Here is a 57,513-nt window from a genome sequence, read left to right on the forward strand (position 1 = left end):
TCGGGAACGGTTGAAGTGAAAGGTGAACAGGTCAATTTCACTTCTCCTAAACAAGCTGAAGAGGTAGGCATTGCAGTGATTCACCAGGAACTGAACATCTTGCCTTATCTGTCAATTGCCGAGAATCTATTTCTTGGACGTGAAGAAACGTTTGGACGTACAGGCGTATTGAGAACAAAACAAATGGAAAAAAAGACACGTAAAATCCTATTGGATCTTGGACTGAATGTTGATCCTGCTGACCCGGCCAGTTCGCTGTCTGTCGGAAAACAGCAAATTGTTGAAATTGCTAAGGCACTGTCAGTAGACGCAGAAGTAATCATAATGGATGAACCAACTGCGGCGTTGACAGACCGTGAAATTGACAATTTGTTTAAAACGATCCGTGAACTTCAGAAGCGCGGTGTCTCGTTCATTTACATTTCCCACCGGATGGAGGAAATTTTCTCGCTATGTGACCGGATTACGATTTTGCGCGATGGAGAGTTTGTTGGAGAGCGCAAAATAAGTGAAACTTCTTTTGATGAAATTGTTCAGATGATGGTCGGCAGGGAACTCGGGGAACGCTTCCCTGAACGGAAATCAGAAATTGGTGAAATCAAACTTGCTGTTAAAGGCTTAAGTCGGAAAAATTGCTTTGAGGACATTTCTTTTGAACTTCGAAAAGGGGAAGTGTTATCGATTGCTGGCTTAATGGGTGCCGGACGCACAGAAGTGGCACAATCGCTGTTCGGATACAAAAAATTGGATGGCGGAATTATCGAATTTGATGGAAAACAGGTCAAAATTGATACGCCGAAAAAAGCCAAAGAAATGGGCATCGGCTATGTCACGGAAGACCGGAAATCCGAAGGCTTGGTTGTGGATTTTACAGTAGAGGAAAATGTCAGTATGACCAACTTCGCTGCTATCTCCAAGAACGGATTAATCTCCAAAGACAAGGAACGTCAGCTTTTTGACACGATGGTTCAACGGCTTGGAATTCGGACATCCGGTCCACATCAACCCGCAAAATCGTTAAGTGGTGGAAATCAGCAGAAAGTAGTCATCGCGAAATGGCTCGGCATCGAACCAGAATTGCTGATTCTGGATGAGCCAACACGCGGCGTTGATGTGGGAGCGAAAAAAGAAATTTATTCAATCATCAATCAACTGGCTGAGCGTGGCGTAGCAATTCTCATGATTTCTTCAGAACTGCCAGAAGTGATTGGTATGGCTGATCGTGTCCTGGTGATGCATGAAGGAAAAATAACAGCGGATTTACCAAAAAAAGAAATGACGCAGGAGCGAATTATGCATTTTGCAACAGGAGGTGGAAAACTTGCAGTTGAAGACTAAGAATCAATCAGTTCTACAAAAAATAGCACCATTTATCGGCTTGATCCTAATCGTCGCTATTATTTCTATTTCAAATACCGACTTTCTTACCGTATCCAATTTAATGAACGTGCTTCGGCAAGTGTCCATTAACGCTTTGATTGCATTTGGTATGACTTTTGTTATTTTGACAGGGGGCATTGACTTATCGGTCGGTTCGACTCTTGCATTAACGGGAGCGGTCACAGCAGGAATGATGGCAAGCGGTATAGACCCAATTCTTGCGATGCTCCTCGGACTATTGCTTGGAGCAATTCTAGGCGCAGTTAACGGCATCATCATTGCCAAAGGGAAAGTGGCGCCATTTATCGCAACTTTGGCGACGATGACTATTTACCGGGGATTGACCCTGGTCTATACAGACGGACGCCCAATTTCAGGATTGGGCGACAGCATGACTTTCCAACTGCTCGGCAAAGGCTATTTCTTTTGGATTCCAATTCCGGTAGTTACCATGATTGTCAGTTTCGGAATCTTGTATTTCATCTTGAAGAAAACGACGTTCGGCCGCCGTGTCTATGCAGTAGGCGGCAATGAAGAGGCATCGATCCTATCTGGGATCAATACAGACCGCATTAAAATCTACGTCTATTCATTGTTAGGCTTATTGGCAGCCTTGGCTTCACTCATCTTAACGTCACGTCTGAATTCGGCTCAGCCGACTGCCGGTGAAATGTTTGAGCTTGATGCCATTGCAGCCGTCGTACTTGGCGGGACAAGCCTTACCGGTGGACGCGGATGGATTGTCGGTACATTAATTGGTGCCTTGATTATTGGTGTACTCAATAACGGTTTGAACTTAATGGGGGTTCCGTCCTTCTTCCAGCAAGTGGTGAAGGGTGCAGTCATATTATTAGCGGTTCTTCTGGACCGTAAAAAAACAGCATAAGGGGTGCAGGAAAATGAAAAAATTGCAATTAGGGTTCATTTTGTTAGCAATGATGATTTTGGCGGCGTGTTCAATGGAAGCACCAGGATCAAGTTCTGAAGAAAACAGTGGAGATGGCGGCGAAGCAAGCGGCGATTACACAATTGGTTTTTCTATTTCAACCTTGAACAACCCATTCTTCGTTACATTGAATGAGGGCGCTGAAGCGAAAGCTGAAGAGCTGGGAGCCAATTTGACAGTAGTGGATGCACAGGACAATGCTTCAAAACAGGCAAGTGATATTGAAGATTTGATTCAACAGGGAGTGGATTTGATCATGATCAATCCTGTTGATTCGGAAGCAGTTGCAGCTGCAGTCGAGTCAGCCAATTCGGCAAACATCCCGGTAATTACTGTTGACCGCAGTGCTGCAGGCGGGGAAGTGGTTTCCCATATCGCTTCAGATAACGTTGCTGGCGGCGAAATGGCGGGAGAACATTTAGTTTCAATCGTTGGTGAAGGCGCTCTAGTTGCAGAACTGGAAGGCGTTCCTGGATCTTCAGCCGCACGTGAACGCGGTGAAGGATTCAACAATATCGCAGCTGATAGCCTGGATGTTGCCGCTAAACAAACAGCAAACTTCAACCGTTCTGAAGGCTTATCTGTAATGGAAAACATCCTTCAAGCTAACCCAGACATTACGGGAGTGTTTGCTCACAACGATGAAATGGCTTTAGGCGCTCTTGAAGCGATTGAAGCTTCTGGAAAAGACATTGCAGTTGTTGGATTTGATGCTACTGATGATGCGGTTAAAGCTGTAGAAGATGGCCGTTTAGATGGAACAATTGCTCAAAAGCCGGAAATGATTGGTGAAATGGCTGTTGAAACGGCTGTTCAATCACTTGATGGCGAAGAAGTGGAAGCATCGATTCCGGTAGAATTGGAATTGGTTCAGTAAGTAGAAATGATACATGTTTGAAAACTCTAGACTGCAGACCACTCGAGTGGTTTGCAGTCTTTTTTATGAAAAGCGCTGACCTAATTGGGACAAAAAGCTTTTTACTTACCTAATACTGCAGCAGCAAGCACTGAAACACATCCAACTAAAGCTTACTTAAAAGCATGGTTTTTTTCTTTTTCTGTTATACTGTTGTCAAAAGCGGGAACAGGGGGCAGGGATATGAAAGATGTATGGGTTGTGAAGTACGGTGAACACACAATACGCATCGTCAATACATGGACCAATGTAAAGCTGTTCGTAGATGGCGTTTTACAGGATGAACAAGTTGGATTGCACTTCACTTCGCGTTTATTTGGGAAAGTAAAGAATGCCAAAGGTGATTACGAAGACATCAAAGTCTCGATCGGATGTTATTTCTGTGAAATGCAATGTCGGATATTTGTCGGTGACCGCTTACTTTATACAACCGAACTGCAATGGAATGGCTGATTTCGAAATAAAAAAAGCCGGATTTAAGTATGGCGCATACAATAAAAGGTTCATCAGAAACTTTCAGTTTCTTGTGAGCCTTTTTTGTTTGAAAAGACATAGGTGCATAAGGCTATTCCCTCTAGAAAAAAGAAAATAAATATTTATTAAATGGATAATATTCCTATAAGTATAAAAATATACTATGTACATGGATGCATTTGTTGAATTAACTGAAAATTCGATTGGCGCGTATGGTACATTCTTAAACATATTAAGGGACAGGGGATGGAATCATGGCGAGGAAAAGTACTTTAAAAGGGATAGCATTATTAATGTTGGCAGGGGTATTGGCGGTTTCGCCCATGGAATTGACTGAACATAAAATAACGGCTGGCGCAGATGGAGAATATGCTCCTTTGGTCAGCGAAATTAATCAAATCCTCCAAGATGAAAGGCTGGATGGAGCTTTGGCTGGTGTCAGCATCAGAGAAGCTGATACAGGTGAGAAAATTTATGATCATTTCGGAGACACCCGATTGGTTCCGGCTTCTAACATGAAACTCTTCACTGCCGCAGCTGCTTTCGAAACACTTGGCGAAAATCATCGTTTCACGACGGAGATACATACAGATGGAGAAGTTAAAGGGAAAATGCTGAAAGGCAATCTCTACTTAAAAGGCAAAGGGGATCCGACACTTCTTCAGGAAGACTTTGAGCAATTCGCGCAGGATCTGAAAAGCTTGGGAATCCAAAAAATTAAAGGTGATTTGATTGGAGATGACACGTGGTATGACGATATCCGTCTGTCAGAAGACATTACCTGGCAGGACGAAGTCTACTATTACGGCGCGCAGGTATCCGCATTAACGGCATCTCCCAATAAAGATTACGATGCAGGCTCGGTGATTGTTGAAGTGAATCCCGGCGATTCAGCCGGTACAGAGCCAAAAGTATCGCTGAGTCCGGAAACGGACTACGTATCAATTGTTAACCATGCTAAAACAGTGCAGGCAGGACAGCCGAAAACAGTTTCCATCAGTCGTGAACACGGCACTAACCAGATTGTGATTGAAGGAAATATTCCGGCTGAAGGTTCACGGACACGTGAATGGATTGCTGTCGATGAACCCTCTGGTTATGCGCTGGATTTGTTTGAAAATGCCTTGCTGGCAGAAGGCATTAAATGGACCGGTAAGCATCAGCTCAAAATGGGCGAGACGCCTGTAAACAGTACATTGCTGCTGGAACATGAGTCAATGACGCTGGCAGAGCTTGCTATTCCATTCATGAAGCTTAGCAATAATGGACATGGAGAGGTTTTGGTGAAAGAAATGGGCCGTGCTGTCCAAGGAGAAGGCAGCTGGGAAGCTGGTTTGGAAGTGATGAAGGATGTGGCAGGAACTCTTGGTGTCAATTCAGAGACAATACTGTTGCGCGACGGTTCAGGTATGTCCCATGTCAATTTGATTCCAGTGAACGAAGTGTCGCAATTGCTCTTTGGTGTGCAGAACAAAGAGTGGTTTGACAGCTACGTAAACTCTCTGCCGGTTGCGGGGGATGTAGAACGGTTTATTGGGGGGACATTGCGCAACCGAATGAAAGATACCGCAGCACAGCACAATGTCAAAGCGAAGACAGGTACTCTGACGGCGGTCTCCGCGTTATCAGGATATGCCACGACGAAAGATGGAAAGCCGCTGATTTTCTCTATCATCATTAACAATGATCTGGCTTCAGTTACGCCAATTGAAGATGCGATTGCTACGGCCATCGCTGAATCAGGGGAGGAATAGCAATAACAGACGGCAAGCTTTAGGCTTTCCGTTTTTTTTTTTTTATAAATGATAAAGTTCTTGGATGTGCTGGTATTCTATTGATAAATTCTATATGTTTAATATATTCAGTTTTTAATAACAGGAGGTTATACATAGATGAAACCGATTATTGGCCTCACTGCATCTCTAGAATTGGGACGCGACGAATATGGTATCGAGCTTGCGGACACGGAAGCTATTTTAGCAGCAGGCGGATTGCCGGTTATGGTTCCGCATTTGATGGATGAAGCAGATATTAACGAACTTGCTGAACATATAGACGGCTTGTTTTTGGCGGGGGGCTATGACATCGACCCCACTTTGTTCGACGAAGAGCCGCTGCCGAATCTTGGGGTGATCATCCCGTCTCGTGATGCATTCGAATTGGCTTTGGCCAAGAAAATGCTGGCATTGGAAAAACCAATACTCGGGGTTTGCCGTGGAGCTCAAATATTGAACATCGCAGTTGGAGGCGATATGTATCAGGACATCACGACGCAAGTAAAAGAGGATTTGCTGCAGCATCAGCAAAAAGCGCCAAAATTCCATGGCTCTCATTTTGTAGATGTGGCGAAAGCATCGCTGTTGCATAGATTGACGGGACAACAGCGCTTGAAAGTGAATAGCCGTCATCATCAAGCTAATCGCCGGGTCCCTCAGCCATTTATCGTCAGCGGCGTTTCGAGTGACGGTATTGTGGAAGCGATTGAAAGTGCGCAGCACCATTTTGTGTTGGGTGTGCAATGGCATCCGGAAAATATGGCAAGAGCAGGGGATTCAGCATCTTTAGCAATTTTCAATGGTTTCATTGAGGCAAGCCGTAAAGGAGGAATTGAATGATATGAAAATCTTCGATACGCACTGTGACGCGTTGCTAAAGTTGCAGGTAGCTAAACGGAATACCATGTTCAAAGGTGAACTCCTGGATTTCAAAAAGTCAGACGAACTGGAAACCAATTTCGGCCGGCTGCAGGCAGGAGGTGTAAAAGTTCAGTTTTTTGCTATCTTCATCGATCCGGAATTCCCATCCGGCGAGAAATGGCAGCATGCGCTGGAGCAGGTGGATTTATTCTATACAGAAATATTGGGGAGAAATTCCCTTATGAAACACATAAAAAACTGGCGGGATATCGATGCGCTGAAGCCTGATGAAATCGGTGCTGTTCTCACACTGGAAGGGGCGGATGCGTTCGGAAATGACTTGGCGAAGCTGCGTCATCTTTATCGGCTGGGTGTGCTGTCAATTGGCTTGACGTGGAATAATGCCAATTTGTGCGCTGACGGCGTAGGGGATCCGAGAGGTGCAGGTTTATCAGTACTAGGAAAAGAAGTAGTCCGTCTCAATAATGAGCATCATGTTTTCACTGACGTTTCTCATTTGTCTATGAATGGATTTTGGGATGTCATGGAGTTGGCGAAGTATCCAATTGCCAGCCATTCCAATGCACGTGCTCTTTGCGATCATCCGCGAAACCTTACTGATCAGCAAATCCAAGCGATGTTCGCCAATAACGGCATGATTGATGTCGTGTTCTGTCCGCAATTTATTAATAAAGAAAGTGAACAGGCAACAATCCCCGATTTGATTCGCCATATCGATCATCTTTGTTCGCTTGGGGGGATTCGGCAAGTTGGCATTGGCTCTGATTTTGATGGGATCTCTTCTCATATCACCGGGCTCGGTAATGCATCGGAATTCCCTAATCTAATTAACGAACTGCAAAAACACTACACAGAAGCCGAAGTGGAGGGCTTTGCATACCGTAATTTTCTTGAGCATCGTCCCGGAATTTGAGTGAAGGAGGGAAGAATGATGGACAAAACAGTTAAGCAGAAAGTAAAAGAAACTTTCGGCAACAATGCTGGCAAGTATATAACCAGCGACAGCCATGCTAGAGCAGATGACCTGCCGCTGCTTATTGAATGGCTTCAGCCTGACAAGACATGGACAGTGCTGGATATCGCGACTGGCGGAGGTCATGTGACAAAAACCTTGTCTCCCCACGCAGGAATGATCTTTTCCACAGATCTGACAGAAGCGATGCTTGAGAATACAGCCAATCATTTGCGCGGCAGTTTTGACAACATTCAGTATGTAATTGCAGATGCAGAAGCTTTGCCATTTTTGAAGGAAACGTTTGATGCGGCTGTCTGTCGGATTGCCCCGCATCATTTTCCTCATCCGGAACGGTTTATTGCGGAAGCGTCGCGTGTTTTAAAAAAAGGTGGCAGGTTTATTCTGATCGACAATGTGGCACCTGTGGATTCCGAGCTGGCAGACTTTATAAACACGGTAGAAAAACTTCGTGATGACAGCCATTCAAGATGCCTGTCGAAAGAAGAATGGGCAAAACTATTGAAAGAGCATGGAATGAAGGAACTGAAATCGGCAGACCGCAAAAAGACATTGCAGTATCCGTCTTGGGTAGCGCGTACGACTGAAAACGAAGAACAGGCAGAACGGGTTGCCGGGCATTTGATTGCAGCCAACGAGAAAGCAATGGATTATTTTTCGATAGAAATAGTGAATGGAGACATCAAAAGTTTCACGATTGATGAATGGATGGCCTTATACGTGAAAGAAGACGGGATATGAAGTAAAAAAATAACCCCTTCACCAAACCTGGTGAAGGGGTTATTCGTTTAATATTTGTTCATAGATGATTCTGCACTCTTCGCATCTTTCTGATTTGCTTCGCTTTGCGCGAGTGGATCAGTACCCTCTTTAGCATGCTTGCGTCTGTGAAGAATGGCATTGATTTCAGCGCCGATTACAAGGATTAGACCGGTCAAGAAGAACCAAAGCATTAGTACGATGAGTCCTCCAAGACTGCCGTAAGTGGCAGAGTAGCTGCCGAAGTTAGAGACGTAAATCGAGAATAGGAAAGAAACAACTTGCCATAGAACTGTAGCGATTACAGCTCCAATAATAACTTCCTTAAATGGGAAATGTTTATCAGGAGCGAATTTGTACATAAGTGCCAAGACAATACTCATGACTGCAATGGAAATGACCCAACGCAGAACCTGGAAAATGATTTCAGTTTGTTGCGGAAGACTGAAGGTTGTTTTAATAAACTCAATAATAGTGCCGCCAAAAATTGGCAGAACAAGTGCAACGATGACAGCAACCAACATGCCAAGTGTCAAAACGATGGCCGTTGCTTTCAATTTGATGAAAGAACGGGTTTCTTCGACGCCGTATGCCTGATTAGTTGCATCGATAAAAGCAGTTAATGCATTCGATGCGGACCAAAGCGTACCCAAAATACCAAATGTCAATAAACCGCCTGATGGTGTGGTGACCACACTAACAATTGTATCCTCAAATGTAGCAGCCACTTCTCCAGGAAGAACTTGACGGATGAGTTCCATTGCTTTCGCTGGATCAATCTGAAGATAAGGCAAAATAGACAGCAGCAAGATCAATAAAGGAACGATAGCTAATAAATAGTAATAAGCCTGTGCTGCGGCTAGAGTAGTTGCTTTATCTTTTTTGAACTCACTGCCAAGTTCCTTGGCAAACCCCATAGCTTTACTCATATGATAACCTCCATTTTCAAAATTAGTTACTCCTTATATGCCCCGTTCGGTATAGGATTAACCCTAAAATAGAAACAAAAACTTATTTAAGAGGAATAGAAACCTTTTAAGACTTAAAATAAGTGTTCGGAAGCTCTTTTAGAACCTGAAATGTATGGCTCAGAAATATGCGGTTTTTCAAAGCTTTAAGAACGGGGAGCGTTGCAGAACTTAGATTTAAGCAGCAAAAAAGCGCCCTTTTTCGGACGCTTTATCATTATGATTTTGGCAATAGATCACAGGCAACTTTTAAGATATGATGATTTTCCATTTCGACAATGGACCATTGGCAGTCTCCTTTTACAAAGGAATCGCCAGTCTCAGCTTCGATCAGCTGATGCTGTATCCAGCCGGCAATCGTATCAATATCTTCACTGTCTTCAAATTTAAAGCCGAAGCGTTCTTCCAGATCTTTTAACAGGACGCGTCCATTCAGTAGATAGCGCGTATCGCTTTCCTTAATAATCTCTTCGTCTTCCTCTTCATCAAATTCATCGCGGATTTCACCGACAATTTCTTCCAGTATATCCTCCATGGTAATCAAACCGGAAGTTCCACCATATTCATCGATAACGAGGGCGATATGCGTTCGATCTTTTTGCATTTTCACCAAGGCATTCTGAAGCGGTGTTGTTTCATGGAAGTATGGAAGAGTGTGTATAAGTTCTGCCATCTCAAACTGGCCATTCACGGCGTAATGCGTCAACACTTCTTTGGCATTGATAAAGCCGATCAAGTCGTCTTTATCTCCGTCCCTGGCGATAGGGTAGCGAGTAAAACGGTGCTCACGAATCTCGGCTAAAAGTTCTTCAGTCGTTAAATCATCTGAAAAAGCGATCATTTGAGTCCGTGGAATCATCACATCTTTTGCGCTTCGCTCATCAAAAGCGAAAATATTCTGCATATAGGACAATTCGGTTTGATTGATTTCCCCACTTTGAAAGCTTTGTGCCATAATGATTTTCAGCTCTTCTTCTGAATGGGCCTGCTCTTCCTTGGCATGTTCTACACCAAAGGCACGTAAAAGGATGCGCGCCGAACCGTTCAAGATGAAAATGAACGGGTACATGATCTTGCCAAACGCGTATAGGAATGGAGATAACAGCAAGGTCATCCGTTCAGCGAATTGCAGCGCCAAGGATTTAGGAGCCATTTCCCCGATTACAACGTGCAGAAAAGTCACTAGTGAGAAAGCCAGGACAAATGAAATGATGGTAGAGGCAGATGCAGGAACACCGAGCATTTCGAATAAAGGATGCAATAGCCGTCCAACGGTCGGTTCTCCCAACCAGCCAAGCCCGAGAGCTGTAACGGTAATGCCGAGCTGACAAGCAGACAGATAATAATCAAGGTCACTGGTGATTTTTTTGACCAGCACGGCCTTTTTGTTTCCTTCATCGATTAATTGGTCGATGCGCGACATCCGGACTTTAACGACGGCAAATTCCGAGCCGACGAAAACAGCCGTTAACGCGATTAATAAGACGAGCAAAGCTATATTCAATAAAAGTATGGGGTCCAATAAATTCCCTTAAATAAGGGATTCACCTCCGAAAGTAGTTGTTGAAGTTAAATTTACCATATTGCAGGTATGAAACATAGAGCAAAGCTTAATGCTCGGAAATGATTTGGCGGGTAATCTCTTTTACGTCAATGGCTGTTTCTTCATTGATAACGTCATCAAGCATGACATTCTTAAAATAATCAACACTTGCAGGCAAAGGAAGATCCAATAATTTGGTCAAAGCGATCCGGTACATTACCACGAATTCCTTGTCGGTATTACCGCGCTTCAATTCTGCAAATGCCTCGTAGAACTGATCCAGCTTATCCGCCAACTCCAACAAGCGCCCTTCAATAGTGGAGTCCTTTCCTTCTTTCATACGTTCAAAAAACACGTCCTGAAATTCTTCGGGAATTTCACGCAGGATGAACTTTTCCATCATGCCTTCTTCTACTTTTGCAATCATTTCCTTTAATTCGGGAGATGCATATTTAACAGGTGTTTTGATGTCACCGATAAATACCTCAGCAAAATCGTGATTGATGGTTTTTTCGTACAATGCTTTCCAGTCGATTTCGCGGCCAGCACGTTCTTCGATGGTTGCAAAAAACATGGCGTATTGACTGACTTTCCATGAATGGGCTGCAACATTATGTTCTTCAAACTTAAACATGCCGGGTGCCCGGATAATTCGTTCCAAATCATTCAATGAAGTAAAAAAACGATGAATGCCCATAATGACGCCTCCTTTTAGATATAGTTGAGTGAATAAAAGCAGTGGAACTGTTCTGGTGTCGGACTTCCGTAACCCAATTAGTTAAGGGCACCTATCCTAACCGATTTCATAAGCTGATTCTTTGTTCATGCAGCTAATCTAATTAAATTCCATGTCTTCAGCATACACGATTTTTAGTATAATAAAAATGAGATCGATAAGCACGTGGCCAAAAGAGAAACTGATAGCTGTTGGGAATTTTTTTATTCTGATCTGATTGATAGATGTTCTAATGGCCATAAGCAGGAAAAGGAGAAAAAGCATGACAGGTAAAACTCACATCATAGGCGGTATTGCAGCAAGCCTTGCTTTTGCACAAATCACAAATTACGAGCCGATCATTTTATTGGGCGCTGGTGTAGTTGGCGCAGTCATTCCTGATATTTGCCATGGCAGCAGTAAAATTGGGCGCAGTTTGCCTCTTCTATCTAAATTGATTAGTGGTTTATTTGGACACCGAACTTTCACTCACAGTTTATTGTTTCTAGTACTGTTTGCTGTTTTAATGCACAGTTTTATGCCGGTAGAAGCGATTTCAGCAGGTATTCTTGTGGGAATGGCCAGCCATATTGTATTGGACATGGCGACGAAAAGAGGAGTAAAACTGTTTTTTCCATTTAGATGGAATGTTCGATTCCCAATTACCGCTACGACCGGAGGCACTTCAGAATATCTGGTTTTTGCTGTATTGTCACTTCTTTGCGTCTATTTCGGTTATGGCGTATTTCTTCCCCTGTAAACGTTTTACTTCATGAGAGAAGGGAAATGAAGGAATAAACGCAAACAGGAGGAATGATCCTAATGGGTAAAAATGATTTTTCGAAAGATGCAAATCCGCAAAGCCATCATAACCGACGCCAACGGGAAGAATTTGAAAGCATTGATCAAGAGTCAAAAGAAGACGGCCAAGAGATGGAGAAAAGAGGCGCCCACAGCAATACAGGTGTAGGCGATGAACAAAACCCAATCGGAGAATCAGAAGAACAGTAAGATGATTGAAAAGCTAAGTGCAAACTTTGTGGACAGGGACCTTGGGTTCCTGTCTTTTCTCTGGGCTTGCTTTGAGTCAAGGGCGCATTAAGATTACACTCGCTTGTTTGTCGGAGCAGAAACCTATACAATTATGAAGATAATTATTGGAAAATTCTTTATAAAGATGATGGAGGGATAAGATGATTTCTGCAACATGGAACTGGATGTGGGAAAAGCACGATCAAGCAAAAGATACGTTTAAATTTTTCACCAACCCCGGTGGAAGCCTCCCGAATGATCGAGACCGGGCTGAAGACGCGGGATCCTACGATGAACGCAAAAAGAAGCGAAGTTACAACAAGCCTCAGTTAATCGGTTTGTTTCTCGGTCCGCTGCTTTTCGCGTTAACCTTACTTTTCTTTAATCCTGATGGACTTTCGCCCGAAGCAAAAGCCGTCTTGGCCAGCACCATTTGGATTGCAACTTGGTGGATTACGGAAGCTATTCCGATTCCTGCCACATCTCTCCTGCCAATCATTCTTTTCCCCATGACAGGTGGACTGGATGTAAGCGCTACAACTTCCGCTTATGGCAATGATACGATATTTCTCTTTATGGGCGGTTTCATGATTGCGCTGACAATGGAAAAATGGAACTTGCACAAACGGATTGCACTTACTATTATCTCCATAATCGGCACCAATACAGAACGGATTATTCTTGGTTTCATGATTGCGACAGGATTCCTGTCGATGTGGATTTCCAATACTGCCACAGCGATGATGATGGTGCCGATTGGTTTGGCGATCATTTACCAAGTCTCTGAAGCGCTGAAGGATGACCATTCAATCGATACTTCAAAAGAGAATTTCGGTTTCGGTAAGGCCCTTATGCTGGGAATTGCCTATTCCGCTTCGCTTGGAGGAATCGCAACATTGATCGGAACGCCGCCGAATACATTATTGGCAGGAGCGGTCAATGAAATCTATGGCATTGAAATCACTTTTGCCCAATGGATGCTCTTCGGTGTTCCATTGGCATGGATTTTTATTTTAATTGCGTGGATCTATTTAGTGAAAGTCGCTTATCCGCAAAAACTTAAGCAATTGCCTGGAGGAAACGAAGTGATTCGTCAGCAGAAGGCCGACTTGGGATCTGCTTCGTACGAAGAAAAAGCAGTCTTTACGGTTTTTGTGGCAGTAGCACTTGCCTGGATCAGCCGCTCGTTTGTCTTGGATGCGTTTGCTCCGGATTTGGAAATGACCGATGCAATGGTCGGCTTGATTGCGGCGATGATTTTATTTATCATTCCTTCTAAAAACAAGCAAGGCGATCATTTGCTGGACTGGGCGACTGCGGTTAAATTGCCGTGGGGTATTTTGCTGCTGTTCGGTGGGGGATTGGCAATCGCTGCCGGTTTCACAAATTCCGGCTTGTCTGAATGGATCGGAAATCAATTGATTGGATTGCAGGGAGTCAATGTACTCATCGTTGTTCTCGTAGTAGCTGCACTTGTGTTGTTCCTGACGGAAATCACATCCAATACCGCGACAGCTTCCATGATGTTCCCGATCATGGCATCTCTTGCAGTTGCTCTCAGCATCCATCCATATGCGCTGATGGTGACTGCAGCCGTAGCCGCTTCTTGTGCTTTTATGCTTCCAGTTGCAACGCCGCCGAATGCTGTCGTCTTCGGCTCCGGATATTTGAGAATTTCCGATATGGCCAAAGCCGGTTTCGCGCTCAATATATTTGGCATTTTCTTCGTCAGCCTTGCGGTTTTCTACTTCTTGCCGCTTATCTGGGGAATCGATTTGTTGTCGATTCCAGCCGAGTTTCTTGAATAGAATTCACAAATAGCAAAAAGCAGGTTCACCTTATAGGGGAACCTGCTTTTTTTCTGTAAAGAGTGACGGCCAGTATGTAGAGGAGCGGCAAAATTGCTGTGAAAAGTACCAGTCCGGTCCAGCCGACAGAAGTCCACAAAGGACTTAACAGCGAGCTGCCGGCAGCAACGCCAATGTAATAAGAAACTAAATATAAACTGGAAGCACTGCCTTTATGATGGGCAGCCTGCTGGCCGACCGAGGCGGCAGTAAGGGAATGCGAAGTAAAAAATCCAAGGCAAGTCACACAAAGGCCGACGACAATCATCCATAGGTAAGGGCTGAGTGTCATAAAAATTCCGGCTGACAGAATAAATACTCCAGCCAGTCGGACATTGCGTAAACCGAAAGTTTCAGCGGCGCGGCCAGCTACCGGTGAGCCGATGACACCGATGCCATAGGCGAAAAATAAATAGGAAATGCCTTGCAGAGACATGGAGTAGGGCGGAGCTTCCAAATAAAAAGGCAGATACGTCCAAATTCCGGTGAAGGAAATTTGCAGAATTGCCCCCAAGCCGAAAACAACAAGAAGGGCTGGATTTTTCAAGTGGAACAGGAATCCTTCAATGTCTTTTGCAAAGCTTAATTGGCTTGAACTGAAATTCTGTGATGGCGGCAGCAGATAGACAACTGCTGCAAATAGGACAAGTCCCGTCACTGCAAACGCGTAAAACGAAAGCTGCCAGGAGAAATGATCTGTCAGATAACCTGTTAAAACACGACCCAGCATTCCGCCCAGCGCATTACTGGAAATATAGAGCGCAGTTGCATAAGCGATATTCTTTCGGTCAATTTCTTCACTGATATAGGCAAGGGCGGCGGCGGGAACGCCTGCCAGCGCAAAACCTTGGATAAACCGAAGAATCAGCAGCACAGTAAATGAATCGGTCAATGGAATAATAAAAAAAGGGAGTGCAGATCCGAGCAGCGAATAGACGATATAAGATTTTCTGCCATTGCGGTCGGAGAAAAATCCAAGTACGATCAATCCTAGGATTAAGCCGATAATGGTCAGCGATAAGGATAAGCTGGCTGTGGAAACAGAGACTTGGAATTCGTCTACAAAAACGGGCAGCAAAGGTTGTACTGCATACATATTTGCAAAAATAAATAAAGAGGCCAATAGAAGGCTGAGAATGATCTTCCAAAATTGGCGGTCTTTTACGGTATAGCGCTGAGAGTCCATAGGTCACTTCCAATCGATAATTACCTTCCCCATCCGCCCAGCAGGAGATTGAAGAACTGCTGTTAGGCGGTGTGTTCATGGTATTCATTTTACCATTAAAAACAAATAAGTTTATATGGTTATAAAGCAACCGCACATAAAGGGAAACGTTAAACAGCTAAAGGGTGATTGGCCATAGAAGCGCACAAAAAACCCCGCATGCACACAGGCAGCGGGGGAACAATTATATTTTGTTGAAGAAAGATAGAATTTGTTTTTTAGTAGGTTCTTGCAACCGGTAACGCAGTTCCTTGTTTTGAGTGTTTACGATATGATAGGCCGGATTTTCAGCAACCGTAAATTTCCAATGCGGCTTAGTATTTTTCTTTTTAATCTGAAGTTCAGGAAGCATCATCTTTTTCGTGAAGCTTTCAAGTTTGGCCATTAAAAAGGTATCCATGTACCGTACGAGCAAAAAGCCTTGTTGGCGCTCAGGATCAAACTTCGCCAAATTGAATTCACTGACATCAAAACCTTTTTCATATCGCTGAACAGATGGGGACAATACAAAACAATCTTCATTCATAAAGATAGTTGAGTTTCCTTGTTGTTTCAGCCCTAATTCTTCAACCAGAAAATCCTTGTTGACCAGACTCATTTCGCGTGCAGTAGCCATGTAATTCCTCCTAATATAAATCGTTGTTCTTCTATTATAACACTATTTAGCCATTTAAGGGGCGTTAACGAACTTTCCTTGTATTTTGAGTCTTCTGAGGTGTGAAGGCTTAGGGCTATGGATTTAAAGGAATAAAGACAAGTTCATTATTTATTAAAAAAGCAAGACGGAAGGATAAGAAGAGCCAATCATTTTCACCTGCACTACATCTCTTTATTGTCAGAATATTTTAGGTATTAAAGACAATAAAAAAGAAGAAGATAGAATAATCTGTTATATTTAGGGTAGAAAGCTATTAGTGAAAGGAGCGATTGATGTGTGTGGAAGATATTCATTGTTTACCGATTATACGGTATTGATTGAACGCTTTAATATTGAAGAAGCGGCGATTGATGAAGACGAATATTCAGCAAGTTACAATGTAGCCCCTTCGCAGGAAGTGGTCGCTATTGTAAACGACGGAGACAAAAACCGGCTTGGCAAGCTCAAATGGGGACTGATTCCGCCGTGGGCAAAAGATGCAAAGATAGGTTATAAAATGATCAATGCCCGCTCAGAAACAGCATCAGAAAAACCCAGTTTTCGCAACGCTTTTAAAAAGAAACGGTGCCTGGTAGTGGCAGATTCTTTCTACGAATGGCAAAGAAAAGACGGGGAAAAAATTCCGATGCGCATCAAATTGAAGACGGGAGAACCTTTTGCCTTTGCGGCGCTTTGGGAATCGTGGAAAGCACTAGATGGCAAAACTGTAAATAGCTGCTCCATATTAACGACAGGTCCGAACGCTTTGATGGAATCGATTCATGACAGGATGCCGGTCATTTTGACAAAAGAAGGTGAAAAAACGTGGCTGGATTCCCGTATAGATGATGTTGAGCAATTAAAAGCATTGTTAAAACCATATAAAGCGGAAGATATGGAAGCATTTCGTGTTTCTGAAGAAGTCAATTCCCCTAAAAATAATAAACCGGAATTGATTGAAAAAGTGAGTTAAACCAATTGAACCCTTACTTATTCTAAGAGCCATAGGGGGGAGTAAGATGAAAGCCGGGTTGATATTGGAAGGCGGCGGCATGCGTGGGGTTTACACTGGCGGGGTCCTTGAGAAATTACTGGAAGAGAAAATCTTTGTCAATTATGTAATCGGTGTTTCTGCAGGAGCCTGTCATGCATCTTCCTATATTTCCAGACAAAGCGGCCGCAACCGTGAAGTGACCATTGGCTACGTCAGTCATCCAGAGTATATCTCGGTTAAAAATCTGCTGGTAAAACGAGAACTCTTCGGCATGGACCTCATCTTTAACGAAATTCCGAACAACTTGGTGCCTTTTGATTATGACCGTTTTAATAATGCAACGGAAGAGTTTGTAGTGGGTACGACAGACTGTCTGACCGGCGAAGCGGTTTATTTTGAAAAACAGAATCGTCCCGAGGACGTAATGGCTATTGTCAGAGCTTCAAGTTCCCTGCCATTGATGTCACAACCCGTGAAATTTGGTGGTAGATTACTAATGGATGGCAGTATTGCAGACCCGCTTCCAATCCGCAAAGCTTTATCGGATGGGGTCACCAAACCCATTATTATCCTTACAAGAGAAAAAGGCTATCGAAAAAAGAAGAGCCACTTTGCCAAAGTGATGCCGGCCTTTGTGCGGCAGTATCCCGCTATCGCAAAGAAGATGGAAAGCCGGCATATCTACTATAATGAAACAATGGAGTTTATCGAGCAACTGGAGGGCGAAGGCCTGGCCATGGTGATACGTCCGATGAACCTCTATAAAATCAGAGGAATTGAGCGGGATCCAGTAAAACTGGAGAATTTGTACAACCAAGGGTACCAGGACGCAACCAACAGATTTGGGGAGTTGATTGATTTTCTTCAAAAATAAATTTTTTGAACTTCACGAATCACATCGTGGTAAAGTTAAGTTGAGGGGATAGTTATGATTCATGAAATAGATCATCAGAATGAACAGCTGGCAAAAGAAATACAAGAAATACAACAAGCAGCTTACCGCATAGAAGCTGAACTTATGGGGTTTGATGGAATTCCGCAGCTCTATGAGGCAGTACATGAAATCCAAAACAGCCCTGAAACTTTTATCGGTTACAGTATAGAACGGTTACAGGGTGTCGTATCATACCGAGTGAAACAAGGAATCGTCGATATCCACCGTCTCGTCGTCGATCCGGATCATTTTCGGAAAGGAATCGGCAAGCAACTGATAGCTTATTTGCTAGAGCGCTATAAAGGCTATGAATTCATGGTCAGTACCGGCACTGCCAATAAACCAGCAATTGCTCTTTATCAAGCAAACGGTTTCAGGGAACTGCGTGTATTTGAAGTAGCACCTGGTGTCCATTGCACCCAATTCAGTCTCAGTAATTAAGGAAAGGGGTTTTCTTTTCTTAAACACAAAAACCATAGATTCGATTTTCAAAATAAAAGCTTGAGGTGTATTTATGAAATTAGATAATATTGATCGAAAGATATTGGAGTTATTGACTATAAACGGCCGTATCTCGTATGTGGATATTGGGAAAGAACTAAATCTGTCGAGGGTGGCCATTCGCGAGAGGGTTCATCAATTAACAGAAGCAGGAGTAATCGAAAGCTTTACAGTGGTCATCAATAGTGAGAAGGTCGGTAAAAAAGTATCGGGATTTTTTGAAGTAGATTGTGAACCATCGTCTTTGGTGGAAGTGGCTCAGACCTTGGCGGATAACCCAAGCGTTGCCAGTTGCTATCAAATGACAGGACCATCTACCCTCCATATGCATGTGCTGGTTGATGATTTTATGGATCTCGAAAAATTCATCAACGAAGAACTCTACGCTCTCGAAGGAATAACGAGAGTGGAAAGCCATATCCTTCTCCGCCGATTCAAAAGTCGTACCGGTATGAAATTATAAAATCCTGCAGGCTTTAAAAGCTGCAGGATTTAACTTTTTATTGGAGTAACGGCTTTTTCACCAGGAGTATTCAGTATATTTTGTAATTTAGGTGGAAATAAGCAAGCGCATACTCTATAATCGTAAGTATCATTATTGACTATAGTTAAACAAAATCGAAAAAGTGCTTTACAAGTGATATGAAATACTTTCAAATTCATACACAAAGTTTAGCTAAGAGAAAGGAAGGATGACATTGGACTATTTGAACAATCCATTTCCATCACAGCGTCAAACCGTGTTTTCAAAAAAAGGGATGGTAGCAACTTCTCAGCCTTTAGCGGCTCAAGCGGGGATAGAAATTATGCAGAATGGAGGAAATGCCATTGATGCAGCAATTGCAGCTGCAGCTGCATTGACCGTTGTTGAACCGACTTCTAATGGAATTGGGGGAGATGCCTTCGCACTGGTCTGGGTAAAAGATAAGCTGCATGGTCTAAACAGTTCCGGCCCCGCACCAAAAAGTATTTCACCAGAAGCAGTCAAAGCATTGGGATTTGAAAAAATGCCAACACATGGCTTAATACCCGTAACAGTACCAGGAGTACCAGCTGCATGGGCTGAATTATCGAAGAAATTTGGTAAATTGTCGTTGGCTGAAGCTCTGAAACCGGCGATCCGTTATGCGGAAGAAGGATACCCGCTAACGCCAATTCTCGGTAAGTATTGGAAAGCTGCCTACTCCAAATACAAAAGTTCTTTTACAGGAAAAGAATACCAAGCTTGGTTTGATACATTTGCACCGAACGGCCGGGCACCTGAAATTGGCGAATTATGGTCATCTCCTGGCCATGCCAGCACTTTAATCGAAATCGGCCAGACGGATGCACGTTCTTTCTATGAAGGGGCGATTGCAGATGAAATCGATGCTTTCATGAAAAAGCACGAAGGATTTCTCTCTAAAGAAGATTTAGAGGCATTCAAGCCGGAATGGGTAGAGCCGGTGTCATCGGAATACCGAGGCTATGAAGTTTGGGAAATTCCGCCAAATGGACAAGGCATGGTTGCTTTAATGGCTTTGAATATTTTCAAACAACTGGGACAGCCGAAATGGCAATCCGCAGATACTTTCCATGAACAGATCGAAGCGATGAAACTGGCATTTACAGACGGCAAGGCGTTTATTACGGAGCCCGAAAATATGCCTGTCAGCACGGAACATCTGTTATCAGAAGAATATGCCGCGGAGCGCGCCAAAGCAATTGGTGAAACCGCTTCTGATCCGGAACCGTATGAATTGCCAAAAGGCGGAACCGTTTATTTGTCTGCAGCGGATGAAGAAGGCAATATGATTTCTTATATACAAAGCAATTACATGGGCTTTGGTTCAGGAATCGTCATTCCCGGGACCGGAATAGGCCTGCAGAATCGCGGAGCGGATTTTTCATTGGATGCTGAGCATCCGAACGTATTGGCAGGAGGAAAACGAACATTCCACACCATCATTCCAGGCTTCCTGACAAAAGACGGCAAAGCCGTAGGACCATTTGGTGTAATGGGCGGATACATGCAGCCTCAAGGCCATTTCCAAGTGGTCACCAATACCATTGACTATTTACTGAATCCACAAGCAGCCCTTGATGCACCAAGGTGGCAGTGGATGGAAGGGAAAACCGTTCTAGTTGAACCAAGTTTCCCAAATTACCTTGCGCAGGCTTTAGCCCGTAAAGGACATCAAATTCAAGTAGCGACAGACAGCGGCAGTTTCGGAAGAGGACAAATCATTTGGCGCAATCCTGAAACCGGCGTCTTGGCCGGCGGCACCGAATCGCGTACAGACGGTGCGGTGGCTGCTTGGTAGAAGATAAGAAAGTGGAGGAGAAGAAAATGGGAAATTCCAGCCTAAAAACCAATGGTGATCTTTTTGCCGCTTTTTTTCGTGTAGGCCTACTTGGTTTCGGTGGAGGACCTTCAGCTATCCCCCTCTTTCACCGTGAAGCTGTAATCAATTACAAATGGATGACCGATGATGAGTTTGGTGACACGCTGGCATTGGGAAATACGATGCCAGGACCAATTGCTACGAAAATGGCCGGTTATATCGGCTATCGGGTCAATGGACTGATCGGCTGTTTTATTGCATTGGCTGCTTCAGTCATTCCGACCGTAGTATTAATGATTATCCTGCTAGGCATTCTGCAAAAATACAAAGGACTCGAATGGGTCAACAGCATGTCAGCGGCAGTTGTGCCAGTTGTTGGCGTCATGTTGGCTGTGATGACGTGGGATTTCTTTCAGAAATCCGGCAAGGCTCTGGGACTGGGGCGGGCCATTCTGTTTACTGCCATCGCCATTGTGCTGCTGGAAATATTGAATATCCATCCGGCTATTGTCATACTGGGTATTTTGATTTTGTCTTTTACCACCTTTAAGAAGGGGGTAGAAGCAAAATGATTTACTGGTACATCTTTTTAGCATTTTTTATCCCAGGAATTTTAGGGTATGGCGGTGGGCCAGCTTCTATTCCGCTTGTGGAAAAAGAAGTAGTGGATCGCTATGGCTGGATGACGACGCAGGAATTTGGAGAAGTCTTGGCTTTGGGAAATGCGCTGCCAGGACCGATTGCTACAAAAATGGCGGGATATATCGGCTACATGGAAGGCGGTATCCTGGGATCAATCGTGGCTTTATTCGCTTCAGTGGCACCTTCTCTTATTTTAATGGTGGCTTTGATGGTGACTCTTTTGAAATATAAAGATTCGCCGAAAGTCAAAAACATCACCAAACTTGTTCGGCCAGTCATAGCTGTATTGCTGGGCGCTATGACGCTGCAATTTTTCATGACCTCAGTTGAGACATCAGGCACGTTGCAGACTGTCATCCTGATTGTCGTCAGCTATTGGCTGCTGGAGATAAGGAAAGTCCATCCGGCATTTGTCATCTTGATGGCTCTCGTTTATGGTGCAGTATCGGGAATCATCTAACTTTTCCTGATTTGCAGAATTAAGTAAGAGATGAAGGAAAAGTAACCCAACTACTAATTCAGAATGCTTAAGGCCATCCACTTGGATGGCCTTTTACCATTATCCAAAGAGCAGGCAATATCATTTACTTTTAATTCGAGATAGTTTAATATGGATAACAAGGATAAAGTTTATCCGTAATTGAAAGAGGGTGATTTGGGTGCATATGAAACCAGGTGTAGAACAATCGGTGTACGCGCTTCTTTTATTAAATATGTTGCCGGATAAAGCAGTGCTTCCGGGAGAGGCCATCAGTCAACAACTCGGAACTTCCCCAACGTATTTTCAAAAATTATTGAGAAAACTGGTCAGTGCAGGCTTGATCACTTCTGTACCAGGCGTTAAAGGTGGGTTCAAGCTCAATAAAAAATCTGAAAACATTAGTGTGTTCGATATATATGAAGCAATTGAAGGACAGCAAGCGCTCTATTCGCCGAGTGGTGTATTGGGCGATTTATTGGAACTTGAAGAACCAGAACGCTGTTGCCTACTGACAGATCTGATGCTTGAAGCCGAAAGCGCCTGGCGTTTACGGATGGAACAGGAGACGATTGCCGTTCTTTCTGAAAAAATGAAAGAACCGCGATTCCAAGAGAAAACGAAAAAATTAACCGAGTGGCTGTCTCAAAAGCTGGTCGGATAAAAATGAAAAGAGTGAGGGAAATGATTGGGATTTTGCCGCGCATCAATCAACTGGCAAAAAAAGCACGTGAAGAAGGACTGACAAATGCAGAAAAAGTGGAGCGTCAAGTATTGCGCGAAGACTATTTGCGGTCAATCCGGGGACAGGTAGAATCGACTGTCACAAGCATGAAAGTCATTGATCCGCTTGGTGATGACGTGACTCCAGATAAAGTCCGTGTGAAAAAACAAGCCATTCAATAATGGTCCGCTTAATAGAGAAAGGAAGAATCTTATGAACGATTACTTAGTGAAAGCATTAGCCTATGATGGGCAAGTGCGGGCATACGCTGCACGTACAACAGAAACAGTGGGAGAAGCTCAGCGCCGCCATTATACGTGGCCAACTGCCTCAGCTGCGCTTGGGCGCTCCATGACTGCGAGCGTCATGCTCGGTGCCATGATGAAGGGCGAAGAAAAATTGACGATCCGAATTAATGGAGGAGGTCCAATCGGAACCATTCTAGTGGATGCAAATGCCAAAGGCGAGGTTCGGGGCTATGTGACGAATCCATTAACTCATTTTGATTTGAACGAACAAGGCAAGCTTGATGTCAGAAAAGCTGTCGGTACGGAAGGCACTTTATCGGTTTCCAAAGACATTGGACTGCTTCAGCCGTTTGTTGGACAAGTTCCAATCGTATCCGGTGAACTGGGAGATGACTTTACCCATTACATCGTCACCTCTGAGCAAATTCCTTCTTCAGTAGGAGTCGGTGTCATCGTCAATCCGGACAACACAATTCAGGCTTCAGGAGGGTTTATTATTCAATTGCTGCCAGGAACTGAAGAGAAAGTTATCGTTGAAATCGAAGAACGTTTGAAAGTCATTCCGACTATTTCCAATATGGTTCGCCAAGGGCTGACGCCGGAAGACATCTTAAATGAAGTATTGGGCGCAGGCAATGTGAAGGTTCTCGACGAAATGCCTGTTCAATTTCAATGCCAATGCTCCAGAGAGCGTATTTCCAGAGCCATTCAAAGTCTTGGAACAGCAGAGATTGAAGATATGATTGTCACCGATGGCCAAGCAGAAGCACAATGCCATTTCTGTAATGAAAACTACTTGTTCTCGAAAGAAAATCTCGAAGACATGTTGAATCCGCAAACTTAAAGACAGTGAAAGGTCCATGCACATGCGTGCAATGGACCTTTTCCTTTGGAAAAACAGAAAATCTATGTTATTATTATCTTGAATTCGAGATAAGTTTCTTTTTTAAAAAATAGGGAACTGTTTAGATAGTATAAGGTAAGCAGGATGAAACCCGAAGTTTTAAGTAGCTTCACTATATTAACAATCGGAGGTTTTCAAATGATGAAACACATTTATCAGCAAGGCACCAATTCTTCTAAACCGACTTTTCTCATGCTTCACGGCACAGGCGGAAATGAGAACGATTTATTAGCCATCGCAGCTCACATCGATCCAGAAGCTTCTGTGCTAAGCGTTCGCGGAAATGTATCGGAAAATGGTATGCCACGCTTTTTCAAGCGCTTGTCAGAAGGTGTCTTTGATATGGAAGATTTGAAATTCCGCACAGAAGAGCTCTATGATTTTATTGGGCAGGCAGCTGAAGAACATGGTTTTGACCGTAAAAATGTTATTGCAATTGGCTATTCAAATGGCGCCAATATAGCAGCTAATCTGCTGTTTACGTACTCAGGTGCGTTAAAAGGTGCTAGCCTGCATCATCCAATGGTTCCGAACCGTAAAGCAGACTTGCCTGATCTAACGGGCGTTCCGGTATTCATTGCCGCAGGCACAAACGATCCGATTTGTCCTGCGGAGGAATCGACAGATCTTGAAAAACTATTAAAAGGTGCCGGTGCAAATGTTGAATTGCATTGGGAGGACTTTGGCCATCAACTGACGATGCCTGAAGTGGAAGCAGCCAAAGACTGGTACGATAAATTATAAGTTGAACCTTCCCTGTTGTGCAGGGAAGGTTTTTTAATGCTTTTCTTACAGTCATGAAGAATAGAACAATTGATAGAAGTTTCTTTTCATGCATGGTCAATCGTTTTTGACAAAGGCGCATGAATTCATTCATGATGGGAGGAAAGAAAGTAAAGGAGGGATGGCAGTGCAAAGCAATCCGCGTATACAGGAACAGTTAGAAGCCTGGGTTAAAGAAAATAAAGGCCATGCTGTATTGGGAACTACGGCACAGTACATACCGGCACTTGGAAAAGAAGACCCTAGCCAGCTCGGTATCTGCATGGTTGATGACGAAGGAAATTATTATTGCGCAGGTGATACAGATAAGGAGTTCACTTTGCAAAGTATTTCAAAAGCATTGACATTCATCGCGCTGAGCTGTCATTATGGTCTGGATTTTGTATTGGAGCGAGTAGATGTAGAACCGACCGGAGAAGCGTTCAACTCAATTATTCCATTTGAAATCCATCGGCCGAACAAGCCGTTTAATCCATTCATCAATGCGGGAGCTATAACAATTTCAGCCCTACTGCCTGGTCAGACCAGCCAGAAAAAATATGAATACCTGCTGCATTTCTTGGAGGAGCTAGTGGGTCATCCACTTGAGCTTGATAAGGACGTCTACGATTCGGAATGGCAGTCTTCTCACCGCAACCGTGCGCTCGCTTATTATTTGAAGGAAGCAAAATTTTTGGAACTTGAAGTTGAGGAAGCACTGGATATCTATATTCGGCAATGCGCCATCAAAGTGAGCACGAAGGACCTGGCTTTGATTGGCCTTATTATAGGATATGATGGGTTTAATCCGATTACTAAAGTAAAACATTTTTCCGAAGAAATCGCCCAGGTAGCAAAGGTTCTGATGGTTACATGCGGCATGTACAATTCTTCAGGAAACTTTGCGGCGCATGTCGGCATTCCGGCGAAAAGCGGCGTTTCAGGCGGCATTATGGCCGCTGTTCCGCCGAAGCTTCATTCGCAGACTTATGAATTCCGTGCCGGAGCAGGAATTGGTGTTTATGGACCGGCAATTGATGTGCAAGGAAACAGCGCTGCAGGTACAATGATGCTGCGTCAAATTTCGAAAGAATGGGATTTAAGCATATTTTAATAAAGGACTCCGCAGCTTCATAAGCTAGCGGAGTTTTCTTCTGGCTGGAAGTGGTTTCTGTCAATTTCCATTAAGATGATTAAGTCGAATAAGGCTTATAAACGGTTAGTATCAAAATCATAAAATCTCAATATGTTTAAGAAACCACATGCCGGGTATTTTCTAAACTAAGCAAGTATTTTTAAAATACGCATAAAAAATTGGAGGAATAGAAAATGGCCAACAATAAATTTATGGGAACGTTCGATACCGAAACGGAAGTATTGAAAAAAATCGAGGAACTGAAAGCACAAGGTTCCCGCGAAGAAGACATGTACGTAATGTCACGTGATAAGGACCAGATTTCAATGGTTCGGGGACGGACAGATGTAGATTACAAATCATCTGAAGGAAACTGGATGGACAAGTTCATGGGCTTCTTATCAGGCAACGAATCTTCACGTGAAGCATTCTCAGGAATGGGTGTAGATGACGCCGAAGCCGATCGCTACTACAATGAAGTGCAGAACGGCAAGATTCTATTGTTTGTAGACCGCGAATATGGTGCGAATTATGATGGCAAGGCGCCATATGACAACACTTCTACAAGCGGTGCTGCAGGTACAATGGGAGCTGCCGGAGCTACAGGGGCTTCTGGATTAGGAAGCACAAGAGGCCGTATGGATGATGAAGCTGTAGCGAGAGATGGCCTGACAGTAGATACAAATGACCAAAATGATGTTTATTACAATAAAAAAGACGATACATTCAGCCGTGACACTAATGAAACTGCTGGCGTCGGAAAAGATTCGGGCACAGGTTTCGGATTAGGCTCTGATCGTACGGTTGACGATGTCGATCGCACAGACCGGTTTGATGACAGAGACAGAGATCTTGACCGTGCAGGAACAGATGAAGAAAAACTTCGCTTGCATGAAGAACGTTTAAATGTTGATAAAGAGCGTGTTCAGACTGGCGAAGTAAACGTTGGCAAACACGTTGTTGAAGAAACCCAGTCAATCGAAGTGCCGGTAGAACGTGAGGAAGTATATGTAGAACGCCGTCCGGTAAATGAAGAAACAACTGGAAGTTCTTTCGATAAAGATTCCGGCCTGACTGGAGATGCATATCAGGAAGGTGAAAATATTCACATCCCTGTATCTGAAGAGCGCGTCGAAGTCACTAAAAAAGACGTTGTAGCTGAAGAGATTGTCGTTGGTAAACGTAAAGTACAGGATACGGAAACTGTAAACGAAACCGTTCGTCGTGAAGAAGCTGATATCGATGAAGATACCAATTTGACGGACGATAAGTTAAGCCGTAAAAACCGTACAGATCGTGACCGTTTATAATCAATAAATTGAAAGGCGGGGAGTATTCCCCGTCTTTTTATATGCTTTTAAATAGTTTGAGAATAGGAGCAAGGGGTAACGGTAAAGCAAGAGAATCATGAAAAACACCTAACAGGAGGAATAGAATATGGCAAACGAATATTTTATAGAAACCTTCGACAGCGAAAGCGAAATGTTAAGCAAAATTAATGAATTGAAAGAACAGGGAATTACAGAAAGCGATCTGTACATTGCGGTGCAAGACAAAAAACAACTATCCATGATTTCAGAGGGGACAAACTCGGAATACAGTGGTGAGGGCAAGGACGCTAAAGGTAAGTTGACTAATTTTTTATCCGGCAACAGCCCGCTTCAAAAAGCATTAAATGATATGGGCATAGATGAACATGAAGTTAGTTCTTATGTTAAGGAAGTGGAGAAAGGGAAAATTCTGCTTTTTTCAGACAAATCACTGGAAACCCCTCCAAAAGGTAGAGGACTAAACGCTAATGCTGCTTATGGAGATCCGTTGGAAAATGAAAACAGTCCATTTCCTCCAGAAAATTTAAAGTCTCAACATGTAGAGAATATGGAAAATGACAGAAATAATGTAAGGGATTCTGTAGACTTTACAGCTGATGGGGCAGTAGGCACCCAGAACACAGCGTCTCAGGACCGAAGTAATGTAACACCGCCTAATGTTAATAATGCCTCACCGGAACAACAGAAGCCGAGAGTAGTAAGTGCTGACCATAATAATCTTGAAGAGATGGGAAGTATTCGAGATGGGATACCGGCTGCTGATCCAAATATGACCGATATTCCTGCTGCCGAACAACGAAACAATGATGTTCCATCAGCCGATCGAAGTAAAAATCGATTATCAGATACAGAATCTCCAGAAGAATGGCCGCAGGCTGCCTCAGACCGAATCCAATCCGATGAAAAAAAACACTGAAACTTCTTTACCCTAAAGCCATAAGGTCTTCATGCAAACCAAGGAAAGAGAGTTTATTTTCTTTCCTTGGTTTTGATTTGAGTAATTTTTGTTCGCCTGAAAAGAATAGCGTATGATAGAAGAAAGCAAGGAGGGATAAGCATGGACGGTAAAAAAAGAAGTGAGGTAAAACCAGGGATTGAAGTAAACGTGATCTTAAAGCAGGATCAGCGTTCTGGGAAAAAAACGCGAGGCGTGGTGAAGGATTTATTGACTAACTCAGCAACCCATCCGCATGGCATCAAAGTACGATTGGAAGACGGTCAGGTTGGCCGCGTTTGTGAAATTCTTTCCAATAAGTAAGCATTGTTTCGAGCTCCTGACATAAGGGTAAAATATACTAACCCCTTTAAGGAGAGATTATAATGCCAAATCGATTTATCGAAACCTATAATACCCAGGAAGACGTTCTTCAGAAAGTTGAAGAGCTGAAAAAAGATGGTTATTTGGAAAAAGATATGTATATCATGGCGAAATCCAATGATCAGCTATCTCTTGTAAAAGGCAAATCAGAAGTAGAAACCCATGCTTCAGAAGGCAGTTGGGCTGAACGATTTGCCACTTTTTTAACCGGTGATGAAAAAGTTCATCAAGCATTCTTGAACATGGGAATTGACGAAAATGAATCCGAGCACTACTACCGTGACGTTCAGGAAGGCAAGCTTTTACTTTACGTGAATAGAGACGCACATGATGCGTTTGAATTGCCGGAAGATGAAAAAACAGAAATTCAAAACGAAAAGCTTGAAGCTGAAGGTCCACGCTCTATCGAAGAAGAGCGTGAAGAAAAGGCAGTCGAACTGGATGACAGACATTATGAAGATTCCGCATTCAGAAAAGACAAGCGCAACGCAGACCCGATCAGCAAGCCAGACGAGAAAAATTTTATTTAAAGAAAAGCGGAAGCGTCCAAAAGCAGAAGCTAAGCTAACCAAAGAATGCGACATCGTGTCGCAACGGATAGCTGACCGACATCCTGCAGGCCCCCGACAAGCGTCACATCTGTCTAGCTGTGATTCTCATAAAGCCAAATGCAATAATTAACTTTTCAACTGTTTGAACAGCTGCGGACCCGTTAAATCGGGTCCGTTTTTGTGTTAATATAGAGATATTGAAAAAATGAAGGAGTCTCTCATCATGAGCCAATTCTTTGAACGCAAAAAACAGGAACTTGGAGTCCAGTTAAATAAAGTACAGCGAAAAGCGGTGGAGCGGACTGAAGGGCCCTTGCTTCTTTTGGCATGCCCTGGATCAGGGAAAACGACTACCATGATTATGCGTATCGGTTACCTTATCGAGGAAAAAGGCGTATCGCCGCAGCGGATTAAAGCAATCACATTCAGTAAAGCCTCTGCCAACGATATGCTTGAACGGTATAAACGATTTTTCCCTTCGCTGCAGCCGATTGATTTTTCGACCATTCATAGTCTGGCTTTCCAAATCACACGTGACTACTTCTCAGGATCACGTTACGTGATGATAGAAGGCAACGAGACAAATGGCCTTCATAAGAAAAAACTGCTTCGAGAGATGTACCGAACAGAAAATGACGAGCCAATTACAGATGATCAATTAGAAGAATTAACGTCTTTTATCAGTTTCGTGAAAAACAAAATGCTGCCCAGAAAGCAATGGGCTAAACTGAAAGAGCCATTTCCAGGGGCTGTTGAAATCCTGAAGACTTATGAAGCTTTTAAAGAGAACTATGACTTAAGGTTGGTAGATTTTGATGACATGCTGTCTTTGGCTCATGAAGCTCTGGAAAAGGACAAAACTTTGTTGGCAAAATACCAGAAGCGTTGGGATTACGTCATGACAGACGAAAGCCAGGATACATCGTTGATTCAGCATGCGATTGTTGAAAAGTTGGTAGCCCGCCACAAAAATCTCTGTGTCGTAGCAGATGACGATCAGTCCATTTATACATGGCGAGCCGCTGAACCTACTTATTTATTGAAGTTCAGAACGGTTTATCCGGATGCCTATATCATGAAAATGGAGCGCAATTACCGGTCTTCCCAGAACATTGTCAATACTGCCAATGAATTTATCAAAACCAATAAAAAACGGCATGATAAAAACATGTTCACTAAACAGCCAGAAGGCGATCCGATTGTTTTGAAAAAACTGGGTTCAGAAGAAGCGCAATTTAAATATGTCATGAAAGAGTTGAAGGAATTGTCCGATTACGGCGATGTAGCGATTTTATATCGCAATAATTCGTCTTCAACTCTGCTGATGAGTGAACTTGAACGTTTGGGCATTCCATTTTATATGAAAGATTCCGATAATCGCTTTTTCTCTCATTGGATTGTGGAAGACATGCTGAATTTTATGCGTTTCAGCCTAAAACCGGAACGCATCGATATTTATTCGAAAGTCGCTTCAAAAACCAATGCTTATTGGTCTGGCAGCCAGTTAAAAATGCTGAGCCGGATGAAACCGACCGACAAGAATGCTTTTGATGAAATCACTTTGAATATCACCATGAAAGATTACCAGCTTCGAATCCTTGCAGAACAGAAGAAATGGTTCAATGCTTTGAACGGCATGAAGCCGTTGAAAGTTATTCGAACCATTCGTGGGGAAATGGGCTATGATCAAATGTTGGCGAGTCGCGCTGAGAAATTTGGCATGAAGATGACCTATTTGGCGCAGATATTAACAACTCTAGAACAAATTGCGGAACCGCTTGAATCCATGACGGCCTTCGCAAAGCGCCTGAAGCAGCTGGAGCAGGTAACACAACAGGCAAAGGTGGAAAAAACCGACGACATGCTGACACTGTCGACTTTCCACAGCTCAAAGGGCCTGGAATTTGAACGCGTCTATATGATTGACTTGGTGGAAGGCGTCATTCCGACTGAAGAAGATGCGGAAACGCCAGATACACTGGAAGAAGCACGCCGTCTGTTTTATGTGGGGATGACGAGGGCCAAAAGCCATTTAGAACTCATTAGCTACGGCAGCGAATCCCGTTTTGCTGATGAAGTGCGTGGCTTGATTGTTCCTGACAAAAGGTTGGTATCATCCAAGCGAATTGTAGAAAAGACGCCGATTAAAGTGAAAGTTCCTGACAATCCGAATGCGATCCACTCAGAGGATGCATTACAGGAAGGCATCCAAGTGCGGCACCGTGTTTTCGGTGCAGGAAAAATTGTCGAGCGGGACAAGGAGCGGATTTCCATCCAATTCGCAAAAGAACGAAAAGAGTTAATGATTGATATTTGTTTAAGCTATAGATTATTAGAGATTATCGAGTAGCACCTTCGGAAAAATGGGGGTGGCATACAGAAGAACGCGAGGAAAATGGGAATGAGACTGAAGGATTGGGATCGAAGTTTGAAGATTCGCCTGATAGGCGAGTTTTTCATGAATACAAGTTATTGGATGGTGTTCCCGTTTTTAGCGATTTACTTTGCTGAAGAGTTCGGCAAAGGTACAGCCGGATTGTTGCTTGTTACTTCCCAGGTGTTTTCTGTCGCTGCAAATTTAGTCGGTGGTTATTGCGCCGACCGTTTTGGGCGCAGACGGATGATGGTGGTGGCTTCTATTGCGCAAGGACTATCGTTCCTGCTGTTCGCCTTTGCCAATTCACCTTGGCTGCAATCTCCGGAGCTTGGGTTTGTGGCATTCACACTTGCTGGCATGTGCGGTTCTCTATACTGGCCGGCAAGTCAGGCAATGATTGCGGATGTCGTACCTGAAAAATACCGAAGCGACGTCTTCGCTATTTTTTATACAACCTTAAACATTGCGGTTGTAGTAGGTCCCCTTTTTGGCGCGGTATTGTTCTTTTCTTATCGTTTCGAATTGCTGCTTACTGTTACAGTGATTTCAATGCTGCTGGGTCTGGTTCTGAGATTGCTGACAAAAGAAACTTTGTCGCAGGTTATGGTGGACAAGTGGCAGTCGCAGACAGCGACAGGATGGGTCGGAGCGATTTCAAAGCAATTTAAGGAGTACGGCCTAATTTTTAAGGATCGATTATTCCTGCTTTTTATTATTGCAGGGGTTTTAGGGGCACAGACTTTTATGCAGTTGGATCTGTTAATTCCGGTTTACTTGAAGGAAACAATTGATACCCAAACGATTGCCTCTCTTTTTAACAGGGAGTGGACTGTTACAGGAGAAACTTCCTTTGGCATCCTATTAGCTGAAAACGGATTGTTCGTTGCTTTGCTGACAGTAGTCATTACTCGGTGGATGACTAAGTTTCCTGAGAAATGGGTATTCTTCACATCCGCTGCATTTTATGGTTTAGCGATGTGGCTGTTCCCATTGACTTCATGGTTCTGGATGTTTGTGGTAGCAATGGGAGTGTTCACTTTCGCTGAACTGATGGTTGTCGGGCTGCAGCAGAATTTCATTTCCAAGCTTGCACCGGAAGATATGCGGGGACAATATTTTGCAGCAGCCAGTTTACGTTACACAATTGGACGGATGATTGCACCTGTGTCTATTCCGATGACAGCATGGTTTGGTTTTCCGTTGACATTCGGTATTTTGGGACTGCTTGCACTTGCCAGCGGATTTGTTTACTTGTGGATGTTTCATCTATATGAAAAAAGGCCTTCCCATTGAGGAAGGCCTTTTGCTTTGATTTAGTTTTGTTCTTTAGCTAATTTCACCAGCATGTGTGCCAGCATATGCTGTTCTTCTTTGTCGCCCACTTGCCATAAACGTTGCAATAGATACTCTTCGCTGTTTTTTGGATCTTCTTTTTTCGCTAAGTATCCTGCTACTTTTTCAGCCAACTGTGCGATGCGTTCTTCGCTTAATCCCATTTTCTCGCCAATCTCTACTTTGTCGCCTAAGTAATTGATGAATACGGAGAAGTCGGCTAAAATCTGTTCTTTTTTCTTGTCGTCCGTGTTTTTCAGTTTATCTTCAACCTGCTTATTGATATTTTCCATTACTTTAACACGCTCCTTCAAATTTTTTGTTTTGTCGTACTCTTTATTTACCACCGGAGGCAAGTTTTAAACGTGGTTCTAACAATCGTTCAGAAGATTCGTTTAAATTAAATTCCTTCGGGTAATCAGATAACAAGGATGGAATACAAGGAGGATGATGATTGAATGACCTTATACGACGAAATCCAGGAATTGAAAAGTTTTGAATGTCCAGACCGTTGCGTGTTAAGTGTTTATTTGAATACCAATCCAGCTGATTTAGATGCCCAAAATGGAGCGTGGAAAATCCATCTGAAAAATGGCTTGAAGCGATTAGACGAATACTTAAAAGCTTCTAACGATGAAAAAGAAATAAAAGCATATAAAGACTTAAGAAAAAAAGTGGAAAAAGAAATTTTGGATAATCAAAGCGACCTCCATAAAGGTGTTGTTATTTTTGCATCTCCACATAAGGATTTGTGGTCCGTACATTACGTTCAGGTCCCTGTGAAGACAAGTTTTCATTGGGAAACCAAGCCTGCACTAGAAGAGCTTCGCTATATGTATAAAGCCTATCCTTATGCAGGAATCGTTTTGCCAAGCTTTAAAGGCATCCGTGTAATTGATACATCCATGGGGATTATCAACGAAGAATTCTTCTATGAATTCGATGCCGGTTTGGAAGTATGGACAGAGCAGAAGGGTGTACGCAGTTCTGGCCGTGTCCAAGGAAGAGCAGGCACTTCAGGAGCTGGATCTGTTGGGGGTGGCGCAGCTGGCGGCAATAGCCCTGTCATTGGCGGAAGCGGCGGAGGAAGTCCGGTCGATGAGTTGGATCATAGGCTAAAAGAGAACCTTGAGCGTTTTTACAAGGACATGGGAAGCAAAATAGAGAAGTTGAAAAAAGAGCGCAAGTGGGAAGAGATTCACGTAGTTGGCGAAGCAGACCATGCCAAGTCTTTATCAAAAGCCCTTCAAAAGAAACCGACAAGCTGTGTATATAAAAATTTAATTAATAACGATCCAGGAAAAATCCTGCACGAAGTATTTGAAGTTTAAACAAACACCTCAGCAAATTTGCTGAGGTGTTTTTAATTGGGTTTCGGACAAAATGTGCAAGTGTTGAAAGAATTCATTTTCTTATACAAACAGCAAGTTTTTCTAAGTGGTTTTGAGACAGCTTGCTGCAGAGGCGTATTGCCGATCATCTTAACAAGGTAGGAAGTTTTAACCGGTTTCCAATTAGCCGGTTCAAGTAGCCATTCCATGTCTTCCGCAGTTCTTCGCGGATCCCTCGTTTCCAGACTTGCATAAAACCATAGAACAGAACCTAAGACATTTTCCCAGCAGGTGATAGGGGATATTTTTATGTATTTCTTAAATTCATTCAGCAATTCATCCACTTGCTGATGAAGGATTTCATGGAAAGCCATGTATCTTTCATTTGGCTGAATGGTCTGAAAAGCGGAAGACGACACATGTGTCTGCAGCAGCGGCAAACCGTAATTGTGTACACGGTCGAATTGGAGTGACCGCCAATCGACAGAGAAATAGCCGCTATGCTGATAGATCAGGTTGAATTGTGCCGTTACATATAAAGCATATTGACGAAAAAAATACGATACGGCGACGGCCGCATTATCGGTTCCGCACCACTGTTTCAATTCCTCAATCATGGTAGGAATATCCTGGCTGAGAGGCTGCTTGAGAGGGCGGTCTACTGCAACGGATTGGCTGCTTAATACGTGGCTTGCTTGTGATGGATAAGTCACATCAATTCACCTCTTTTTTATTTATGCTACGGCAAAAAAGATAAGTTTGCAAAGTCATTGGATAAACTTATAGTAAATCTTAAAAACATTCACATATTATTTTGGTTGATATTTAGCTAAACTAAAGGAAAAGGAGTGAGGACATGGGATTTTCCATTTTACACATTGATCACGTACAAGTAGCAGCTCCATCAGGAAAAGAAGCGGCAGCAAGGGAGTTTTATGCAACTATTTTAGGAATGCAGGAGATTGAAAAACCCGAGGCTTTAAAAGGAAGAGGGGGCGCCTGGTTTGAATTTGGCGGACAGCAATTGCATGTAGGTGTTGAAGAAGCTTTTTCGCCAGCGAAAAAAGCGCATCCGGCCTTTCGGGTCGCGGGTTACGATGAGTTGAAGAACCATTTGTTGAGAAACGGGATTATAGTAAAAAAAGATGACAGCATTCCGGGCGTCGAACGTTTTTTTGTTTTTGATCCATTCGGAAACCGGTTGGAATTCCTCAAATAACTGATTCAATATATTAGTCACTGAAACAAAAACGTCCTGCGCAATAGCAGGACGTTTACTTTCGTAAAGGGCAGTATGGGCATTTATCGGTTTCAGGCAATTCTTTGTACAGGCAGCAGGTGATGCGTTTGTATTCAGCTTTTGATTGTTCCAGGCTGCAACCGCCTAAAAACTGCTTGAAATGCGATTTGCGCATTTCGGGCTGCCAGAATGCGTCTGTCATTAAAGTCTCGATGTCCTGCTGTGCCTGCAATGACTCTTCCATGCCGTACATCCAAGTTACATAGCCCCAGATGTTTTCCCAAAGTACCAGCTTAGAGACAGGGCCGACTTTTCGAAAAGCTTCTACTACGGGCATTGCGTAATCTTTCAATACCATTTCCAAATCGCCATCCTGGCGGGGCCTTAGCCATTTTTCATCTATTTTAAAAGAGATACCATACTCGGCTTCGGTCAAATAGACATGGCTGAGGGGCCCTGCCCATATTTGGTGATGGGCCAATAAATGAAGCTGAGCGGAAATAAAAAAACCGAAGCGCCGCATGAAGATCGACGATGCGACGGCTTCAGTTGGTGCTCCAGATTGGCGAATGACTTTCTCAATCAGTTCAAGGGTACGGTTATCCATACTTTCGGATAAGCTCATAAATCCATCGGCATTTGGTTGGAGGTGCACTTGAAAAAGTTCCAGTTTTTCCATTATTGCGCGCCGCTTAATACCTGTCTGATTTCTGGAATGATGCAACGTCCTCTACCGAATGGAACACAATGAGGTGTACCGAATAATGGATCCTTTGAGACTTGGCATTCCATGCCGAATACAGAACGAACCAGATCGCAATTGATGACATTTTCAGGTGTTCCCTGCCCGAACACATCCCCATCTTTGATGGCAATGATGTTATGTGCATAACGGGATGCTAAGTTCAAGTCATGCAGAACCATAATGATTGTGCGTCCTTGAGTTTCGTTCAGTTCAAACAGCAAATCCAAAATTTCGATTTGGTGCGTCATATCCAAATAAGTCGTCGGTTCATCCAATAGAATAATTTCAGTATCTTGGGCAAGAGTCATAGCGATCCAGGCACGCTGTCTTTGGCCGCCTGATAATTCATCTACAGGTTTATCACGGAATTCGTCAACACGTGTCGCTTTCATAGCGGCTTCCACTTTTTCCGTATCTTCTTCAGTCCAGCGCTTCAGCCAGGATTGATGTGGATAACGACCTTGTTTGACTAAATCGTGAACCGTCAGCCCTTCTGGCGAAACAGGGGATTGGGGGAGGATGCCCATTTTTTTCGCGACTTCACGAGAAGACATATGATGAACTTCTTTGCCTTCCAATAATATAGAACCTTCTTGAGGTTTAAGTAAACGCGCAATCGAGCGAAGAAGGGTAGATTTGCCGCAGCCGTTGCTGCCGACAAATACCGAAATTTCGCCGCGCGGAATCGATAAGTTCAGGTTTTCAAAAAGTAAGTTATCAGTATATCCAATTGACAAGTCGTTAGTTTTGACGGCTATTGTCATTCTGCAATTCCTCCATATCTTTAACTATAATTCTCATTGATAGGATTTTCATTACCGTAACTATAGCATAAATTCTTATTAAATGAGAACTATTTTCACTACGTTTTTTAGAAAAGGCTTTACAAATGTGACAGATAGACCTAAAATGAAAACGTATTGAGAATCATTATCAAACATTTTGGGGGATAATAGAATGAAAAAGCGATTATTATTGGCAATAGCAGCTTTACTTTTACTTATATTAGCGGCATGTTCATCAACTGAAGAAGAAGCAGCAGCGCCAGCGGAAGAATCGGAACCCGTAACAATTCAAGGCACCAATGGCGAAGTGACATTGGATGCACCAGCCAAAAAAGTGGTGGTTCTGGAATGGACTTATGCAGAAGATCTTTTGGCAGTAGGCGTGCAACCAGCAGGAATGGCCGATATTGAGGCTTATGGAGATTACGTAAATATTGAACCGCAATTAGATGAAACGGTTGTCGATGTTGGCGGTCGCCAGGAACCGAACCTTGAAGCGATTGCTGCATTGGAACCGGATTTGATTATCGGTGTAAGTTTCCGACATGATGCCATGATTGAACAATTGGAAACGATTGCCCCAACAGTGATCTTCAATCCCTATCCAGAAGATGAGAGCATCGATCTGTATCAGGAAATGGAAACAACTTTCCTTGAAATTGCAAAAGCGGTAGGCAAGACTTCAGAAGGTGAAAAAGTCTTGGCTGACCTCGAAACGCAATACGAAGAAAAAGCGGCTGAAATTGAAGCAGCTGATTTGAAAACAAAAGACGTTATCTTAACGCTTGCTTATTCAGGTGAACAAGCTCCTGAAATTCGGGTCTTCACACCGAATTCTATGGCTTCCATCATTTTGGAGCGCATTGGTTTGAACAATGTCCATCAACCGGATCAGTTTGAAATATTTGGATCGAGTACGTTCAATGTAGAGGGACTTGTGAAATATGAAGATGCCAACTACCTTTACACAGTGCCGGAAGAAGATAATATTTATGAAAACCAGCTAAACGGAAATCCGGTATGGGAAAACCTGGCGTTTGTTAAAGAAGGACGTACGTATGATTTAGGTGCGGATACTTGGCTGTATGGAGGTCCGTTATCTGCTGAAACATTGATGAACCAAATCACCGATGTGCTGGTGGCTGACTAATGCTCCGAAAACTATTCAATAAGTCCACTGTCTCTTTGACAGCGGGCTTTTTCCTGCTTATTGTGTTATCTGCAATTCACCTGACACAGGGCCAGGCTGAATACACGGTTTCGGAACTACTGACAGGCGTTTGGACAGAAGGGCGTATCCAAGATATAGTGGTTTCTTTCCGTTTGCCGCGTCTTGCCATGGGTTTGTTGGCCGGAGGTGCTTTAGCGGTTTCGGGTGCGGTCCTGCAAACCTTGACCAATAATCCTTTGGCTTCTCCAGGTACACTCGGAATTAATGCGGGCGCATTTTTTTTCGTAGTTCTTTCTACAATATTTTTTCCGGGATTGATCGGGGCTCTACCATTTGTTACAGCTCTTTTAGGTGCTGTGCTTTCTTCTTTATTGGTTGTCGGTCTCGCTGGCAAGCAAATGGAGCCTGTCCGGGTAGCATTGACGGGCATGATCATCTCGCTGCTGTTTGCTTCCATCACGGGAGCGCTGCAATTATTATTTGAAAATCAGACAAATGGACTGTTCTTGTGGGGATCCGGAACTTTGGTCCAATTAAACTGGGAAGGCGTCAAATTTGCAGCACCAGTTATTCTTCTGATGTTTCTGTTTGCATTATTGCTGGCAAAACCCATGGATATTTTATCATTAGGAGAAGATATTGCATCTTCTCTTGGTCAAAATGTACGCTTGGTCAAACTGGCTGCTTGGGGAGTTGCCATTGTCCTGGCGGCTGCGACCGTCAGTGTCGTCGGACCAATTGGTTTCATCGGCCTGATGGCACCGCATATTGTGCGCATGATGGGCATTAGAGGACATCTTCAAATTTTCACACATTCCTTTATATGGGGAAGCGTCTTTTTGGTCGGTGCGGACGTGTTGGGCCGATTGATTCAGCCTGGACAGGAAGTACCGGTCGGTGCCATGACGGCATTGGTAGGCGGTCCCTGGCTTTTGTATCTGGCATGGCGGACAGCCAAATCCATGAAGCGCGGGGAGCGTCAAATGGGCGGCACGACAAAACCTGTCAGATTAAAGCTGATAGTTCCTGTATTATTGGTAATAATCGCAGGGATCACCATTATGGCACTGAGCTTTAATGGCACTGCATGGACATTTGCTTGGACGGAAACGGTGGTCTGGAATTTCCGGGTGCCTCGGGTCTTAACTTCCTTTATTGTAGGAGTCATGCTGGCGATCACGGGTGTCATTCTCCAAGGTGTACTGCGTAATCCACTGGCAGATGCCAGTGTCCTGGGTGTTACTTCAATGGCGGGAGCAGGAGCGATGCTGCTGCTGGTTCTGTTTCCTTCCATACCGCCTGAATTTATGCCGATCGGTGCAACGGTCGGTGCAGCGTTGGCGCTTGGCATTATCTTGGTGACAGCCTGGAAGAATAACTTCCAGCCGATGCTGGTTGCCTTGATGGGCATCGCCATTTCGGCATTCGGTTCGGCAGCGACACAGGTCTTTATTGTCAAAGCGAAGCTGGCAGTCGCAAGTGCCTTAGTATGGCTGTCGGGAAGCACTTATGGCAAGACTTGGGATGATGTGCAATTTTCCTTGATCCTATTGGCCATCTTCATTTGGCCAGCTATCTACCTGACACGCAGTTTGGATACCCTGACTTTCGGAGACGATGTTGCCGCAGGATTGGGATTGAATATCCGTTCAACGCGTGTGTGGGCACTGATTATCGGTGTCGCCATTTCAACGGTGGCTGTATCAATTGTCGGCACTATCGGATTTGTCGGACTAGTGGCGCCTCATATTGCCCGACGTCTGGTCGGGTTCCGGCATCTGCCGCTGATGCTGGCTTCCGGTTTGCTGGGTGGACTGCTGCTGGTCACCGCCGACTTTGTCGGACGTATTCTAATTGCGCCAAAAGATATCCCAAGTGGCTTGGTTGTCGCTTTAATCGGAACACCGTATCTGCTTTATTTGCTTAGAAAAATGAAATAAATGACGAAAGGACCTGCCGGAATGGCGGGTCCTTTCTGTTTTTTAGCGGCAAACTTCATAAAAAAGTCATCAGCAGGCGGCGAGCATTAATGAAATTAAGCGGTTTGAAGAGCAACGGCTGGACCGAAGAACTCGAAATGAATCTGCTCTTCTTTTATACCAAGTGCACGCAGTTCCTGAATGATGGTTTCCATGAAAGGCACAGGACCACATACATAGACATCTCCTGTGACATCAATGTATTCTTCCAGAACTGCACGTGTAATATAGCCTTGAGGTTGATCGGAATAAAGCGTTTTGTAGTTTGCATTGTCCATAACCTCAATGTATTTCTGAATATCCTTGTCGAAGGCGTGCAGAGATTCATTGCGCGCAGCGTGAAGGAAGACTGTCGGACGTTCCGGCGTCAAGGTGGCAACAGTTTCGAACATGCTCATCATAGGCGTGATGCCGACACCGCCGCTCACGAAAGCCACAGGTGTAACTTTTTCAGCGTCGAGAACAAATTCACCTGCAGGTGCGCTGACTTCAAAGCGGTCGCCTACGTTCATTTCATCATGAAGGTAAACGGATACCCGGCCGTTCGGGTCATTATCTGCATCGCGTTTTACGGAAATACGGAACTCATCATCTTGAGCTGCTTGAGAAAGACTATACTGGCGATTGAATAAATACTGTTCGCCTGGAATTGACATGCGTACAGAAATGTATTGACCAGGCTGATAAGCAGGAACATTTTTGCCATCTACTGGTTTCAAATAGAAAGAAGTAATATTTTCGCTTTCTTTCTCTTTACGGACAATGGTGAAGTCTTTAAAGAAGCTCCAGCCGTTTTCCTGTGTTTCCATTTTTTCATACATATCTTTTTCAACACTGATGAAAGCATCTGCGATGACGCCGTATGCTTCTGCCCAAGCATTGATGATGTCATCAGTTGCTGCATCACCCAATACTTCTTTGATTGCTTTTAACAAATATTCTCCAACGATTGGATAATGTTCAGGTTTTATCCCCAAACTCACGTGTTTGTTGGCAATTTGTACTACTGCTGGAAGAATGGCTTCCAGATTGTCGATGTGGACAGCTGCCGCATAAACCGTGTTTGCCAATGCAGCCTGCTGGCGGCCTTTTTTCTGGTTAGCGTGATTAAAGATATTTAAAAGTTCAGGATGCGCTTCAAACATATTTTTGTAGAATACAGTCGTAATCGCCGTTCCGTGCTGTTCTAAAACTGGTACTGTGGATTTAATAATTGTTCTTGTTTCTTGTGATAACATGATCAATCTCTCCTTTTGTTTTCTATACTTTGACTATACTCTTCCATTTTGCTTAAAGATATATTTAAAATACATCTTTAAAATTTAGACATAATTGACTTCACAGAAAAGTCACAACAAAGAAAATGGAAGCAGCTGTTTAGAATCAGTGGCAAGATACTCTCTAAAGGAGAAGATTTTATTCCATTAATTGGCGATGCTTTCCGAATTAGAGCAAATACTTTCTGACTGGGCTGGAATACTTTCTAAACTCGTCTAAATACTTTCCAATTCAATAGGGATACTTCCCGCCTGCATTTTGAAATCGGCAAATAAAAAAACCCGGCACATGCCGGGCATAAAAACCTTCTATTAATGCTTTGTATTCAAGTCCATAGCAGGACCGAAGAACTCATAGTGAATCTGTTCTTCCGGGATGCCCATGCCGTTCAGCTCGCGAATCATGATTTCCATGAAGGGAGCTGGTCCGCAGACATAAACGTCACTGGTTGGATCAACGTATTCCTCGAGCATTTCCCGGGTAATAAAACCGTTCGGTTCATCTGAGTAGACGGTCTTGTAGCGGGCATCGTCCATCATCATTGCATAAGACTGAATGTCTTCATCGAAAGCCTGCTGCAGTGGATTTCGGGCGCCATGCAGGAAAGTGGTCGGACGCCCGGGTGTAGTGTTCGCCACTGTTTCAAACATGCTCATCATCGGCGTGATGCCGACACCGCCGCTGATAAACGCAATGGGGGTTGTTTTCGTTGTATCGAGGACAAAAACACCAGCAGGAGCGCTGACTTCAATCCGATCGCCTTCATTGATGCTGCTGTGCAGATAGTTGGAAACGACGCCATTTGGATCGTTGTCGTTTTCCCGTTTAACCGAAATGCGGAATTCATCTGGCTTAGGTGCTTGAGATAAGCTGTATTGCCGGATCACTAAAAAATCTTCTCCAGGCATGGACAGCCGGACTGAAATGTATTGGCCAGGTGTATAAGGGGGAACATTGAATCCGTCTTTTGGTTTCAAATAGAAGGAAGTGATGACTTCGCTTTCCTTCACTTTCCGGGCGACAATAAAGTCTTTGAAGAAATTCCAGCCATTTTCCTGCTTAGTTTGTTTTTTATACATGTTTTTTTCAACACCGATAAAAGCGTCAGCAATGACCCCATAGGCCTCATCCCAAGCTTCGATGATTTCATCCGTAGCCGCATCGCCCAAAACTTCCTTCATCGCTTTCAGCAAATACTCGCCGACAATTGGGTAATGTTCCGGCAAAACGCCAAGACTCACGTGCTTATGGGCAATCTGGACAACCGCAGGAAGAATTTCTCCAAGGTCATCGATATGGACTGCCGCTGCATAGACAGCTTTGGCCAATGCGGTCTGTTGACGGCCCTGTGCCTGGTTAGCGTGATTGAAAATATTCAGCAATTCCGGATGTGCTTCAAAAAGATTCTTATAAAAGTGAGTTGTAATGGAAACGCCGTGCTCTTCCAAGACGGGAACGGTGGATTTAATAATTGTACGAGTTTCTTCTGATAACATATTAATCTACTCCTTTTCTTGATAAGATCTTCAGGTTCAATTGCTTTCGAACTTCCTGAAAAGCCGCTATAATGAACATGCAGAAGAGGTGAAAAGAATGAGATTGACCATGTATACAGACTTCTCATTACGTGTTTTGATTTATTTAGGCACCAAGGAACCAGACAAGCTAACGACAATACAAGAAATTTCTGAAGCATATAATATATCCAAGAATCATTTAACAAAAGTTACATTTGAACTGGGAAAAGCCGGTTTTATCCATACGGTCCGAGGCAGAGGCGGTGGAATTCGCCTAGCCGACTCTCCTCATAACATCAATGTGGGCACTGTGGTCAGAAGGATGGAAGATGACTTTCATTTGGTTGAATGCTTTGACTCGGCCACTAACCGCTGCCCGATTTCACCTATTTGTGGATTGAGAGGCATATTGGGCAAGGCACTCCATGCTTATTTGACGGTATTGGATGAGTACACGCTTGAAGACCTTTTGTTCAATAAGGAAGGGCTTCGCGAAATCTTGCAGACATAAAAAGAACACAAAAACGGCTCAAGTTTGAGCCGTTTTTGTATTTACAATTCGAGCGTTTGCGGCTCTTGACCTTTTCTATTCATTAAGCGCACTCTATCGGGTTTGATGGCCAAAATGATTAGGTTCGGATCATCCGGTCCTTCAAACCAGCCTTCTAAGTGTTCGTTCCAAACTTTGTTGATCATTTCGCGATCGTCATTTAAAGACATGGTGCCTTCAATTTCAAGGAATGTATCGCCGACTCCTTCGCCTTCGTATCCCAGAAGAATATGGGCATGCGGATTGGCTTCCAATTCATCAACTTTTCGCGTTTTTTTGCTGGTGGCTGTGTATAATGTGAAATCATCATTAAAGAAAGTCATATAGCGTGAATGGGGTTTATTCTCTTTAATCGTTGCTAAAGTCCCCACATAACTATCCTCTAATATTTTTAATGCCGCTTTTTTTACTTCTTCCTGATTCATCCATACCACTCCTTTTATGTTTGTACTTATCTATTCCTTTTTAAATCTGTACTAAACATAAAAGACCTGCTGGGGAGCAGGCCTTAAATTTGTTGGACTATTTTGGGTGTCCGATTAAATATACTCGGCAGCACCATACCAATTAAGATAATGAAGATTCCGCCTACTTGAAGAGGAGTTAATGCTTCGTTCAAAATAATGACCGATGCGATGACGGCAACGGGCAATTCCATTGCGCTTAAAATAGAGGCAAGCCCGGATCCGACACGTGGCACGGCGATGGAGAAAAAGTAGATAGGTGTAATAATTCCGAAAAGGCCAAGCAACAGTCCAAAAATCCATAGACCTTCACTAAATAATTGGCCGTTCCAGACAATCTCCGGTGTTTGGAACAGACCGACTACGATGGCTGCAAAAAACGATACGTAAAATAAACGGGCTGAAGTATCCATGCCTTCAATCTGCTGTCCATTGACGAACATGAACGCCGAAAAGCAAAAGGCAGCGCCAATTCCCCAAGCCCATCCTTGCCATGGGATACCACTCAGGTCCGTTCCGATAATGCCAGCAGCAAACAAAGTCCCTGCAAATAATAAGATCAATGATAAAACTTCTGTACGCTTCAGCCATCTGCGATTGACGATGCAATCAAGGAACATGCCGATCCACGTAAATTGGAACAATAGCACTACAGCCAATGAAGCAGGGAGATAATTGAGTGAATGGGCATAAACCATGCCGGTAACAGCTGTCGAAGTGCCGGAAAGCACTAATATTTTCCATCCTTTGATTCTAGGGAATCTGCGTTGCGTTGCAAAAAATAAAAGAGCCGCTAATGCGAACCCTATAAAGTATTGGGCGGTCACTGCTTCTGCAGCAGTAAATCCATTTTTCATTGCCACTTTTATAATGGTCGAGAGAACTCCATAACTGCTTGCGGCTATGACAACCATAAGTGGATAAATCCAGTTTTTCATTTTCTTTCACTCCTGTTCAAACGAAAATCATAGCACATAAAAACCGCTGAGGATAGCCTCGGCGGTCTTTTTTAAAAGCATTTACTTTTATGAAAATTCACACTGATCACTCAGGAAATTTTTCTTCGCTTGAAGAATTGTCTTTGGTGGCACGCTTATTTTGCTCTTCCTGCTTTTCCTGTTTCAAATCTTCCATTGGAATAGTATCTACAGTCATTTCCTCTTTATGCATTTCTGTAAGGGTCTTTTTATCAGTTTTGTACTGCTCAGGGTTATCCATAGGACCGCCGTCGCTAATGTTGCGGTCTTCCTCTTTAAATGGTCTTTTGTCTGACATGCAAAGCACCTCTTCCTTTTTTGTGTTGTTACTTGTATTCCTTTTATAAAAATATTTAAAACATGAAGCTCAATGTAGTTTCCTGTATGATGAAAAGGGGAAGAACCTATTGCTCGTATCATTGTAAGCAACAAAAAATTAGCCTTTAATTAATAGGGTATACAATAGATATGATAAAATAGAGCCAGTGAACGAAAGGAGTTGCAGAATGAATACGAAATCAGCAATAACAGTTGGCGGTTTGGAGTTTGAATGGGATTTGGCTGAAGGTCGTTTCTTGTTTGAAGGACAGGAAGCTGTTCTTTTTTGGACAGCATCCGCAATGAAAATGTTTTTTGATTCCATAGAAGAAATCTCGGGTCAAGACGCGGCGAATGTCGTGCTGGAATCTACAGGATTTCGCCAAGGACTCGTAGTAGGTGAATATTTTCAAGGTATGAAGGGTGTCTCTATCGCTGAGGCTGCTCAACTGATTACCAATACATATGCCTCAGCAGGATGGGGATTAGCGGAAATTAAAGAATTGGATGAAGATGCACATACACTTGAGGTGCATTTAAAAAATAGCTGGGAGCACATAATCAATGTAGCTCAAGAGAAGCAGCAGGGCGGCAGCTTCCTGCCTTCCCATTATGCTGGAATCTTTACATCACTGTTTAAAGAAAACATCTGGTATAAAGTCGTCCATCACCAATTGGATGGCTTTGAAGAAAGCGTCATTCAGTATTTCCCTTCTGAAGAGACAATTGAAAAGAATATCCATCAATTGTCGCGTTTAAAAGAAGCGGAGAAAATCAACGAACTTGAGCGTCTGGTGGATGAAAAAACACGGGAACTGAATGAAATGATCAAAGAGATTTCATCTCCTTTGATCCCGGTGCTGGAAGACATTGTCGTGGTTCCTCTGTTGGGTACCTACGATGAAGCGCGTGCGGAAGAGCTATTAGTGAAAACTTTGCAGAACATGCCAAAGCACAAAGCTAAATATTTAATTTTGGATCTGACAGGACTGAACAATAATTTTACTCAGCATGCAGCTATGCTGATTGAGAAACTGGGATTGACTTCATCGATGATTGGCACTCAAACCATATTGGTGGGAATTTCAGCGAAAATGAGCATGACGATCACGGAGTCAGCCATTGACCTATCGAAATTCCAGTGCTTCCAAACCTTGCAGCATGGCATTCATTATGCACTTGCGCAGAATGGAAGAAGTATTATTTAAAGCGAAAAGACGTATCGGACTCGTGTCCGATACGTCTTTTTTCGTGAGTTATTTAGCAGATTTTACAATTTCAATAATGACCTGTGTTGCTTTTTCCATATTTTCAGCTGAGATGAATTCGTATTTCCCGTGGTAATTTTCCCCGCCTGTAAAGATGTTCGGTGTTGGAAGCCCCATATACGATAATTGGGAGCCATCCGTACCGCCGCGAACAGGAACAATTTGAGGCTCGATGCCAAGCGCAATCATTGCACGTTCCGCATTGTCGACAATCTCCATGACAGGTTCAATTTTTTCACGCATATTATAATACTGATCTTCAATTTCCAAGTGGATCGCCTGTTCGCCATATTGTTGCTGTAGTTTTTCGGCAACAGCTTTCATATGCTGCTTCTTGTTTTCAAACTTGTCTTTATCAAAATCACGGATGATATAGGTTAATTCCGCTGTTTCAACATTGCCGATAAAATTATTCAAATGAATGAAGCCTTCGTAGTTCTCCGTCAATTCAGGAACTTCGTCTTTTGGCATTTCCTGTTGGAACTGAATAGCGACGGTTTGGGCATTGACCATCTTGTCTTTTGCGGAGCCGGGATGGACGCTTTTTCCTTGGACAGTCAATTTGCCGCTGGCTGCATTAAAGCTTTCGTACTGCAATTCGCCAAGAGGGCCGCCGTCCATCGTATAAGCATACTTTGCACCAAAGCGTTCTACATCGAATTTATGGGGACCACGGCCGATTTCTTCATCCGGAGTAAAAGCCACACGGATATTTCCGTGTTCGATTTCAGGATGGGCATTCAAGTATTCCATAGCTGTCATAATTTCAGCAATACCGGCTTTATTGTCTGCACCAAGAAGTGTTGTTCCGTCTGTAGTTATCAAAGTGTGGCCAACGTAATTTTTGAGGGCAGGAAAATCAGATACCGTCATCGTAACGCTGTCACTCAAAGGGATGTCCTGGCCGTCATAATTGTTGACGCGCTTCGGATTGACGTTTTTTCCAGTAAAGTCAGTTGCAGTATCAACATGCGCCAAAAAGCCGATGACCGGAATTTCCCGCTCCGTATTGGCAGGGAGTGTCCCGAATAAATAACCGGATTCGTCCATGCCGACATCGATCAGACCGATGCTGTTCATTTCCTGTTCCAATTCGCGGAGCAGATCCCACTGTCCGGCAGTGGAAGGAGTGGTGGTATTGTTAAAATCTGATTGTGTATCGATTTTTGCATAACGGACGAGCCGCTCAATCAAAGTCTCCAACATGTATAAATCCCCCTAGAGTAAATTCTGTATAAGCCAATCTGTTCCATACTATGCTTATGCCATTTTGCATTCGTCAATAGCACCAGCCTGATCAATATTCGATACACCTCGTACAGATAATCGTAATCAACGAATCAGGAGCTCAATATGAAAAGTGTAACTTATATAGTCATATTTTAACACGAAGTGGGAAAATGGTGAAAATTAGGCGCAAAGTCATCGAAAGGCGTTGTCCCTTAGTAAATAGAAAGAACGATGCCCTTTTCAGGACATCGTTCTCTTAATTATACTGTTTTCTTGGATGACCTGGCTCGTTTCGATAGATACGAAGCGCCAAGAATTGATCGACTGGTAAGGACCTCGGCTGCTTCTTTGATAAAGGTCATCGGAATTCCCTTAGAGTCTTATTGATAATCAACTAATTCTTCAACGGAGACAACTGTAGGAATCTGACCGCCTTTTGTGTGTTCGATAATAAACTCAGCAGTGTCTTCTTCCTGATATAATTCAACGATTTTCTGGTATGCTTCGTTATCTGCCTCTTCAGCACTTGCAGCAATCAAATTAATATATGGTTTCGCTGTCTCACTTTCTCGTGCAATCGGGTCATCAGTTGGATTCAAGCCGGCGTCCACTGCAACGCCGTTGTTGATAACTGAAGCGGCAACATCGGGCATAGCACGCGGTGTGTGGCCTGAGACCATCGGCATAATTTCAATGTTTTTCGGATTATCGACGATATCTGCTGCTGTTCCTGTAAGTCCGGCATCTTCAGAAAGAGTGATCAGTCCTGCTTCATCAAGCAATAAAAGAGCGCGCCCCATATTGGTTGCTTCATTTGGCATTGCGATCTGTGAACCTTCAGGAATTTCATCAATGGATTCGTACTTGTCGGAATACAAGCCCATCGGTGCAATGACAGTGGAGCCGATTGGCACGATATCGATGTTATGCTCTGCGACAAATTCGTCAAAATAAGATATCGTCTGGAAGGCATTTAAGTCCAGTTCACCTTCGGCAAGCGCAAGGTTCGGTGCTACATAATCGGAGAAGGTTTGAATCTCCAAATCAATCCCTTCAGCTTCGGCTTTATCGGCGATGTAATCCCAGATGGTCGTGTCGGAACCGCTGATGCCAAGCGTCACTTTTGTAGTATCGCCTGAACTGCTATCGTCTCCGCAAGCTGCTAACGTTAATGCTGATAGTGATAGTAATACTGTTGCTGTAATTTTTTTCATGATTAATTCCTCCGGTTTTCTGTGTTTATTTTATTTAGTACTAATTTTTTCTCCATGCCAGGCAAAACTGCATGGTCGCTTGCGCTTTTCATTGTTTTCTAGGCTTCGCCAGCGCGTCTTATGCCCGTCGAGGGCCCGCAGGATGCGGGTTAGCTAACCGTTGCGACAGGAAGTCGCGCTCTTAGGTTAGCTTCTGCTTTTGGGCGCTTGCGCTTTTCTTGTCAACTGCGTCTCACTGTTCGTGACAATACGTTTCCGAGTGATTGAACTCCTTGGACCAGTACGACCAGAATCGCAACTGTAATGAACATGACGAGAGTATCAAATCGCTGGTAGCCATAAGTGATAGCTAAGTCTCCCAAGCCGCCTCCTCCGATAGCGCCTGCCATTGCAGATGCACCAATTAAGCCGACCATGGCTATTGTCAGAGCAAGAACAAGTGAGCTTAAAGCCTCCGGAATCAGGAAGCGGAAAATAATCTGCATGGGCGATGCGCCCATAGCTTGTGCGGCCTCGATTACCCCTTTATCGACTTCCAATAAAGAGTTCTCGATTAACCGAGCTATATATGGTCCGGCGTAGAAGACCAATGGAACAATGGCAGCTGCTGTACCAATCGAGGTTCCCACAATCAGACGCGTCAATGGGATAATAGCGACCATTAAAATGATAAAAGGAACGGATCGGAAAATATTAATGACAACGTTCAGCACTTTTGAAATTGGTTCACTTTCCAGCAAATGTCCTTTGCGTGTCACCACCAGCAGGATACCGAGTGGAAAGCCGATCAATAAGGAAAATCCGAAAGCGGCGCCGGTCATATAGACCGTTTCCCATAAAGCTTCTAAAATCTGTTCGTAGTTAACTGACATAATTATTGACCTCCTCTATGTGTATATCGCTGTCCCGGATAGAGGATAAAGCCAGTTCAATTTCACTTGGAACGCCTGAAAATTCGACGATCAGGTTGCCGTAGGGAACACCTTGCAACTCGGTAATGTTGCCGAACAGTACGTTGAGATCAACATTAAAATCACGTGATACACGTGACATAAACGGTTTGCCGACGGAAGTTCCGGTAAATTGCAGGCGATAGATGGCATTGTCGCTCTTGGCAGCTTGGATTTGAGCCAGCAAGGACTCGGGTAATTCATCATTCATGACAGAGCGGACAAAGCGTTTGGTTGTAGGCTGCTGCGGATTGGAGAAAATATCGAATACACTGCCTTGTTCGATGACTTTTCCTGCTTCGAGCACGGCTACTTTATCACAGATTTCCCGAATGACACCCATCTCATGAGTGATGAGCAGAATGGTGATATTGTATTCTTTATTGATTTTGCGAAGCAGGTCCAAAATCGATTTAGTCGTTTGGGGATCGAGAGCTGACGTCGCTTCATCACATAACAGAACCGATGGATTAGTGGCTAGTGCCCGGGCAATGCCAATCCGCTGTTTCTGTCCACCCGACAGCTGATCCGGATATTTTTGCGCTTGATCTGCAAGGCCAACAAAGTCGAGCAGATTTTTTACTTGTTTGTCAATGTCGCTTTTAGGCGTCTTAGCCAGCAGCAGCGGCATTGCTACGTTGTGGTAAACCGTTTTAGAATTCAGCAAATTGAAATGCTGGAAAATCATGCCGATGTCTTTTCGGATAGTGCGAATTTCTTTGCTGGACAAAGTGGAAATATCCTGTCCTTGAATCAGTACCCGTCCTGCAGAAGGACGTTCTAGCAGATTTACGGTGCGGATCAATGAACTTTTACCAGCTCCGCTGAAGCCGATGACTCCATATATCTCGCCTGTTTCAACGGTCAGATCGATACCGTTCAAGGCGTGAATTTCTTGTTTTCCCGATTGATAGGTCTTGGCGACGCCTTCAAATTGAATCATGGTGATTGAGCCTCCTCATGCTGTAGTGGATCTTGTTAAATCGACGAAGCCTCAAATACATTTGAGATAATAGGCAAAAAAGAGCCTTCTTTTTCTTGTCAATAAGAAAAAGAAGGCTCTGTTGAAACCATCTAATTCTCATCTTCCAAATGCGCTTTTGCATTTGCAGGAGTTGGCACAGTTTTTGCGGTTAAACAAATCTGCTGCCGAAACGTCTTAGGGCCTGTCCCTCGGTTTCTCTTGATAAGAAAGTAATGTATGCTATTCGATTCGTGATTCCTACTTTATGGTGAAATATGAAAAAAGTCAAGATATATCATGAGAAAAATTTCACAAACTTAAAATCTAAAGAAATATTCGTGCTAATTTCAGTATTAAACAGGTTTTGAAGGTTTCTTCCGGAAGACAGAAGAGACTTTGTTTTCATTGCCATTTTTTATTCGAATAATGTTTTCGCTATGCTTCCAGACAGCCATTGCAAACAGTGCAGTGGCTGTCAGCAAGGGCCAGGGGCCAACAGCGGGTCCAAAAGCGATGATAAAATAAACAGCATATAAGACAAGTACGCCAATGACCAAGTAATTTGTGGCCAGGGAAACACCGATCAACAAAAGCAATCCGACCAGTCCAAGCTTCCAGTCAAGTGCCAGCATGACTCCAATAACGGAAGCAGTGCCTTTGCCGCCATTGAAATTCATATAGAATGGAAAATTATGGCCAAACACCACACCGGCACCTGCCACAAATAGTAGAGCCCAAATCATTTCAGGTGAAAATGCAGCGGATGCTAATAGATAACGCAAAACTGCCACAGTGGCAAAACCTTTAAAGATATCAATAAAAGCCACAAGTAAACCGTATTTCCAGCCCAACACAATAGCTGCATTGGAAGCACCGGAATTTTTTACGCCTTCTTTTTTAACATTCACCCCTGATAGAGCCTGCGCTGCAAGGGATCCATGAAAACAGCCGATACCATAGCCAATTAGAAATAATAGCAAAACCCAAATAAACATACTTGATTCCTCCTCTACAATAAAAGATAACGTTTGAAGAAAGACAAGGTTTCAAAATTTTTTGAATTATATACTTGACAAAGGCGACCAAAGTTTTTATACTTCTCAACAAGATGAAAAACCAAATCAAATACTCTTATCAAGAGTGGCGGAGGGATAGGCCCTGTGATGCCCAGCAACCAACAGACACTATATGTCTGGAAAGGTGCTAATTCCTACAGAATCGATTTATGGGTTCTGACAGATGAGAGGAGGAAACTCCGTAATTTACGGCCCTCTTCTTAGCGAAGAGGGCTTTTTGCTGTCCTCTTTGTCATTATAAATCTTTAAAAAAACAGGAGGAATGGAAAATGACAAACTTAAAACCAGAAACTTTATTACTGCACGGCGGACAGCAAGCGGATCCAACAACTGGATCACGAGGGGTACCGGTTTATCGGACCACTTCTTATGTTTTCAAGGATGCGCAGCATGCACAGGATCTTTTCGCTTTGAAAGAGACGGGTAACATCTATTCGCGCATTATGAATCCAACAGTTGATGTCTTTGAACAGCGGGTGGCGCTGCTGGAAGGCGGTACGGCTGCCGTTGCATTGTCTTCAGGAATGGCTGCCATTGCATTTTCCGTTATGAACATTGCTGAAGCTGGAGATGAAATTGTGGCGGACAGCAATCTATATGGCGGCACTTACAATTTATTTGCCAATACATTGCCGCGATACGGCATTACGACCAAATTTATCGATGCGACAGATCCAGAAAATTTCAAGTCGGCCATTACAGATAAAACGAAAGTTATTTTCGGTGAAATTATCGGCAATCCGAGCCTTAATGTCTTCGATGTGGAAAAAGTAGCGGAAATTGCCCACGAGAATGGGCTGCCGTTGCTGATTGATAACACATTCGCCTCTCCGTACGGCAGTAATCCAATTGAATTCGGGGCAGATGTCGTCATTCATTCCGCCACTAAATGGATTGGCGGACATGGTACAACTATTGGGGGAGTAGCAGTAGATGCCGGAAATTTCAATTGGGACAACCCGCGCTTCCCGAATTACACACAACCTGACGAATCGTATCACGGACTGCGTTATGGAATCGATGTGCCGAATGCGGCATTTGCCACTAAACTTCGTGTTCAGCTGCTGCGTGACTTCGGTCCTGCGCTAAGTCCGGACAGTGCGCATGCTTTGCTTCAGGGACTCGAGACTTTGCATCTGCGAATTCCGAAACACAGCAGCAATGCTAAAATCGTGGCGGATTATTTGCAGCAGCATCCTCAAGTCGAATGGGTGAATTTCATTGGATTCAAAGATCATCCTTCCCACCAATTGGCTCAGAAATACTTGAAGAATGACGGTTATGGCTCGATCATCAATTTTGGTATCAAAGGCGGTCGGGAAGCGGGACGTAAAGTAATCGACAGCGTCAATCTTTGGTCGCATGTCGCCAATGTGGGAGATGCTAAATCGCTGATCATTCATCCGGCTTCCACGACACATCAACAATTAAATGAAGAAGAACTGAAATTATCTGGAGTAACGGAAGAGTTGATCCGTTTATCTGTTGGTTTGGAAAACGCGGAAGATCTGATTGCCGATTTGGAGCAGGCGATACAGGCAGCAGTATTGGAGAAGGCATAAGGAGGGATTTTCATGAAGACAGTATCCATTGGCTCATTAACCCTGGATTCTACTAAAATTATTGACGATGTAGAACTTGCATATGAACGGCATGGGGATGAAAACGCTCCAGCTATCCTGATTTGCCATGCATTAACAGGAGATCAACATGCAGTGGGAACTGAAGAGGATCCAGGATGGTGGGCAGGATTAATTGGGCCGGGTAAGCCGGTGGATACAGCTGTTTTTCAAGTGATCATCTTTAACGTATTGGGAGGGAGCCATGGATCGACCGGTCCCTTATCGATCAATCCGAAAACAAGCTTGCCATACCGCGCGGATTTCCCAACACTGACGATAGGTGATATGGTTCGCGCTGAATACTATGCGTTGAAAAAACTAGGGATTCATCACTTGGCAGGAGTAATAGGCGGTTCACTGGGAGGCATGAAGACATTAGAGTGGGGAAGATCATATCCGGAATTTCTTGATGCGATTTTTCCGTTGGCTGTTACCCCATATTACAGTGATTATGGTCTGGCGTTTAACCATATTGGCATCCAGGCAATCGAAACTGACCGAGATTTCGATAAGGGAAACTATGAATGTTCTGCTTCCCTTAAAGGATTTCAAGTAGCGAGAATGGCTGGTATGGTCACATATCGCAGTGGCAATATGTTCAATCAGCGTTTTGGACGCACCAAAGACGGCGCCGAATTCAATGTGCAATCCTATTTGAATTATCAGGGAAAAAAGTTGGCAGCTCGCTTTGATGCCAATAGCTATGTTTTGCTGCTGAAAGCCATGAACACACATGATATCCAAGATGCCGTTCTGAATGTTCCGGTGTATTCCTTATCCTTTACCCATGATTTGCTTTACCCAATTGAATTGATGATTCCTTGGCTTGAAAAACAAAAAAATGCCACCTGGCAAGTGATCGAAACGGATTTTGGCCATGACGGTTTTCTTGTAGAGTTTGAAAAATGGGGTGGATTTATCGAAGAAAATCTAAAGACCCTGCTAGTGCCTGAACTAACACGTTGATTGAATTCTATCGAAAAAGCATCCGAGCCAGGACTACAGTCCAGGCTCGGATGCTTTTGGTGCTGACCACACTCAGTCTTCATCCTTGATGTCCACATCGTCTGGAATAGGAATGGCACGCCATTCTTCCAATGCTTGTTTAGCCTCTTCCAACTGCTGGAAATGCGTTCCAAATTGAGAGGTGTTGATCATGTATTGTTCCCCATCATGGACTGCGCGAATACGGCCTTCTAATACGTAGCGGTTAACTTGTTCTTCAGGCATGGATAAGAAAGCGGCAGTTTCCTGGACTGTCATATACATAAGATCCCCTCCTCTTTTCTTTTATTATAATAGAAGAAGAACCCTATCTCAAACCATTAGAGCCATGGTATGTTAATAGCGGAAACATAGAAAATCAGAGGTGTTGAATTTGACTTACATAGCTTATTTGTGGGTGCTGTTGGCAGCCGTTTTATGGGGGACAACAGGAACCGCCCAATCCTTTTTTGAGGGAACAGCACATCCGCTGTCGATCGGTGCGTTCCGGTTGGCAATAGGCGGTTTTTCACTGCTGTTTTTTGTTCTTGCTGCCAGAAAATTGTCTGTCCGGTCAATTCCATGGCCCGCTGCCATTCTTTCCGCCATCAGCATGGCGTTGTTTCAACCCTTATTCTTTTCAGCTGTTCAACTGACTGGAATTGCCATCGGCACTGTCGTCGCAATCGGCAGTGCACCCGTATTAACGGGAATGATCGAATGGGTGGCGTTGAAGAAAAAGCCGGACCGGGTGTGGGGGATTGCCACCTTATTGGCATTAGGCGGCTGCGTGCTGCTGTTTGCCAATAAGGGTCAGCAGTTGGTGGATCCTGCGGGGATTGCTATGGCATTGGGTGCCGGTTTTTCTTTTGCCGTTTATGCACTCGTCAGTAAGAATGTCCTCAAAACTATGGAAACCGTTTCTGCTGTAGCCGTAATCTTTTCACTGAGCGCCTGCTGCCTGTTGCCGTTTTTATTGTTTTTTGACTTGTCTTATGCGATAGTTCCGGTAAATTCGGCTTTGCTCGTATATTTAGGTATCGGTGCGACGAGTCTGTCATATGTATTATTTTCTTATGGCTTAAAAAAAATTCCGTCATCTTCTGCGGTCACCTTATCGTTAGCGGAACCGTTGACAGCTGCAGTACTTGGGGTGCTGGTTGTGGGGGAAGCATTAAGTGGACTTTCCTGGATAGGGGTTATGCTGCTCCTATGCGGCATTATTGTTCTGACTATCGGCAGGAGAAAGAAGCTTTCCCCTGCTTAACGAGTTCTTATTGTCCATACAGCAAGCCATCCGGCAAATGGATGGCTTTGCTTTTTTGTTTGGTTTTAAGCGTTTAGTTAATGTGAAGCGAGGGGATAATAGACAGGACACAAAAAAACAAAGAGGAGTTGAGTGTATGAACGAAGTTGGCAATTCTTTTAGAGGAGTCGGAAACACAATTATCGACTACATTCCAAACGTTTTAGGAGCATTATTATTATTATTGATTGCTTGGATTGTAGCGACGATTGTACGGGCGATTTTTACTAAAGGTTTGAAAAAAGCTGGGGCAGACAGAGCCATGGTCAAAGGCCATATGGCAAAAACAAAAGAAGATGCGGATAGAAAGCTGGATTCCATAGGGAAAATTCTTTATTACCTAATTTTTATTCTGTTTATTCCGAGCGTATTGCAGACTCTGAATATGAACAACGTAGCACAACCGATTTCCAACATGATGGACAAGCTTTTGGCGTTCTTGCCGAATCTATTCATGGCTATCATCATTTTAGTAATTGGCTATTTTGTAGCGAAATTCGTAAAAAATCTTGTCTTCAGTCTTTTGACTGCTGTGAATATTGATAAATGGTTCAATAAATTCACCAGCAAAACAGGCAACACTTCGACCGGAACGACAAGAATGGATGCTGGTGACAAGTCGACTTTGGCTAATGTCTTAGCTAATGTAGTTTTTGTCATCGTCTTGATTCCAATTTTGACGATTGCATTGGAGACCTTAAACATTCAATCTATCTCTGAACCGATTGTCAATATGCTCAATCAGGTCCTAAACATGATTCCAAACATTTTTGTAGCTATCATTTTGATTCTGGTAGGGGTCTTGATTGCTAAGTTCATAGGAGACTTGTTGATCAGCCTATTAAACGGCACAGGCATCAACCGGTTCTCATCATACTTGAATCCGGACAAAACCAAATCGCCAAGTTTTGATATAGCAAATATTATTGGCAAATTAGTACAGGCGATCATCATTATCTTCTTTACCGTGGAAGCGATGAACGTTCTGCAGCTTGATGTGTTAAATGGGATCGGTGATGCAATCATCGGGTACTTGCCGCTGCTTATCAGTTCACTGATTATCCTAGGTCTTGGATTAATTGGAGGCAGTCTTCTTGGCAATTACATCAAACAGGCTTCCGGAAACCGTTTCCTTGGAGCTATCGTAAAATACGCCATTATTATCATTGCCGTATTTATGACGCTTGATCAGTTGAACTTTGCAACAAGTATTGTCAACTTGGCATTCTTGTTCATTATTGCCGGACTGGCAGTTGCTTTCGCCATTGCCTTTGGTATAGGTGGACGTGAATTCGCTAAACGCCAGCTTGAAAAGCTTGAAGCGAAAATGGACAAAGAAAACGATAAACCGAATCTGTAAAATCATTCATGAATCCCTTTAAGCGGCTATATGCTTAAAGGGTTTTGTATTGGAAAAAAATGCATAACTATACATTTGAATAGAAAAAGAAAATTAACAATATTGAATCCAAGTTGATAAAATTATTTTGAAATAGAAAGAAATGAAATGTTGATTTGAAGAAATACATATTTTATGCGTTTTTATTAATCCTTTTTATTTATTTGTAAATAAAAAGAAGATTATACCAACGATAAGGAATGGTATCACAGTAGTTTAAATAGTTAAAAAATTCAGTTGACTTGATTTTATGCAAGCGGTTACAATCAAGAGAGTTATTTATTACATAATATTAGAAGGGGGTAATTTTATACAAAACTGAGCGGACGCTCAGTAAGGGGATGGGGACAATAAAAAAATCTTTGAAATGGGGGATACGATGAAAGCGTACAAAAAAGAAGTTCAATTTACAATTTGGATGACAGTCGCCTTTATTTTAGTAGGGAACGTGGGACTGATTTTTTCTATCTTTCCGGTAGATGCCATGTTATTCGGATTTCCGGTTATGTACATTGTGC

Annotated in this window: 60 protein-coding genes and 2 riboswitches (2 of these 62 running past the window's edge); of the genes, 40 read left to right on the forward strand and 20 right to left on the reverse strand. The window is 43.4% G+C overall.

Annotated elements, in window-relative coordinates; genetic code table 11:
* The 8 genes from FQV26_RS03005 to FQV26_RS03040 all read left to right on the forward strand — a co-directional run.
* Positions 1-1,338 carry the 3' portion of a sugar ABC transporter ATP-binding protein gene (locus FQV26_RS03005; RefSeq protein ID WP_146555888.1) on the forward strand. The gene continues 162 nt to the left of window position 1, outside the view, so only the last 1,338 of its 1,500 coding nucleotides appear in the window; the start codon falls outside the window, past its left edge; its stop codon occupies positions 1,336-1,338.
* Complete coding sequence (locus tag FQV26_RS03010; RefSeq protein ID WP_146555889.1) at positions 1,322-2,266, forward strand: ABC transporter permease subunit; 945 nt, start codon at positions 1,322-1,324, stop codon at positions 2,264-2,266. The genes FQV26_RS03005 and FQV26_RS03010 overlap by 17 nt, the downstream gene beginning before the upstream one ends.
* A 13-nt stretch (positions 2,267-2,279) precedes the next feature.
* Positions 2,280-3,203 carry a ribose ABC transporter substrate-binding protein RbsB gene (gene rbsB / locus FQV26_RS03015; RefSeq protein ID WP_146555890.1) on the forward strand — a complete coding sequence of 308 codons (924 nt, stop codon included), beginning with the start codon at positions 2,280-2,282 and terminating at the stop codon, positions 3,201-3,203.
* Positions 3,204-3,425: 222 nt separating this feature from the next.
* Positions 3,426-3,695 carry a hypothetical protein gene (locus tag FQV26_RS03020; RefSeq protein WP_146555891.1) on the forward strand — a complete coding sequence of 90 codons (270 nt, stop codon included), beginning with the start codon at positions 3,426-3,428 and terminating at the stop codon, positions 3,693-3,695.
* A gap of 275 nt (positions 3,696-3,970) precedes the next feature.
* The gene (dacB, locus tag FQV26_RS03025) at positions 3,971-5,470 is read left to right on the forward strand and encodes a D-alanyl-D-alanine carboxypeptidase/D-alanyl-D-alanine endopeptidase (protein WP_146555892.1); all 1,500 of its coding nucleotides are present in this window, start codon (positions 3,971-3,973) and stop codon (positions 5,468-5,470) included.
* Between the two features lie 138 nt (positions 5,471-5,608).
* On the forward strand, positions 5,609-6,331 hold the full coding sequence (locus tag FQV26_RS03030) for a gamma-glutamyl-gamma-aminobutyrate hydrolase family protein (protein ID WP_146555893.1): 723 nt from the start codon (positions 5,609-5,611) through the stop codon (positions 6,329-6,331).
* A gap of 1 nt (position 6,332) precedes the next feature.
* Positions 6,333-7,286 (forward strand): dipeptidase, encoded by a 954-nt coding sequence (locus FQV26_RS03035; RefSeq protein WP_146555894.1) that lies wholly within the window; start codon positions 6,333-6,335, stop codon positions 7,284-7,286.
* An 18-nt stretch (positions 7,287-7,304) separates the two neighbouring features.
* A complete protein-coding gene (locus FQV26_RS03040; RefSeq protein ID WP_186759602.1) occupies positions 7,305-8,087 on the forward strand; it encodes a class I SAM-dependent methyltransferase in 783 nt (260 codons plus the stop codon).
* Between the two features lie 47 nt (positions 8,088-8,134).
* Here FQV26_RS03040 and FQV26_RS03045 read toward each other — a convergent pair whose 3' ends face one another.
* The 3 genes from FQV26_RS03045 to FQV26_RS03055 form a co-directional block, all read right to left on the reverse strand.
* A complete protein-coding gene (locus tag FQV26_RS03045; protein WP_146555896.1) occupies positions 8,135-9,034 on the reverse strand; it encodes a YihY/virulence factor BrkB family protein in 900 nt (299 codons plus the stop codon).
* Positions 9,035-9,290: 256 nt separating this feature from the next.
* Positions 9,291-10,595 carry a hemolysin family protein gene (locus FQV26_RS03050; RefSeq protein WP_261384253.1) on the reverse strand — a complete coding sequence of 435 codons (1,305 nt, stop codon included), beginning with the start codon at positions 10,593-10,595 and terminating at the stop codon, positions 9,291-9,293.
* Positions 10,596-10,683: 88 nt separating this feature from the next.
* Positions 10,684-11,313, reverse strand: a complete 630-nt coding sequence (locus FQV26_RS03055) for an HD domain-containing protein (protein WP_146555897.1) — start codon at positions 11,311-11,313, stop codon at positions 10,684-10,686.
* 301 nt (positions 11,314-11,614) lie between these two features.
* On the opposite strand from FQV26_RS03055, the gene FQV26_RS03060 reads away from it, so the two are divergent.
* The 3 genes from FQV26_RS03060 (at position 11,615) to FQV26_RS03070 (ending at position 14,171) form a co-directional block, all read left to right on the forward strand.
* Positions 11,615-12,091, forward strand: coding sequence for a metal-dependent hydrolase (locus FQV26_RS03060; RefSeq protein ID WP_146555898.1), 477 nt, complete (start codon positions 11,615-11,617; stop codon positions 12,089-12,091).
* Between the two features lie 62 nt (positions 12,092-12,153).
* Positions 12,154-12,342 (forward strand): hypothetical protein, encoded by a 189-nt coding sequence (locus FQV26_RS03065; RefSeq protein ID WP_146555899.1) that lies wholly within the window; start codon positions 12,154-12,156, stop codon positions 12,340-12,342.
* A gap of 182 nt (positions 12,343-12,524) precedes the next feature.
* Positions 12,525-14,171: an SLC13 family permease gene (locus FQV26_RS03070; RefSeq protein ID WP_146555900.1), complete on the forward strand. Its 1,647-nt coding sequence runs from the start codon at positions 12,525-12,527 to the stop codon at positions 14,169-14,171.
* A 25-nt stretch (positions 14,172-14,196) separates the two neighbouring features.
* Here FQV26_RS03070 and FQV26_RS03075 read toward each other — a convergent pair whose 3' ends face one another.
* Both FQV26_RS03075 and FQV26_RS03080 read right to left on the reverse strand, forming a co-directional pair.
* The gene (locus FQV26_RS03075) at positions 14,197-15,396 is read right to left on the reverse strand and encodes an MFS transporter (protein WP_146555901.1); all 1,200 of its coding nucleotides are present in this window, start codon (positions 15,394-15,396) and stop codon (positions 14,197-14,199) included.
* Between the two features lie 223 nt (positions 15,397-15,619).
* On the reverse strand, positions 15,620-16,051 hold the full coding sequence (locus FQV26_RS03080; protein WP_146555902.1) for a hypothetical protein: 432 nt from the start codon (positions 16,049-16,051) through the stop codon (positions 15,620-15,622).
* A 316-nt stretch (positions 16,052-16,367) separates the two neighbouring features.
* On the opposite strand from FQV26_RS03080, the gene FQV26_RS03085 reads away from it, so the two are divergent.
* The 18 genes from FQV26_RS03085 to FQV26_RS03170 all read left to right on the forward strand — a co-directional run bounded on the left by FQV26_RS03085 (position 16,368) and on the right by FQV26_RS03170 (position 32,588).
* Complete coding sequence (locus FQV26_RS03085; protein ID WP_146555903.1) at positions 16,368-17,045, forward strand: SOS response-associated peptidase; 678 nt, start codon at positions 16,368-16,370, stop codon at positions 17,043-17,045.
* Positions 17,046-17,091: 46 nt separating this feature from the next.
* Positions 17,092-17,940, forward strand: coding sequence for a patatin-like phospholipase family protein (locus tag FQV26_RS03090; protein ID WP_146555904.1), 849 nt, complete (start codon positions 17,092-17,094; stop codon positions 17,938-17,940).
* A 54-nt stretch (positions 17,941-17,994) separates the two neighbouring features.
* Positions 17,995-18,441 (forward strand): GNAT family N-acetyltransferase, encoded by a 447-nt coding sequence (locus tag FQV26_RS03095; protein ID WP_186759604.1) that lies wholly within the window; start codon positions 17,995-17,997, stop codon positions 18,439-18,441.
* A 73-nt stretch (positions 18,442-18,514) separates the two neighbouring features.
* Positions 18,515-18,964 (forward strand): Lrp/AsnC family transcriptional regulator, encoded by a 450-nt coding sequence (locus FQV26_RS03100; RefSeq protein ID WP_146555905.1) that lies wholly within the window; start codon positions 18,515-18,517, stop codon positions 18,962-18,964.
* 229 nt (positions 18,965-19,193) lie between these two features.
* On the forward strand, positions 19,194-20,804 hold the full coding sequence (locus tag FQV26_RS03105) for a gamma-glutamyltransferase family protein (protein ID WP_261384254.1): 1,611 nt from the start codon (positions 19,194-19,196) through the stop codon (positions 20,802-20,804).
* A gap of 26 nt (positions 20,805-20,830) precedes the next feature.
* Complete coding sequence (locus tag FQV26_RS03110; protein ID WP_146555906.1) at positions 20,831-21,397, forward strand: chromate transporter; 567 nt, start codon at positions 20,831-20,833, stop codon at positions 21,395-21,397.
* Positions 21,394-21,927 (forward strand): chromate transporter, encoded by a 534-nt coding sequence (locus tag FQV26_RS03115; protein WP_146555907.1) that lies wholly within the window; start codon positions 21,394-21,396, stop codon positions 21,925-21,927. Before FQV26_RS03110 ends, FQV26_RS03115 begins: the two co-directional genes overlap by 4 nt.
* Before the next feature lie 199 nt (positions 21,928-22,126).
* Complete coding sequence (locus FQV26_RS03120; protein ID WP_146555908.1) at positions 22,127-22,609, forward strand: RrF2 family transcriptional regulator; 483 nt, start codon at positions 22,127-22,129, stop codon at positions 22,607-22,609.
* Positions 22,610-22,629: 20 nt separating this feature from the next.
* Entirely contained in the window at positions 22,630-22,851 is a 222-nt protein-coding gene (locus tag FQV26_RS03125) for a DUF896 domain-containing protein (protein WP_146555909.1), read from the forward strand.
* Positions 22,852-22,882: 31 nt separating this feature from the next.
* Complete coding sequence (gene hslO, locus FQV26_RS03130; protein WP_146555910.1) at positions 22,883-23,761, forward strand: Hsp33 family molecular chaperone HslO; 879 nt, start codon at positions 22,883-22,885, stop codon at positions 23,759-23,761.
* Between the two features lie 198 nt (positions 23,762-23,959).
* Complete coding sequence (locus FQV26_RS03135) at positions 23,960-24,565, forward strand: alpha/beta hydrolase (protein WP_186759606.1); 606 nt, start codon at positions 23,960-23,962, stop codon at positions 24,563-24,565.
* 160 nt (positions 24,566-24,725) lie between these two features.
* Entirely contained in the window at positions 24,726-25,697 is a 972-nt protein-coding gene (glsA, locus tag FQV26_RS03140) for a glutaminase A (RefSeq protein ID WP_146555911.1), read from the forward strand.
* 215 nt (positions 25,698-25,912) lie between these two features.
* Positions 25,913-27,028, forward strand: coding sequence for a DUF2382 domain-containing protein (locus tag FQV26_RS03145; protein WP_146555912.1), 1,116 nt, complete (start codon positions 25,913-25,915; stop codon positions 27,026-27,028).
* Between the two features lie 127 nt (positions 27,029-27,155).
* A complete protein-coding gene (locus FQV26_RS03150; RefSeq protein ID WP_146555913.1) occupies positions 27,156-27,965 on the forward strand; it encodes a YflT domain-containing protein in 810 nt (269 codons plus the stop codon).
* A 141-nt stretch (positions 27,966-28,106) separates the two neighbouring features.
* A complete protein-coding gene (locus FQV26_RS03155) occupies positions 28,107-28,307 on the forward strand; it encodes a YwbE family protein (protein WP_146555914.1) in 201 nt (66 codons plus the stop codon).
* A gap of 62 nt (positions 28,308-28,369) precedes the next feature.
* The gene (locus FQV26_RS03160) at positions 28,370-28,897 is read left to right on the forward strand and encodes a YflT domain-containing protein (RefSeq protein WP_146555915.1); all 528 of its coding nucleotides are present in this window, start codon (positions 28,370-28,372) and stop codon (positions 28,895-28,897) included.
* Between the two features lie 244 nt (positions 28,898-29,141).
* Positions 29,142-31,268 (forward strand): ATP-dependent helicase, encoded by a 2,127-nt coding sequence (locus FQV26_RS03165; protein WP_146555916.1) that lies wholly within the window; start codon positions 29,142-29,144, stop codon positions 31,266-31,268.
* 51 nt (positions 31,269-31,319) lie between these two features.
* Positions 31,320-32,588, forward strand: a complete 1,269-nt coding sequence (locus tag FQV26_RS03170) for an MDR family MFS transporter (protein WP_146555917.1) — start codon at positions 31,320-31,322, stop codon at positions 32,586-32,588.
* A gap of 20 nt (positions 32,589-32,608) precedes the next feature.
* Here the strand turns inward: FQV26_RS03170 and FQV26_RS03175 are convergent, their stop codons facing one another.
* Entirely contained in the window at positions 32,609-32,920 is a 312-nt protein-coding gene (locus FQV26_RS03175; protein ID WP_146555918.1) for a DUF3243 domain-containing protein, read from the reverse strand.
* A 165-nt stretch (positions 32,921-33,085) separates the two neighbouring features.
* Here FQV26_RS03175 and FQV26_RS03180 point away from each other — a divergent pair, with 165 nt between their 5' ends.
* The gene (locus tag FQV26_RS03180; RefSeq protein ID WP_146555919.1) at positions 33,086-33,958 is read left to right on the forward strand and encodes a VLRF1 family aeRF1-type release factor; all 873 of its coding nucleotides are present in this window, start codon (positions 33,086-33,088) and stop codon (positions 33,956-33,958) included.
* A gap of 32 nt (positions 33,959-33,990) precedes the next feature.
* Here FQV26_RS03180 and FQV26_RS03185 read toward each other — a convergent pair whose 3' ends face one another.
* The gene (locus FQV26_RS03185) at positions 33,991-34,671 is read right to left on the reverse strand and encodes a hypothetical protein (RefSeq protein ID WP_146555920.1); all 681 of its coding nucleotides are present in this window, start codon (positions 34,669-34,671) and stop codon (positions 33,991-33,993) included.
* A 143-nt stretch (positions 34,672-34,814) separates the two neighbouring features.
* On the opposite strand from FQV26_RS03185, the gene FQV26_RS03190 reads away from it, so the two are divergent.
* Complete coding sequence (locus tag FQV26_RS03190; RefSeq protein ID WP_146555921.1) at positions 34,815-35,177, forward strand: VOC family protein; 363 nt, start codon at positions 34,815-34,817, stop codon at positions 35,175-35,177.
* 55 nt (positions 35,178-35,232) lie between these two features.
* Here FQV26_RS03190 and FQV26_RS03195 read toward each other — a convergent pair whose 3' ends face one another.
* On the reverse strand, positions 35,233-35,877 hold the full coding sequence (locus FQV26_RS03195) for a hypothetical protein (protein ID WP_146555922.1): 645 nt from the start codon (positions 35,875-35,877) through the stop codon (positions 35,233-35,235).
* Complete coding sequence (locus tag FQV26_RS03200; protein WP_146555923.1) at positions 35,877-36,707, reverse strand: ABC transporter ATP-binding protein; 831 nt, start codon at positions 36,705-36,707, stop codon at positions 35,877-35,879. The genes FQV26_RS03195 and FQV26_RS03200 overlap by 1 nt, the downstream gene beginning before the upstream one ends.
* A gap of 193 nt (positions 36,708-36,900) precedes the next feature.
* Between FQV26_RS03200 and FQV26_RS03205 the strand changes: the two genes are divergently transcribed.
* Positions 36,901-37,878: an ABC transporter substrate-binding protein gene (locus FQV26_RS03205; RefSeq protein WP_146555924.1), complete on the forward strand. Its 978-nt coding sequence runs from the start codon at positions 36,901-36,903 to the stop codon at positions 37,876-37,878.
* Entirely contained in the window at positions 37,878-39,839 is a 1,962-nt protein-coding gene (locus FQV26_RS03210) for an iron ABC transporter permease (protein WP_146555926.1), read from the forward strand. Before FQV26_RS03205 ends, FQV26_RS03210 begins: the two co-directional genes overlap by 1 nt.
* Before the next feature lie 95 nt (positions 39,840-39,934).
* Here FQV26_RS03210 and hmpA (FQV26_RS03215) read toward each other — a convergent pair whose 3' ends face one another.
* Positions 39,935-41,116, reverse strand: a complete 1,182-nt coding sequence (hmpA, locus tag FQV26_RS03215) for an NO-inducible flavohemoprotein (protein WP_146555927.1) — start codon at positions 41,114-41,116, stop codon at positions 39,935-39,937.
* Between the two features lie 351 nt (positions 41,117-41,467).
* On the reverse strand, positions 41,468-42,652 hold the full coding sequence (gene hmpA / locus FQV26_RS03220; protein ID WP_146555928.1) for an NO-inducible flavohemoprotein: 1,185 nt from the start codon (positions 42,650-42,652) through the stop codon (positions 41,468-41,470).
* A 97-nt stretch (positions 42,653-42,749) separates the two neighbouring features.
* On the opposite strand from hmpA (FQV26_RS03220), the gene FQV26_RS03225 reads away from it, so the two are divergent.
* On the forward strand, positions 42,750-43,184 hold the full coding sequence (locus FQV26_RS03225; protein WP_146555929.1) for an RrF2 family transcriptional regulator: 435 nt from the start codon (positions 42,750-42,752) through the stop codon (positions 43,182-43,184).
* Between the two features lie 41 nt (positions 43,185-43,225).
* On the opposite strand, the gene FQV26_RS03230 is transcribed toward FQV26_RS03225, so the two are convergent.
* The 3 genes from FQV26_RS03230 to FQV26_RS03240 all read right to left on the reverse strand — a co-directional run bounded on the left by FQV26_RS03230 (position 43,226) and on the right by FQV26_RS03240 (position 44,962).
* Positions 43,226-43,648, reverse strand: coding sequence for a pyridoxamine 5'-phosphate oxidase family protein (locus tag FQV26_RS03230; protein WP_146555930.1), 423 nt, complete (start codon positions 43,646-43,648; stop codon positions 43,226-43,228).
* An 83-nt stretch (positions 43,649-43,731) separates the two neighbouring features.
* Positions 43,732-44,625, reverse strand: a complete 894-nt coding sequence (locus FQV26_RS03235) for an EamA family transporter (protein WP_146555931.1) — start codon at positions 44,623-44,625, stop codon at positions 43,732-43,734.
* A gap of 106 nt (positions 44,626-44,731) precedes the next feature.
* Complete coding sequence (locus tag FQV26_RS03240) at positions 44,732-44,962, reverse strand: hypothetical protein (RefSeq protein WP_146555932.1); 231 nt, start codon at positions 44,960-44,962, stop codon at positions 44,732-44,734.
* A 208-nt stretch (positions 44,963-45,170) separates the two neighbouring features.
* Between FQV26_RS03240 and FQV26_RS03245 the strand changes: the two genes are divergently transcribed.
* Positions 45,171-46,190, forward strand: a complete 1,020-nt coding sequence (locus tag FQV26_RS03245) for an STAS domain-containing protein (RefSeq protein WP_146555933.1) — start codon at positions 45,171-45,173, stop codon at positions 46,188-46,190.
* Between the two features lie 48 nt (positions 46,191-46,238).
* Here the strand turns inward: FQV26_RS03245 and pepT are convergent, their stop codons facing one another.
* From pepT to FQV26_RS03270, 5 genes are all read right to left on the reverse strand, one after another.
* Positions 46,239-47,456 (reverse strand): peptidase T, encoded by a 1,218-nt coding sequence (gene pepT / locus FQV26_RS03250; RefSeq protein ID WP_146555934.1) that lies wholly within the window; start codon positions 47,454-47,456, stop codon positions 46,239-46,241.
* 404 nt (positions 47,457-47,860) lie between these two features.
* Positions 47,861-48,694 (reverse strand): MetQ/NlpA family ABC transporter substrate-binding protein, encoded by an 834-nt coding sequence (locus FQV26_RS03255; RefSeq protein ID WP_146555935.1) that lies wholly within the window; start codon positions 48,692-48,694, stop codon positions 47,861-47,863.
* A gap of 221 nt (positions 48,695-48,915) precedes the next feature.
* On the reverse strand, positions 48,916-49,566 hold the full coding sequence (locus FQV26_RS03260) for a methionine ABC transporter permease (protein WP_146555936.1): 651 nt from the start codon (positions 49,564-49,566) through the stop codon (positions 48,916-48,918).
* Positions 49,556-50,587 carry a methionine ABC transporter ATP-binding protein gene (locus tag FQV26_RS03265; protein ID WP_146555937.1) on the reverse strand — a complete coding sequence of 344 codons (1,032 nt, stop codon included), beginning with the start codon at positions 50,585-50,587 and terminating at the stop codon, positions 49,556-49,558. Before FQV26_RS03265 ends, FQV26_RS03260 begins: the two co-directional genes overlap by 11 nt.
* Positions 50,588-50,722: 135 nt before the next feature.
* Positions 50,723-50,837: riboswitch (SAM riboswitch) on the reverse strand.
* A 124-nt stretch (positions 50,838-50,961) separates the two neighbouring features.
* Positions 50,962-51,603, reverse strand: coding sequence for a glycerol-3-phosphate acyltransferase (locus FQV26_RS03270; protein WP_146555938.1), 642 nt, complete (start codon positions 51,601-51,603; stop codon positions 50,962-50,964).
* 133 nt (positions 51,604-51,736) lie between these two features.
* A riboswitch (SAM riboswitch) is annotated at positions 51,737-51,854 on the forward strand.
* 99 nt (positions 51,855-51,953) lie between these two features.
* On the opposite strand from FQV26_RS03270, the gene FQV26_RS03275 reads away from it, so the two are divergent.
* Together FQV26_RS03275 and metX are read left to right on the forward strand one after the other, a co-directional pair.
* Positions 51,954-53,246, forward strand: coding sequence for an O-acetylhomoserine aminocarboxypropyltransferase/cysteine synthase family protein (locus FQV26_RS03275; RefSeq protein ID WP_146555939.1), 1,293 nt, complete (start codon positions 51,954-51,956; stop codon positions 53,244-53,246).
* Between the two features lie 12 nt (positions 53,247-53,258).
* Positions 53,259-54,272: a homoserine O-acetyltransferase MetX gene (gene metX / locus FQV26_RS03280; protein WP_146555940.1), complete on the forward strand. Its 1,014-nt coding sequence runs from the start codon at positions 53,259-53,261 to the stop codon at positions 54,270-54,272.
* A 72-nt stretch (positions 54,273-54,344) separates the two neighbouring features.
* On the opposite strand, the gene FQV26_RS03285 is transcribed toward metX, so the two are convergent.
* Positions 54,345-54,575: a helix-turn-helix domain-containing protein gene (locus tag FQV26_RS03285; protein WP_146555941.1), complete on the reverse strand. Its 231-nt coding sequence runs from the start codon at positions 54,573-54,575 to the stop codon at positions 54,345-54,347.
* A 109-nt stretch (positions 54,576-54,684) separates the two neighbouring features.
* Between FQV26_RS03285 and FQV26_RS03290 the strand changes: the two genes are divergently transcribed.
* The 3 genes from FQV26_RS03290 to FQV26_RS03300 form a co-directional block, all read left to right on the forward strand.
* Complete coding sequence (locus tag FQV26_RS03290) at positions 54,685-55,557, forward strand: DMT family transporter (RefSeq protein ID WP_146555942.1); 873 nt, start codon at positions 54,685-54,687, stop codon at positions 55,555-55,557.
* A 136-nt stretch (positions 55,558-55,693) separates the two neighbouring features.
* Complete coding sequence (locus FQV26_RS03295; RefSeq protein ID WP_146555943.1) at positions 55,694-56,956, forward strand: mechanosensitive ion channel; 1,263 nt, start codon at positions 55,694-55,696, stop codon at positions 56,954-56,956.
* A gap of 418 nt (positions 56,957-57,374) precedes the next feature.
* On the forward strand, positions 57,375-57,513 hold the 5' portion of the coding sequence (locus tag FQV26_RS03300) for a hypothetical protein (protein ID WP_146555944.1). The gene runs 131 nt beyond the window's last position; only the first 139 of its 270 coding nucleotides appear in the window; it begins with the start codon at positions 57,375-57,377; its stop codon lies beyond the right edge, outside the window.

The sequence above is a fragment of the Planococcus sp. CPCC 101016 genome, from assembly GCF_007859295.1.
Lineage (GTDB): Bacteria > Bacillota > Bacilli > Bacillales_A > Planococcaceae > Planococcus.

Bases quoted from the DNA above. Each gene is read 5' to 3' on its own strand.
- rbsB (WP_146555890.1), top strand. From the start codon at position 2,280: ATGAAAAAATTGCAATTAGGGTTCATTTTGTTAGCAATGATGATTTTG.
- FQV26_RS03020 (WP_146555891.1), top strand. From the start codon at position 3,426: ATGAAAGATGTATGGGTTGTGAAGTACGGTGAACACACAATACGCATC.
- dacB (WP_146555892.1), top strand. From the start codon at position 3,971: ATGGCGAGGAAAAGTACTTTAAAAGGGATAGCATTATTAATGTTGGCA.
- FQV26_RS03030 (WP_146555893.1), top strand. From the start codon at position 5,609: ATGAAACCGATTATTGGCCTCACTGCATCTCTAGAATTGGGACGCGAC.
- FQV26_RS03035 (WP_146555894.1), top strand. From the start codon at position 6,333: ATGAAAATCTTCGATACGCACTGTGACGCGTTGCTAAAGTTGCAGGTA.
- FQV26_RS03040 (WP_186759602.1), top strand. From the start codon at position 7,305: ATGGACAAAACAGTTAAGCAGAAAGTAAAAGAAACTTTCGGCAACAAT.
- FQV26_RS03045 (WP_146555896.1), bottom strand. From the start codon at position 9,034: ATGAGTAAAGCTATGGGGTTTGCCAAGGAACTTGGCAGTGAGTTCAAA.
- FQV26_RS03055 (WP_146555897.1), bottom strand. From the start codon at position 11,313: ATGGGCATTCATCGTTTTTTTACTTCATTGAATGATTTGGAACGAATT.
- FQV26_RS03060 (WP_146555898.1), top strand. From the start codon at position 11,615: ATGACAGGTAAAACTCACATCATAGGCGGTATTGCAGCAAGCCTTGCT.
- FQV26_RS03065 (WP_146555899.1), top strand. From the start codon at position 12,154: ATGGGTAAAAATGATTTTTCGAAAGATGCAAATCCGCAAAGCCATCAT.
- FQV26_RS03070 (WP_146555900.1), top strand. From the start codon at position 12,525: ATGATTTCTGCAACATGGAACTGGATGTGGGAAAAGCACGATCAAGCA.
- FQV26_RS03075 (WP_146555901.1), bottom strand. From the start codon at position 15,396: ATGGACTCTCAGCGCTATACCGTAAAAGACCGCCAATTTTGGAAGATC.
- FQV26_RS03080 (WP_146555902.1), bottom strand. From the start codon at position 16,051: ATGGCTACTGCACGCGAAATGAGTCTGGTCAACAAGGATTTTCTGGTT.
- FQV26_RS03090 (WP_146555904.1), top strand. From the start codon at position 17,092: ATGAAAGCCGGGTTGATATTGGAAGGCGGCGGCATGCGTGGGGTTTAC.
- FQV26_RS03095 (WP_186759604.1), top strand. From the start codon at position 17,995: ATGATTCATGAAATAGATCATCAGAATGAACAGCTGGCAAAAGAAATA.
- FQV26_RS03100 (WP_146555905.1), top strand. From the start codon at position 18,515: ATGAAATTAGATAATATTGATCGAAAGATATTGGAGTTATTGACTATA.
- FQV26_RS03105 (WP_261384254.1), top strand. From the start codon at position 19,194: ATGACATTGGACTATTTGAACAATCCATTTCCATCACAGCGTCAAACC.
- FQV26_RS03110 (WP_146555906.1), top strand. From the start codon at position 20,831: ATGGGAAATTCCAGCCTAAAAACCAATGGTGATCTTTTTGCCGCTTTT.
- FQV26_RS03115 (WP_146555907.1), top strand. From the start codon at position 21,394: ATGATTTACTGGTACATCTTTTTAGCATTTTTTATCCCAGGAATTTTA.
- FQV26_RS03125 (WP_146555909.1), top strand. From the start codon at position 22,630: ATGATTGGGATTTTGCCGCGCATCAATCAACTGGCAAAAAAAGCACGT.
- hslO (WP_146555910.1), top strand. From the start codon at position 22,883: ATGAACGATTACTTAGTGAAAGCATTAGCCTATGATGGGCAAGTGCGG.
- FQV26_RS03135 (WP_186759606.1), top strand. From the start codon at position 23,960: ATGATGAAACACATTTATCAGCAAGGCACCAATTCTTCTAAACCGACT.
- glsA (WP_146555911.1), top strand. From the start codon at position 24,726: ATGGCAGTGCAAAGCAATCCGCGTATACAGGAACAGTTAGAAGCCTGG.
- FQV26_RS03145 (WP_146555912.1), top strand. From the start codon at position 25,913: ATGGCCAACAATAAATTTATGGGAACGTTCGATACCGAAACGGAAGTA.
- FQV26_RS03150 (WP_146555913.1), top strand. From the start codon at position 27,156: ATGGCAAACGAATATTTTATAGAAACCTTCGACAGCGAAAGCGAAATG.
- FQV26_RS03155 (WP_146555914.1), top strand. From the start codon at position 28,107: ATGGACGGTAAAAAAAGAAGTGAGGTAAAACCAGGGATTGAAGTAAAC.
- FQV26_RS03160 (WP_146555915.1), top strand. From the start codon at position 28,370: ATGCCAAATCGATTTATCGAAACCTATAATACCCAGGAAGACGTTCTT.
- FQV26_RS03165 (WP_146555916.1), top strand. From the start codon at position 29,142: ATGAGCCAATTCTTTGAACGCAAAAAACAGGAACTTGGAGTCCAGTTA.
- FQV26_RS03170 (WP_146555917.1), top strand. From the start codon at position 31,320: ATGAGACTGAAGGATTGGGATCGAAGTTTGAAGATTCGCCTGATAGGC.
- FQV26_RS03175 (WP_146555918.1), bottom strand. From the start codon at position 32,920: ATGGAAAATATCAATAAGCAGGTTGAAGATAAACTGAAAAACACGGAC.
- FQV26_RS03180 (WP_146555919.1), top strand. From the start codon at position 33,086: ATGACCTTATACGACGAAATCCAGGAATTGAAAAGTTTTGAATGTCCA.
- FQV26_RS03190 (WP_146555921.1), top strand. From the start codon at position 34,815: ATGGGATTTTCCATTTTACACATTGATCACGTACAAGTAGCAGCTCCA.
- FQV26_RS03195 (WP_146555922.1), bottom strand. From the start codon at position 35,877: ATGGAAAAACTGGAACTTTTTCAAGTGCACCTCCAACCAAATGCCGAT.
- FQV26_RS03200 (WP_146555923.1), bottom strand. From the start codon at position 36,707: ATGACAATAGCCGTCAAAACTAACGACTTGTCAATTGGATATACTGAT.
- FQV26_RS03205 (WP_146555924.1), top strand. From the start codon at position 36,901: ATGAAAAAGCGATTATTATTGGCAATAGCAGCTTTACTTTTACTTATA.
- FQV26_RS03210 (WP_146555926.1), top strand. From the start codon at position 37,878: ATGCTCCGAAAACTATTCAATAAGTCCACTGTCTCTTTGACAGCGGGC.
- hmpA (WP_146555927.1), bottom strand. From the start codon at position 41,116: ATGTTATCACAAGAAACAAGAACAATTATTAAATCCACAGTACCAGTT.
- hmpA (WP_146555928.1), bottom strand. From the start codon at position 42,652: ATGTTATCAGAAGAAACTCGTACAATTATTAAATCCACCGTTCCCGTC.
- FQV26_RS03225 (WP_146555929.1), top strand. From the start codon at position 42,750: ATGAGATTGACCATGTATACAGACTTCTCATTACGTGTTTTGATTTAT.
- FQV26_RS03230 (WP_146555930.1), bottom strand. From the start codon at position 43,648: ATGAATCAGGAAGAAGTAAAAAAAGCGGCATTAAAAATATTAGAGGAT.
- FQV26_RS03235 (WP_146555931.1), bottom strand. From the start codon at position 44,625: ATGAAAAACTGGATTTATCCACTTATGGTTGTCATAGCCGCAAGCAGT.
- FQV26_RS03240 (WP_146555932.1), bottom strand. From the start codon at position 44,962: ATGTCAGACAAAAGACCATTTAAAGAGGAAGACCGCAACATTAGCGAC.
- FQV26_RS03245 (WP_146555933.1), top strand. From the start codon at position 45,171: ATGAATACGAAATCAGCAATAACAGTTGGCGGTTTGGAGTTTGAATGG.
- pepT (WP_146555934.1), bottom strand. From the start codon at position 47,456: ATGTTGGAGACTTTGATTGAGCGGCTCGTCCGTTATGCAAAAATCGAT.
- FQV26_RS03255 (WP_146555935.1), bottom strand. From the start codon at position 48,694: ATGAAAAAAATTACAGCAACAGTATTACTATCACTATCAGCATTAACG.
- FQV26_RS03260 (WP_146555936.1), bottom strand. From the start codon at position 49,566: ATGTCAGTTAACTACGAACAGATTTTAGAAGCTTTATGGGAAACGGTC.
- FQV26_RS03265 (WP_146555937.1), bottom strand. From the start codon at position 50,587: ATGATTCAATTTGAAGGCGTCGCCAAGACCTATCAATCGGGAAAACAA.
- FQV26_RS03270 (WP_146555938.1), bottom strand. From the start codon at position 51,603: ATGTTTATTTGGGTTTTGCTATTATTTCTAATTGGCTATGGTATCGGC.
- FQV26_RS03275 (WP_146555939.1), top strand. From the start codon at position 51,954: ATGACAAACTTAAAACCAGAAACTTTATTACTGCACGGCGGACAGCAA.
- metX (WP_146555940.1), top strand. From the start codon at position 53,259: ATGAAGACAGTATCCATTGGCTCATTAACCCTGGATTCTACTAAAATT.
- FQV26_RS03285 (WP_146555941.1), bottom strand. From the start codon at position 54,575: ATGTATATGACAGTCCAGGAAACTGCCGCTTTCTTATCCATGCCTGAA.
- FQV26_RS03295 (WP_146555943.1), top strand. From the start codon at position 55,694: ATGAACGAAGTTGGCAATTCTTTTAGAGGAGTCGGAAACACAATTATC.